The 55,482-nt window shown below is 72.9% G+C and carries 54 protein-coding genes and 1 tRNA gene (2 of these 55 running past the window's edge); 32 read left to right on the top strand and 23 right to left on the bottom strand.

What is annotated here, in order from left to right; genetic code table 11:
* Together treY and glgX are read left to right on the top strand one after the other, a co-directional pair.
* Positions 1–1,517, top strand: the 3' portion of a protein-coding gene (treY, locus tag BUE30_RS10760) for a malto-oligosyltrehalose synthase (protein WP_073329901.1). The gene continues 739 nt to the left of window position 1, outside the view; the window shows 1,517 of its 2,256 coding nt (coding positions 740–2,256); the start codon falls outside the window, past its left edge; it ends in the stop codon at positions 1,515–1,517.
* Positions 1,518–1,689: 172 nt separating this feature from the next.
* Positions 1,690–3,753, top strand: a complete 2,064-nt coding sequence (glgX, locus tag BUE30_RS10755) for a glycogen debranching protein GlgX (RefSeq protein ID WP_244526334.1) — start codon at positions 1,690–1,692, stop codon at positions 3,751–3,753.
* A gap of 43 nt (positions 3,754–3,796) precedes the next feature.
* Here glgX and BUE30_RS10750 read toward each other — a convergent pair whose 3' ends face one another.
* From BUE30_RS10750 to BUE30_RS10740, 3 genes are all read right to left on the bottom strand, one after another.
* Complete coding sequence (locus BUE30_RS10750; protein WP_073329895.1) at positions 3,797–4,981, bottom strand: amino acid aminotransferase; 1,185 nt, start codon at positions 4,979–4,981, stop codon at positions 3,797–3,799.
* Positions 4,981–5,835, bottom strand: a complete 855-nt coding sequence (gene sseA, locus BUE30_RS10745) for a 3-mercaptopyruvate sulfurtransferase (protein WP_073329892.1) — start codon at positions 5,833–5,835, stop codon at positions 4,981–4,983. The genes BUE30_RS10750 and sseA overlap by 1 nt, the downstream gene beginning before the upstream one ends.
* Before the next feature lie 71 nt (positions 5,836–5,906).
* Positions 5,907–6,551, bottom strand: coding sequence for a class I SAM-dependent methyltransferase (locus BUE30_RS10740; RefSeq protein ID WP_244526333.1), 645 nt, complete (start codon positions 6,549–6,551; stop codon positions 5,907–5,909).
* An 87-nt stretch (positions 6,552–6,638) separates the two neighbouring features.
* Between BUE30_RS10740 and BUE30_RS10735 the strand changes: the two genes are divergently transcribed.
* The gene (locus BUE30_RS10735; RefSeq protein ID WP_073329889.1) at positions 6,639–7,538 is read left to right on the top strand and encodes a LysR family transcriptional regulator; all 900 of its coding nucleotides are present in this window, start codon (positions 6,639–6,641) and stop codon (positions 7,536–7,538) included.
* On the opposite strand, the gene smpB is transcribed toward BUE30_RS10735, so the two are convergent.
* On the bottom strand, positions 7,535–8,005 hold the full coding sequence (gene smpB, locus BUE30_RS10730) for an SsrA-binding protein SmpB (protein WP_073329885.1): 471 nt from the start codon (positions 8,003–8,005) through the stop codon (positions 7,535–7,537). The two genes, BUE30_RS10735 and smpB, sit on opposite strands and share 4 nt — an antisense overlap.
* Before the next feature lie 268 nt (positions 8,006–8,273).
* On the opposite strand from smpB, the gene BUE30_RS10725 reads away from it, so the two are divergent.
* The gene (locus tag BUE30_RS10725; protein ID WP_073329882.1) at positions 8,274–9,494 is read left to right on the top strand and encodes a winged helix-turn-helix domain-containing protein; all 1,221 of its coding nucleotides are present in this window, start codon (positions 8,274–8,276) and stop codon (positions 9,492–9,494) included.
* 215 nt (positions 9,495–9,709) lie between these two features.
* On the opposite strand, the gene BUE30_RS10720 is transcribed toward BUE30_RS10725, so the two are convergent.
* On the bottom strand, positions 9,710–11,269 hold the full coding sequence (locus BUE30_RS10720; protein ID WP_244526344.1) for an ammonium transporter: 1,560 nt from the start codon (positions 11,267–11,269) through the stop codon (positions 9,710–9,712).
* 35 nt (positions 11,270–11,304) lie between these two features.
* Positions 11,305–11,643 carry a P-II family nitrogen regulator gene (locus tag BUE30_RS10715; protein ID WP_073329879.1) on the bottom strand — a complete coding sequence of 113 codons (339 nt, stop codon included), beginning with the start codon at positions 11,641–11,643 and terminating at the stop codon, positions 11,305–11,307.
* A gap of 315 nt (positions 11,644–11,958) precedes the next feature.
* On the opposite strand from BUE30_RS10715, the gene BUE30_RS10710 reads away from it, so the two are divergent.
* From BUE30_RS10710 to BUE30_RS10670, 9 genes are all read left to right on the top strand, one after another.
* Complete coding sequence (locus BUE30_RS10710) at positions 11,959–14,256, top strand: transglycosylase domain-containing protein (protein ID WP_083601332.1); 2,298 nt, start codon at positions 11,959–11,961, stop codon at positions 14,254–14,256.
* A 194-nt stretch (positions 14,257–14,450) separates the two neighbouring features.
* Complete coding sequence (locus tag BUE30_RS10705) at positions 14,451–16,181, top strand: type I secretion system permease/ATPase (RefSeq protein ID WP_073329876.1); 1,731 nt, start codon at positions 14,451–14,453, stop codon at positions 16,179–16,181.
* The gene (locus BUE30_RS10700) at positions 16,178–17,596 is read left to right on the top strand and encodes an HlyD family type I secretion periplasmic adaptor subunit (protein ID WP_083601331.1); all 1,419 of its coding nucleotides are present in this window, start codon (positions 16,178–16,180) and stop codon (positions 17,594–17,596) included. The genes BUE30_RS10705 and BUE30_RS10700 overlap by 4 nt, the downstream gene beginning before the upstream one ends.
* A gap of 69 nt (positions 17,597–17,665) precedes the next feature.
* Positions 17,666–18,136, top strand: coding sequence for a RidA family protein (locus BUE30_RS10695; protein WP_073329873.1), 471 nt, complete (start codon positions 17,666–17,668; stop codon positions 18,134–18,136).
* Positions 18,136–18,888, top strand: a complete 753-nt coding sequence (locus BUE30_RS10690; RefSeq protein ID WP_073329870.1) for a glycerophosphodiester phosphodiesterase family protein — start codon at positions 18,136–18,138, stop codon at positions 18,886–18,888. The genes BUE30_RS10695 and BUE30_RS10690 overlap by 1 nt, the downstream gene beginning before the upstream one ends.
* An 87-nt stretch (positions 18,889–18,975) precedes the next feature.
* Positions 18,976–19,365, top strand: a complete 390-nt coding sequence (locus BUE30_RS10685; RefSeq protein WP_073329867.1) for a DoxX family protein — start codon at positions 18,976–18,978, stop codon at positions 19,363–19,365.
* 62 nt (positions 19,366–19,427) lie between these two features.
* A complete protein-coding gene (locus tag BUE30_RS10680; RefSeq protein WP_425303923.1) occupies positions 19,428–20,636 on the top strand; it encodes a GNAT family N-acetyltransferase in 1,209 nt (402 codons plus the stop codon).
* On the top strand, positions 20,633–20,920 hold the full coding sequence (locus tag BUE30_RS10675) for a 4a-hydroxytetrahydrobiopterin dehydratase (RefSeq protein ID WP_073329861.1): 288 nt from the start codon (positions 20,633–20,635) through the stop codon (positions 20,918–20,920). Before BUE30_RS10680 ends, BUE30_RS10675 begins: the two co-directional genes overlap by 4 nt.
* A gap of 15 nt (positions 20,921–20,935) precedes the next feature.
* A complete protein-coding gene (locus tag BUE30_RS10670) occupies positions 20,936–21,817 on the top strand; it encodes a mechanosensitive ion channel family protein (protein ID WP_073329857.1) in 882 nt (293 codons plus the stop codon).
* 4 nt (positions 21,818–21,821) lie between these two features.
* On the opposite strand, the gene BUE30_RS10665 is transcribed toward BUE30_RS10670, so the two are convergent.
* Together BUE30_RS10665 and BUE30_RS10660 are read right to left on the bottom strand one after the other, a co-directional pair.
* A complete protein-coding gene (locus tag BUE30_RS10665) occupies positions 21,822–22,640 on the bottom strand; it encodes a PhzF family phenazine biosynthesis protein (protein ID WP_073329853.1) in 819 nt (272 codons plus the stop codon).
* Positions 22,637–23,143 (bottom strand): peroxiredoxin, encoded by a 507-nt coding sequence (locus tag BUE30_RS10660; RefSeq protein ID WP_073329850.1) that lies wholly within the window; start codon positions 23,141–23,143, stop codon positions 22,637–22,639. The genes BUE30_RS10665 and BUE30_RS10660 overlap by 4 nt, the downstream gene beginning before the upstream one ends.
* Positions 23,144–23,218: 75 nt before the next feature.
* Between BUE30_RS10660 and BUE30_RS10655 the strand changes: the two genes are divergently transcribed.
* Complete coding sequence (locus BUE30_RS10655; RefSeq protein WP_139300547.1) at positions 23,219–24,436, top strand: NAD(P)/FAD-dependent oxidoreductase; 1,218 nt, start codon at positions 23,219–23,221, stop codon at positions 24,434–24,436.
* Between the two features lie 55 nt (positions 24,437–24,491).
* Positions 24,492–25,055: an RsmD family RNA methyltransferase gene (locus BUE30_RS10650; RefSeq protein WP_073329843.1), complete on the top strand. Its 564-nt coding sequence runs from the start codon at positions 24,492–24,494 to the stop codon at positions 25,053–25,055.
* Between the two features lie 96 nt (positions 25,056–25,151).
* Here BUE30_RS10650 and map read toward each other — a convergent pair whose 3' ends face one another.
* Positions 25,152–26,021, bottom strand: a complete 870-nt coding sequence (gene map / locus BUE30_RS10645) for a type I methionyl aminopeptidase (RefSeq protein WP_073329840.1) — start codon at positions 26,019–26,021, stop codon at positions 25,152–25,154.
* Between the two features lie 376 nt (positions 26,022–26,397).
* Between map and BUE30_RS10640 the strand changes: the two genes are divergently transcribed.
* The 4 genes from BUE30_RS10640 to BUE30_RS10625 all read left to right on the top strand — a co-directional run bounded on the left by BUE30_RS10640 (position 26,398) and on the right by BUE30_RS10625 (position 29,603).
* Complete coding sequence (locus tag BUE30_RS10640) at positions 26,398–27,132, top strand: competence/damage-inducible protein A (protein WP_073329837.1); 735 nt, start codon at positions 26,398–26,400, stop codon at positions 27,130–27,132.
* A gap of 22 nt (positions 27,133–27,154) precedes the next feature.
* Positions 27,155–27,880 (top strand): GNAT family N-acetyltransferase, encoded by a 726-nt coding sequence (locus tag BUE30_RS10635; RefSeq protein WP_073329833.1) that lies wholly within the window; start codon positions 27,155–27,157, stop codon positions 27,878–27,880.
* Positions 27,877–28,809 (top strand): OmpA family protein, encoded by a 933-nt coding sequence (locus BUE30_RS18165; RefSeq protein ID WP_139300529.1) that lies wholly within the window; start codon positions 27,877–27,879, stop codon positions 28,807–28,809. Before BUE30_RS10635 ends, BUE30_RS18165 begins: the two co-directional genes overlap by 4 nt.
* A gap of 371 nt (positions 28,810–29,180) precedes the next feature.
* Positions 29,181–29,603, top strand: coding sequence for a DUF4168 domain-containing protein (locus BUE30_RS10625; RefSeq protein WP_073329829.1), 423 nt, complete (start codon positions 29,181–29,183; stop codon positions 29,601–29,603).
* Positions 29,604–29,792: 189 nt separating this feature from the next.
* Here BUE30_RS10625 and BUE30_RS10620 read toward each other — a convergent pair whose 3' ends face one another.
* The 8 genes from BUE30_RS10620 to BUE30_RS10585 all read right to left on the bottom strand — a co-directional run bounded on the left by BUE30_RS10620 (position 29,793) and on the right by BUE30_RS10585 (position 36,641).
* Positions 29,793–30,698 (bottom strand): LysR family transcriptional regulator, encoded by a 906-nt coding sequence (locus BUE30_RS10620; RefSeq protein WP_073329826.1) that lies wholly within the window; start codon positions 30,696–30,698, stop codon positions 29,793–29,795.
* Positions 30,699–30,834: 136 nt separating this feature from the next.
* On the bottom strand, positions 30,835–31,458 hold the full coding sequence (locus BUE30_RS10615; protein WP_212590715.1) for an MOSC domain-containing protein: 624 nt from the start codon (positions 31,456–31,458) through the stop codon (positions 30,835–30,837).
* Positions 31,455–32,081 (bottom strand): SGNH/GDSL hydrolase family protein, encoded by a 627-nt coding sequence (locus BUE30_RS10610; RefSeq protein WP_073329820.1) that lies wholly within the window; start codon positions 32,079–32,081, stop codon positions 31,455–31,457. Before BUE30_RS10610 ends, BUE30_RS10615 begins: the two co-directional genes overlap by 4 nt.
* 229 nt (positions 32,082–32,310) lie before the next feature.
* A complete protein-coding gene (locus BUE30_RS10605; protein ID WP_073329817.1) occupies positions 32,311–34,326 on the bottom strand; it encodes an NADPH-dependent 2,4-dienoyl-CoA reductase in 2,016 nt (671 codons plus the stop codon).
* 104 nt (positions 34,327–34,430) lie between these two features.
* Positions 34,431–34,802 carry a hypothetical protein gene (locus BUE30_RS17805; RefSeq protein ID WP_073329814.1) on the bottom strand — a complete coding sequence of 124 codons (372 nt, stop codon included), beginning with the start codon at positions 34,800–34,802 and terminating at the stop codon, positions 34,431–34,433.
* Positions 34,803–34,831: 29 nt separating this feature from the next.
* Positions 34,832–35,173: a curli-like amyloid fiber formation chaperone CsgH gene (csgH, locus tag BUE30_RS17800; protein ID WP_073329811.1), complete on the bottom strand. Its 342-nt coding sequence runs from the start codon at positions 35,171–35,173 to the stop codon at positions 34,832–34,834.
* A 62-nt stretch (positions 35,174–35,235) separates the two neighbouring features.
* On the bottom strand, positions 35,236–35,676 hold the full coding sequence (locus BUE30_RS10590) for a hypothetical protein (RefSeq protein WP_083601328.1): 441 nt from the start codon (positions 35,674–35,676) through the stop codon (positions 35,236–35,238).
* Between the two features lie 203 nt (positions 35,677–35,879).
* Positions 35,880–36,641: an NAD kinase gene (locus tag BUE30_RS10585; protein ID WP_073329808.1), complete on the bottom strand. Its 762-nt coding sequence runs from the start codon at positions 36,639–36,641 to the stop codon at positions 35,880–35,882.
* Positions 36,642–36,842: 201 nt separating this feature from the next.
* Here BUE30_RS10585 and glyA point away from each other — a divergent pair, with 201 nt between their 5' ends.
* Positions 36,843–38,144, top strand: coding sequence for a serine hydroxymethyltransferase (gene glyA / locus BUE30_RS10580; protein WP_073329805.1), 1,302 nt, complete (start codon positions 36,843–36,845; stop codon positions 38,142–38,144).
* Positions 38,145–38,358: 214 nt separating this feature from the next.
* Positions 38,359–38,865: an REP-associated tyrosine transposase gene (locus BUE30_RS10575; RefSeq protein ID WP_073330330.1), complete on the top strand. Its 507-nt coding sequence runs from the start codon at positions 38,359–38,361 to the stop codon at positions 38,863–38,865.
* A 525-nt stretch (positions 38,866–39,390) separates the two neighbouring features.
* Here BUE30_RS10575 and lepA read toward each other — a convergent pair.
* Positions 39,391–41,187, bottom strand: coding sequence for a translation elongation factor 4 (gene lepA, locus BUE30_RS10570; RefSeq protein ID WP_073329802.1), 1,797 nt, complete (start codon positions 41,185–41,187; stop codon positions 39,391–39,393).
* 155 nt (positions 41,188–41,342) lie between these two features.
* Between lepA and BUE30_RS10565 the strand changes: the two genes are divergently transcribed.
* Both BUE30_RS10565 and BUE30_RS10560 read left to right on the top strand, forming a co-directional pair.
* Positions 41,343–42,086 (top strand): glycosyltransferase family 25 protein, encoded by a 744-nt coding sequence (locus BUE30_RS10565; RefSeq protein WP_073329799.1) that lies wholly within the window; start codon positions 41,343–41,345, stop codon positions 42,084–42,086.
* 122 nt (positions 42,087–42,208) lie between these two features.
* A complete protein-coding gene (locus BUE30_RS10560) occupies positions 42,209–42,514 on the top strand; it encodes an arginine transporter (protein WP_073329796.1) in 306 nt (101 codons plus the stop codon).
* 228 nt (positions 42,515–42,742) lie between these two features.
* Here the strand turns inward: BUE30_RS10560 and BUE30_RS10555 are convergent, their stop codons facing one another.
* Positions 42,743–43,525, bottom strand: a complete 783-nt coding sequence (locus tag BUE30_RS10555; RefSeq protein ID WP_073329793.1) for an alpha/beta fold hydrolase — start codon at positions 43,523–43,525, stop codon at positions 42,743–42,745.
* 121 nt (positions 43,526–43,646) lie between these two features.
* Here BUE30_RS10555 and BUE30_RS17520 point away from each other — a divergent pair, with 121 nt between their 5' ends.
* From BUE30_RS17520 to rpmB, 3 genes are all read left to right on the top strand, one after another.
* Positions 43,647–44,018, top strand: a complete 372-nt coding sequence (locus BUE30_RS17520; RefSeq protein ID WP_073329790.1) for a hypothetical protein — start codon at positions 43,647–43,649, stop codon at positions 44,016–44,018.
* Positions 44,015–45,019, top strand: coding sequence for a methylmalonyl Co-A mutase-associated GTPase MeaB (gene meaB, locus BUE30_RS10545; protein ID WP_073329787.1), 1,005 nt, complete (start codon positions 44,015–44,017; stop codon positions 45,017–45,019). The genes BUE30_RS17520 and meaB overlap by 4 nt, the downstream gene beginning before the upstream one ends.
* A gap of 111 nt (positions 45,020–45,130) precedes the next feature.
* Complete coding sequence (gene rpmB / locus BUE30_RS10540; protein WP_073329784.1) at positions 45,131–45,418, top strand: 50S ribosomal protein L28; 288 nt, start codon at positions 45,131–45,133, stop codon at positions 45,416–45,418.
* A 214-nt stretch (positions 45,419–45,632) separates the two neighbouring features.
* Here the strand turns inward: rpmB and BUE30_RS10535 are convergent, their stop codons facing one another.
* Positions 45,633–45,998 (bottom strand): DoxX family protein, encoded by a 366-nt coding sequence (locus BUE30_RS10535; protein WP_073329781.1) that lies wholly within the window; start codon positions 45,996–45,998, stop codon positions 45,633–45,635.
* Positions 45,995–46,966 carry a DUF808 domain-containing protein gene (locus tag BUE30_RS10530; RefSeq protein ID WP_073329778.1) on the bottom strand — a complete coding sequence of 324 codons (972 nt, stop codon included), beginning with the start codon at positions 46,964–46,966 and terminating at the stop codon, positions 45,995–45,997. The genes BUE30_RS10535 and BUE30_RS10530 overlap by 4 nt, the downstream gene beginning before the upstream one ends.
* Before the next feature lie 151 nt (positions 46,967–47,117).
* On the opposite strand from BUE30_RS10530, the gene BUE30_RS10525 reads away from it, so the two are divergent.
* Positions 47,118–47,729 carry a hypothetical protein gene (locus BUE30_RS10525; protein WP_139300527.1) on the top strand — a complete coding sequence of 204 codons (612 nt, stop codon included), beginning with the start codon at positions 47,118–47,120 and terminating at the stop codon, positions 47,727–47,729.
* Complete coding sequence (locus BUE30_RS10520; protein ID WP_073329772.1) at positions 47,726–48,367, top strand: SDR family NAD(P)-dependent oxidoreductase; 642 nt, start codon at positions 47,726–47,728, stop codon at positions 48,365–48,367. Before BUE30_RS10525 ends, BUE30_RS10520 begins: the two co-directional genes overlap by 4 nt.
* A gap of 164 nt (positions 48,368–48,531) precedes the next feature.
* Here BUE30_RS10520 and rlmB read toward each other — a convergent pair whose 3' ends face one another.
* Positions 48,532–49,308, bottom strand: a complete 777-nt coding sequence (gene rlmB, locus BUE30_RS10515) for a 23S rRNA (guanosine(2251)-2'-O)-methyltransferase RlmB (protein WP_073329769.1) — start codon at positions 49,306–49,308, stop codon at positions 48,532–48,534.
* Positions 49,309–49,446: 138 nt separating this feature from the next.
* Between rlmB and BUE30_RS17795 the strand changes: the two genes are divergently transcribed.
* The 3 genes from BUE30_RS17795 (at position 49,447) to BUE30_RS10505 (ending at position 51,351) form a co-directional block, all read left to right on the top strand.
* Positions 49,447–49,530, top strand: a tRNA-Tyr gene (locus BUE30_RS17795).
* 235 nt (positions 49,531–49,765) lie between these two features.
* Positions 49,766–50,758: a hypothetical protein gene (locus tag BUE30_RS10510; protein ID WP_073329766.1), complete on the top strand. Its 993-nt coding sequence runs from the start codon at positions 49,766–49,768 to the stop codon at positions 50,756–50,758.
* A 20-nt stretch (positions 50,759–50,778) separates the two neighbouring features.
* Positions 50,779–51,351 (top strand): DUF421 domain-containing protein, encoded by a 573-nt coding sequence (locus BUE30_RS10505; RefSeq protein WP_244526330.1) that lies wholly within the window; start codon positions 50,779–50,781, stop codon positions 51,349–51,351.
* On the opposite strand, the gene BUE30_RS10500 is transcribed toward BUE30_RS10505, so the two are convergent.
* Positions 51,339–52,067, bottom strand: a complete 729-nt coding sequence (locus BUE30_RS10500; RefSeq protein ID WP_073329763.1) for an SIMPL domain-containing protein — start codon at positions 52,065–52,067, stop codon at positions 51,339–51,341. The two genes, BUE30_RS10505 and BUE30_RS10500, sit on opposite strands and share 13 nt — an antisense overlap.
* A gap of 220 nt (positions 52,068–52,287) precedes the next feature.
* On the opposite strand from BUE30_RS10500, the gene BUE30_RS10495 reads away from it, so the two are divergent.
* Positions 52,288–55,482: the 5' portion of a hypothetical protein gene (locus tag BUE30_RS10495; RefSeq protein ID WP_073329760.1), read on the top strand. The gene runs 1,239 nt beyond the window's last position; the window shows 3,195 of its 4,434 coding nt (coding positions 1–3,195); its start codon is at positions 52,288–52,290; its stop codon lies beyond the right edge, outside the window.

Raw genomic sequence — 55,482 nt, 5'->3', positions numbered from 1 at the left:
GCCTCGTCGATCCGGGCGGTTACCTGCGCGCCCTGGCGGACCGTCTGCCGGATACGCCCGTCTGGATCGAGAAGATCGTCGTCGGGGACGAGGCGCTGCCGGACTGGCCGATGGAGGGGACGACCGGCTACGAGACCGCCGCCGCGATCACGCGTCTGCTCACCGACCCGGCCGGGCTCGACGTGCTCGACGCGACCTGGCGCGAGGCGACGGGGGCGGAAGGCGACTTTCACGCCGCCGTTGCGCAGGCCAAGCGCGAGGTCCTGACCGACGAGCTGGCGGCCGAGCTGCGGCAGCTGCGCCGTCTCGCCGATGCGGCTGCCGAGGCGGACGGCTTCCTCGCCGGGCCCGAGAGCCTGCGAGAGGCGATCACCGAACTGCTCGTCGCCTTTCCCCGATATCGCTCGTACCTGACCGCCGACGGACCGGCGCGGGACGAGGATGTCGCGCTCTGGCGCGCGGCGGCGGACGAGGCGGCCGCGAACGTGCGCTTGCGCGACACGATCGACTGGGTGGTGGACCGCATCCTCGCCCGCGACACGCCGGATGCGTCGCGCCTCGCCCTGCGGCTGCAGCAGGTCACCGGCGCCTTGATCGCCAAGAGCCACGAGGACACGGCCGGCTTCCGCTTCAACCGCTACATCGCGGCGAACGAGGTCGGGGCCGATCCCGACCGCCCCGTGGCCGAGGCAGCGGAGATCGGGGCCTTCCTGCAGGATCGCCGCGAGCGCTGGCCGGGCTCGATCAATCTCGGCTCGACCCACGACACCAAGCGCAGCGAGGATGCCCGCGCGCGTCTCGTCGCCCTGACCCACGATCCGGAGGCGTTCCGCGCGCTCTGGACGGCGGCGAACGCGCAGGACGGATCGGACGGTCTGCCCGCGAACTTGCGGCTCTACGCGCTGCAATCGGCCATCGCCATCCACGGAGAGCCGGACGCGGAGGACAGGCTGGCCGAGCACCTCGTCAAGGCGCTGCGCGAGGGGAAGGAGGTCACCTACTGGAACGCCCCCGACGAGACGCCGGAACGGCGGATCGGCCGCTGGGCCTGCGGGCTGCTCGCCGCGTGGGAGGAGCCGCCGGAGGAGCTGCTGCGCATCGACCGGCTGGCCGAGGCGATCGGCCTGCGCGAGCTGGGGCTGCGCGCCTTCGCCCCCGGGATGCCCGACATCTACCAGGGCGGCGAGGGCCGGCTGATCCAGCTCACCGATCCGGACAACCGCCGCACCCCCGATTGGTCGTCGCTGGCCGCGCTCGGGGGCGGCGACACCCATGCCGACCGCAAGCGCGGCCTGCTGGCGGCCCTGCTGGACCTTCGGCGGCGCGCGGCGGACCTGTTCGCCCGGGGCGACGTCACGCTCGACGGCGACGCGCGGGCCGGCAGGATCCTGCGGATCGGCTCCGGAACGGCCTGCTTCGCCTGGGGGCAGTCTAGCGCCGGGGTGCAGGGCGATGTCCTGTGGTCCGACGAGACGCCCGGCGCGCCCGGTGGCGCGGTCCTGACCTTCGCGCCCTGAGCGCGGGCGCCCGCCCCGCCGTCCTGCCACGGCGGGCGCCGCCCGGCCCCGTGCCGCCGCGTTCCCCGCGGGCCGGACGCGCAACCATTCACCCGCCGGGCGCGTTCATGGCCCGACGCCCTCCGGCCCCCGCCGCTGCGGCCGGTTCCTTCCTGAGAGGCGACATTCCATCGTGACCACCTCCTCCTTCGACCGCCACGCCGCCTGGTCCCACCGCCTCGGCGCCCAGTACGATGGGCGCGGCACCAATTTCGCGCTGTTCTCGGACCATGCGGAGCGGGTGGAACTCTGCCTCTTCGACGGCGAGACCGAGCGCCGGCTCGACCTGCCCGAGATGCAGGGCGGGATCTGGTTCGGCTATCTGCCGGACGTGCATCCCGGCCAGCGCTACGGCTACCGCGTCCATGGCCCCTACGATCCGGCCTCGGGCCACCGCTTCAACCCCAACAAGCTGCTGATCGACCCCTATGCCCGGCAGCTCGACGGCTCGGTGACGCACGACCCCGCCATCTTCGGTTACGAGATGGAAAGCGGCGACGACACGACCTTCGACACCCGCGACAGCGCCCCCTTCGTGCCGAAGGGATACGTGACGGATCCGTCCTACGACTGGGACGAGGACAAGGTGCTGCGCCACCGCTGGCGCGACAGCGTCTTCTACGAGGCGCATGTGCGCGGCATGACGATGCAGCGCCCCGACGTGCCCGAGGACCTGCGCGGCACCTTCGCCGGTCTCGCCCAGCAGCCGGTGATCGACCACCTGCGCCGGATCGGCGTCACCGCGCTGGAGCTGCTGCCCGTCCACACCTTCCTCCAGGACGACTACCTTCTGGAAAAGGGACTGACGAACTACTGGGGCTACAACACGCTGAACTTCTTCGCCCCCGAGAGGCGCTACCTGAAATCCGGCGAGTGGGGCGAGATCAAGGACATGGTCCGCCGCTACCACGACGCGGATATCGAGGTGATCCTCGACGTGGTCTACAACCACACCGCCGAGGGGTCCGAACTGGGGCCGACCCTGTCCTTCCGCGGCATCGACAACCTGTCCTACTATCTCCACGGCGAGGATGCGCGCCACTGCTACGACACGACCGGCTGCGGCAACACGGTGAACGTGGCCCATCCGATGGTCCTGCGCATGGTGCTCGATTCCCTGCGTCACTGGGTGCAGGAGATGCATGTCGACGGCTTCCGCTTCGACCTCGCCTCGACGCTGGGGCGCGAGGCGACCGGGTTCGAACGCGAAGGCTCGTTCTTCGCGGCGATCCGGCAGGATCCGGTGCTCTCCAGCATCAAGCTGATCGCCGAGCCCTGGGACATCGGCGACGGCGGCTACCAGGTCGGCGGCTTTCCCTGGCCGTTCCGCGAATGGAACGACAAGTTCCGCGACGACGTGCGCGGCTTCTGGCGGCGCGGCGGCGGGCTGAAGGGCGCGCTGGCCGAACGGCTCTGCGGCTCGCCGGTGCAGTTCGACCATTCCAACCGCCCCGCCAGTTCGTCGATCAACTTCGTCGCCGCGCATGACGGGTTCACGCTGTGGGACGTCGTCTCCTACAACGAGAAGCACAACGAGGCGAACGGCGAGGACAACCGCGACGGCCACGACCACAACCTGTCCGACAACATGGGCGTGGAGGGCGCGGCCGAGGATGCCGACATCACCGCCGCCCGCCTGCGCCGGGCCCGGGCGATGCTGTCGACGCTGATGCTGTCTCGCGGCGTGCCGATGCTGCTGGGCGGGGACGAGGTCGGCAACAGCCAGGGCGGCAACAACAACGCCTATTGCCAGGACAACGAGATCGGCTGGATCGACTGGGATACCGGCCACGACCTCAGCGGGACGGTCGCCGACCTCGCCGAGCTGCGCCGCCGCATCCCGGCCCTGCGCGAGACCCGGTTCGACAGCGATACCTGCGTCACCCGCTGGTTCGGCCCGGACGGCGCCGACATGGAGGATGGCGACTGGGACGACGATTCCGACCCGGTGGTCATGTGCCACGAGGCCGAGGGGCAGGCGGTGCTGATCGTCGTCAATGGCGGCGACGACGCCGAGCTGGTCCTGCACGAGGAGGGTTACACGCTCGACTTCGTCTCCGAGCCGGAGACCGCCACGCTGGACGGCACCGCCCTGTCGATGGGCTGGCAGACGGTCGCGGTCCTGTCCAAGGCGATCGAGGAGAGGACGGATCCGGACGATCTCGAAGAGACCGATCCCGAAGAGGATGCGGCCTGATCGGCGCGCGGCGGCGGGACTGTCCCCGCCGCCGCCGGGGCGATCAGCCGCCCGCCGCGACGATGGCCTTGGCGAGCAGCGGCACGGTGTCGGTGTTCAGACCCGCGATGTTGATGCGGCTGTCGCCCACCATGTAGACGCCATGATCCTTGCGCAGCGTCTCGACGATCTCGGGCGGCAGGCCGAGGCGCGAGAACATGCCCCGGTGCTCGGCGATGAAGGCGTAGCGGTCCGAATTGGTCAGCCGCGCCAGTTCACCTGCGAGCTGCCGGCGCAGCTCCAGCATCGTGCTGCGCACCTCTTCGAGCTCCGCCTGCCAGTCGGCGCGCAGCTCGTCGTCGGTGAGGATCGTGGCGACGACCCGCGCCCCGTGATCGGGCGGGAACGAATAGTTCTGCCGGTTCAGGTGGTTGAGGTTGCCCTGCGCCAGCGTCGCCCCGCCCTCGTCCCGCGCGATCGCCATCAGGATGCCCGTCCGCTCGCGGTAGATCCCGAAATTCTTCGAACAGGAGGCGGCGATCAGGGATTCGGGCATGGCGCCCGCGACCTTGCGCGTGGCGGCCGCATCCGCGTCCAGCCCGTCGCCGAAGCCCTGGTAGGCGATGTCGATCAGCGGGATCAGGCCCCGTTCCTGCAGGACCGCGATCACCCGGTCCCATTCGGCCTCGGTCAGGTTCGCGCCCGTTGGATTGTGGCAGCAGCCATGCAGCAGCACCACGTCGCCCTCCGCCGCGCCGCGCAGGTCCTCGAGCATGCCCTCCACGTCGACGCCGCCGGTGGCGCTGTCGAAATAGCGGTATTCCGCGCTCGTCATGCCGAGGTGCCGGATGATCGAGGGATGGTTCGGCCAGGTCGGGTTCGACAGCCAGATCGTGGCCCCGGGCGCGGCCTGCTTCACCAGGTCCACCGCCTGCCGCACCGCGCCGGTGCCGCCCGGCGTCGCGACCGCCGCGACCCGGTCCCGCGCCACCGCGCCGCCCAGCACCAGCGCGACCATCGCATCGCAATAGGCCGGATCGCCGGCGAGCCCGGTATAGGCCTTGGTCTCCTGTCTTTCCCAGATGCGCTTCTCGGCGGCCTTCACCGCGCGCATGACCGGGGTGCGACCCTGCGGGTCCTTGTAGACCCCGACGCCGAGGTCGATCTTGTCGTCCCGCGGATCGGCCCGGTAGGCCGCCATCAGCGAGAGGATCTTGTCGGCAGGCTGTTCCTTGAGGGCTTCGAGCATCAGGCGACTCCGGTGGCGATGGGAAGATCGGCGCGCTGGCCCCATTCGGACCAGGAGCCGTCGTAGAGGGAATGGTCGGCAACCCCGATCCGCTCGAGCGCAAGCGACAGCACGGCCGCCGTCACGCCCGAGCCGCAGGTGGTGATGACCGGGCGGGTCAGGTCCGCGCCCGCCGCCTCGAACACGGCGCGCAGCTCGGAAATCGGCTTCATCGTGCCGTCGGCGTTCAGCAGGTCCTTGAAGAAGACGTTGCGCGATCCCGGGATATGACCCGCGCGCAGGCCGGGGCGCGGCTCGGCCGCCTCGCCGCGGAACCGGGCGGGGGCGCGGGCGTCGACGATCTGCGCCGACCCGCTGGCCGAGGCGGCGGCGACGCCGTGCGCATCGCGTACCAGTTCGGGCCGGAGGCGCGGGGTGAGGTGCCGGTCCCGGACCGGCGGCACCGCGTCGGACACCGGGCGCCCCTCGGCCCGCCATTTCGGCAGGCCGCCATCGAGGACGGCGACGCGGTCGATCCCCATCAGGCGCAGCAGCCACCAGACCCGCGCGGCCGAGAAGAGGCCCGCCCCGTCATAGACCACGACGGACTGCCCGTCCCCCGCGCCCAGCGCCCGCATCCGCGAGGCGAAGAGCTCGGGCGGCGGCGCCATGTGCGGCAGATCGGTCGCGGGATCGCTGATCGCGTCGATATCGAAGAAGCGGGCGCCGGGGATGTGGGCGGCGGCATGTTCGGCCGCGGCGTCGCGCCCCTCGCCGGGCAGGTACCAGGACGCGTCGAGCACGAACAGGTCCGAATCGTCGAGATGCCGGGCCAGCCACTCGGTCGAGACGAGGTTGCTACCGTTCAGGGCCATCGATCCCTCCCCCGGGGGCGTGTCGCAGCAGCGCCGGACTAGACCCCGGGGAAAGCGATGGCAAGGCGGCGTCACCGCTTCCGCGCGACCACGAAGCGGTTCATCCGCTTCGGATAGGCGCCGGTCTCGAGGATCTCGAATCCCGCCGCCTCGATCATCGCGTCGTACTGACGGACCGACAGGAAGCGGACGGGCGGCGCCTTGCCGATCAGCCGCATGGCGGCGATCACCGGCCAGAGCGGCGAGACCCGGCCGAGGCAGCCGGTCTTGGAGATGAACAGCCCGCCCGGGGCGAGCCTGTCCCGGATCGCCGCGATGGCGGCCTCCGTCTCTGGCACCAGATGCATCAGGTTGAAGGCGAGGATCGCGTCCCACGGCCCGTCCCCCTGCCCCGCCTCCTCGACCCGGAAGGTCAGGTTGTCCTGCCCCGCCCCGGCCAGCTTCTCGTGTGCGATCGCGATCATCTCGCGGCTGAGATCGCTGCCGGTATAGGCGCGCGCGGCAGGGGCCAGCTTCAGCGCCGAGGATCCGGTGCCGCAGCCCAGTTCGAGCACGCGGTCGGTCGGCTTCAGCCAGGCGCGCACGCGCTCCAGCGTCGCCTCCCAGGCGGCGGGGTCGGCGACGGGGCGCGCGGCGTAGGACCGCGCGATCCGGTCCCAGAGGGCGACATGGGGATGGGGGGCGGGGTCGGTCATGGTCTCGGCGAGGCTGGTCATGCTTTGTCTCCTGATCATGCCCCGGTCTACCCCTGCGTCACCCATTCGGGAATTGCGCAATTGCGTCCCTCGGACATACGATTTCGCATGGATGCACGCCCCGCCTTCGACTGGAACCGGATCCGCGCCTTCCTCGCCACGGCCGAGACGGGCTCTTTCTCCGCCGCCGCGCGGCGGCTGGGCCAGACCCAGCCCACCCTCGGCCGGCAGGTCGCCGCGCTGGAGGAGGAGCTGGACGTCGTCCTGTTCGAGCGGGTGGGCCGCGCCCTCGTCCTCACCCCCACGGGCCGCGACCTGCTGGCGGATGTGCGCGCGATGGCCGAGGCGGCGGACCGCGTGGCGCTGGCCGCCTCGGGACGGGCGCGCTCGGTCGAGGGGCCGGTGGCGATCTCGTGCTCCGACCTTCTCGCGGCCGAATGGCTGCCGCGGGTCCTAGGCCCGATCCGGGCCGCGCATCCGGGCCTCAGGATCGACGTGCTGGCCTCGAACGCCGTGAGCGACCTGCAGCGGCGCGAGGCGGACATCGCGATCCGCCATGTCCGCCCGGTCCAGAACGACCTCATCGCCCGGCTGGTGCGGCAGGAGGTTGCCCATCTTCACGCCCGCGCCGACCTCGTGGAGCGCGCGGGCGGCATCGCGGACCGCGGGGATCTGTCCCGGCTCGACCTCGTGGCGATGGGCCCGGCGGAGCTTTTCGTGGCCGAGCTCAAGCGGCGGGGCATCGACGTGCCGGAGGCGTCGATCCGGCACGTCACCAACAGCGGCAACGTCTATGTCGAGATGGTGCGGCAGGGGCTGGGGGCCGGGATCCTGCTGGCCGCCTCGGTGCGGCCGGGCGACGGGCTGGTACCGGTCCTGCCCGACACGGTCCGCATCGACGTGCCCTACTGGCTGGTGACGCACCGGGAGTTGCAGCATTCCGCCCGCATCCGCATCGTCTGGGACGCGCTGGCCGAGGCGCTGTCCGCGCCGGAGCTGCGACCCTAGCCGAGTTCCTTCAGAAGGCGCTGCTTCTGCCGGCCCCAGTCGCGCTTGGCCGCCGTCTCGCGCTTGTCGTGGACCTTCTTGCCCTTCGCGACGGCGATCTTGAGCTTCACCATGCCCCGGTGGTTGAAATACATGACAAGCGGGACGAGCGTCATGCCCTCGCGCGCGGTCGCGTTCCACATCCGGGCGATCTCGCGCCGGCTGGCCAGCAGTTTGCGGCGGCGTCGCTCCTCGTGGCCGAACATCGCCTGCTCGTAGGGCGCGATGTAGCCGTTCACCAGCCAGAGCTCGCCCTCCTCGACCGTGGCGTAGCTCTCGGCGATCTGGGACTGCCCCGTGCGCAGCGACTTCACCTCGGACCCGGTCAGCACGATCCCGACCTCGGTATCGTCCTCGATCGCGTAATCGAAGCGCGCGCGCCGGTTCTCGGCGATCACCTTGTAGTTCTTGTCGGTATCCTTGGCCATGCGGGCCGAGATAGGCGCGGCCGCGCGGCGGGGCAAGCGCGGCCGCGCCCCCGGCGGACGGCGCGCGGGACGGCCGGCCGGCGGCGGAGGTATCTGCGAGCCCTGCGAAGGGAGGATCGGGGTGCCCTCGCCCCGGCCGGGGCGGCGCCCCCTGACGCCCCCCGGCGAACCGCGTGCGGCCGGCCGGCGGCGGAGGTATTCGGGATCCCTGCGAAGGGGGGCCAGGCGCCCTTGCCCCGGCCCGGGGCGCACCCCTAACGTCCCGGCCATGCGCCCTGTCCTGACCAATGCCCTCGCCCGCCGCGTCTTCCTCGACCGGCACCTGCTGCTGCGGGACGAGGGGGGGCCGGGGCGCGGGACGGACCTCGCGGACCTCGTGACGCGGCTCGGCTTCGTGCAGGTGGATAGCGTGAACACGCTCGCCCGGGCGCACGACCTGATCCTGTGGTCGCGGCGGGGCCGCTACCGCCCCCGCGCGCTCGAGCTGGCGGTGGCGCGGGACCGGACGCTCTTCGAGGGGTGGACCCACGATGCCAGCGCGATCCCGATGCCCTTCTGGCCGCATTGGCGGCACCGCTTCGCGCGCATGAAGGACCGGCTGCCAGGCCGGTGGGAGGCGTGGCAACGGCACGACTTCCTGTCGGAATGCGACGGCATCCTGGCGCGGATCGAGGCGGAGGGCGGGCTCGCCAGCGCCGACACCCTGCCGGCCGAGCGGGATCCGGCGGCGGCGGGCGGCCCCGGCTGGTGGAACTGGCATCCGTCCAAGACGGCGCTGGAATACCTCTGGCATACCGGGTCGCTCGCCGTCTGCCACCGGCGCGGCTTCCAGAAGGTCTACGACCTGACGGAGCGGGTGATCCCGGCGGACCTGCGCGCCGCCAGCCCCGCGCCGGAGGAGACGATCGACTGGGCCTGCCGCATGGCGCTGGACCGGCTCGGCTTCGCCACGGGTGGCGAACTCGCCGCCTTCCTCGCCCTCGCGACCCCGCAGGAGGTGAAGGGCTGGGTTGCCGGCGCACTGGCGCGCGGCGAGGTGGAGGAGATTGCGATCGAGGGCGCGGACGGGTCGCGTCGCACCGCCCTCGCCCGGCCCGGCCTCGTCGAGGCGGCGGAGCGGTTGCCCCCGCCCGGCGCGCGGGTGCGCGTCCTGTCCCCGTTCGACCCGATGCTGCGCGACCGCGCCCGGGCCGAGCGGCTGTTCGGCTTCCGTTACCGGATCGAGATCTTCGTGCCGGAGGCGAAGCGGCGCTGGGGCTACTACGTCTTTCCCGTCTGGGAAGGGGACCGCGCCATCGGGCGGATCGACATGGCGCGGCGGGGCGGGGATCTGGCGATCCGCGCCTTCTGGCCCGAGGAGGGGGTGCGGATGGGCCGGGGCCGGCTGCAGCGGCTCGAGGCGGAGCTGGAGCGCGTCGCCGGCTTCGCCGGGTTGGCCGGCATCGACCGCGCGCCGGACTGGCTGCGGGACGGGCCCCCGCCGGTCTGATCCCCCCCGGACGAGCCGCGACCCGGACCCCGATCCGGGGCCCTGCCGGGATGCGAGCGGATCGGAACCCGACTGCCCTCCGAGGCCCCGGATCCGGGGCGCGCGGCGCGACCGACGCCGAGTTCCGCCCCCCGAAGACCGGCGCGGCGCAACGAAAAATCCCCGGCGCACGGGGGCGCCGGGGACGAGTCTGCCGAAAGCTGACGGAAGGAGGATCAGCCCTTGGCGAATTCGGGATAGGCCTCCATCCCCAGTTCCGAGATGTCGAGACCGGCGATCTCGGCCTCCTCGGAGACGCGGATGCCCATCAGGCCCTTCAGGATCACCCACACGATCAGGCTGACCACGAAGACGAAGATCCCGATGGCCGCGAAGCCGATGATCTGCGTCACGAAGTTCGTGCCCTCGGTGTAGAAGGGAACGGCGAGCGTGCCCCAGAAGCCGGCGATCAGGTGCACCGGGATCGCGCCCACCACGTCGTCGATCTTCATCTTGTCGAGCATCGGAACTGCGAAGACCACGATCGCGCCGCCGACGGCCCCGATCCAGAGCGCCCCGAAGAGCGTGGGATCGAGCGGACCGGCCGTGATGGACACGAGGCCCGCCAGCGCGCCGTTCAGCACCATCGTCAGGTCGACCTTCTTGTAGACGATCTGCGTCAGGATCAGCGCCGTCACCGCGCCCGCCGCGGCGGCCATGTTGGTGTTGGCGAAGATCCGGCCGACATCGGTGATGTCGCCCACGGTGCCGGCCGCCAGCTGCGAGCCGCCGTTGAAGCCGAACCAGCCGAGCCAGAGGATGAACGTCCCCAGCGTGGCCAGCGGCAGGTTGGAGCCGAGGAACGGCACGACGCGGCCGTCCTTGGCGTACTTGCCGATCCGGGGCCCGAGGATGATCGCACCGGCGAGGGCGGCGAAGCCACCGGCCGCATGGACGAGGGTCGAGCCGGCGAAGTCGGAGAAGCCCATCTCGGACAGCCAGCCGCCGCCCCACTGCCAGGAGGCCTCGATCGGGTAGATGAAGCCGGTCAGGATCACGGTGAAGATCAGGAACGGCCACAGCTTGATCCGCTCGGCCAGGGTGCCGGACACGATCGACGCGGTGGTGGCGCAGAACATCAGCTGGAAGAAGAAGTCCGAGGCGACCGACGCGTAGTCGAGCGAGGCGTCCGCGGCGGCGAGGCCGACCGGCTCCAGCGAGGTGACGGCGAACCAGGGGCCCATCCAGCCGGCGATCCACCAGCCGTCGCCCGGATACATCAGGTTGAACCCGACCAGCCAGTACATGATCGCCGCGATGCCGAAGAGCGCGATGTTCTTCGTCAGCTGCGTCGTCACGTTCTTGGACCGGACGAGGCCCGCCTCCAGCATGGCGAAGCCCGCGGCCATCCACATGACGAGGAAGCCGCCGATCAGGAACAGCAGCGTCGTCATGAGGTAGGGCCCGATCTCGTCGAAGCCGGGCGCGGCGGCCCCGGCCTCCTCGCCGGGGTTCTGGCCCGCTTCCGTGCCTTCCGCGTCGACCGCATCGGCCACGTCGTCCGCGGCGGCGGCGACCGCGTCGCCCGCCTCGTCGGCGGCCTCGGCCGCGGCGTCGCCCGCCTCCTCGACGGCGTCCCCGGTCTCGGCGGCGGCGTCCTCGGCCGCATCCTCGACCGGCTCGGCCTCGATCGTCGCCTCGGTATCGGTATCCTGGGCGGCCGCGATCTGCGGCGTGCCGAGGCCCGTGCCCAGCGCGAGCATCAGCGCCAGAAGCCATGGTTTCAGGTTAGTCATCCGTTCCACTCCAGTATTCCTGTGCCCTGCGCGCTTCAGATCGCGTCGTCGTTGATCTCGCCGGTGCGCACGCGCAGCGCGCTCTCGACATCGAGGACGAAGACCTTGCCGTCGCCGATCTTGTCGGTGCGGGCGGTCGAGGCGATGGTCGAGACGACCTGGTCGGCCATCGCGGCGGGCACCACGATCTCCAGCTTCACCTTCGGCACGAAGTTCACGGCGTATTCGGCGCCGCGATAGATCTCCGTATGCCCCGATTGCGAGCCGAAGCCCTTGATTTCGGTCACCATCATGCCGCGCACGCCGATGGCGGTGAGCGCCTCGCGCACCTCCTCGAGCTTGAACGGCTTGATCGTCGCGATGATGAGTTTCACATCTATCCCCTTGTCGTTGCGTCTCGGGCGGCCTGGGCGCTGCGATGCAGCACGGGACCACCGGCGGCGATGCGTCAGAGGGGACGCGCGGGGGACGTCGCGGCAAGGGCGGGGCCGGTCCGGCTCCGCGCCCGCGCGGCAAGTTTGCACAATTTTTGCACTACTCTTCGCCAGTGCCGCGAAATTGGGCGGATCACGAATTCGCCGATCCGGCGCTACCGGGACGGGACGGCTCCACAGGGGCGCCGCGACTCGCTATAGGACGTCAGGACCAGCGGCCCGCCGACGAGGCCGCGATGAACGGGATCGGGGCAGATGAGCGGAGAACGCAAGGGGCGCAGCGGCCCACTCGTGGCGGACCGGCGCTATTCCCGGTCTGCGAAGGCCGAGGAGCGGAACGCGGAGCGGGCGCCGAAGAAACCGGCGCGGGCGCGGCGCGGCCGCAAGTCGCGCCCGGCCCGCCGGCGGCGGGGTCTGGTCGGCTGGATCCTCGCCCCCTTCGCCTTCGCGCTGCGGATGGTCTGGGCCCTGTCCTGGCGCGTCGGCCTCGTCGTCGCGGTCTTCATCGGGCTCGGCGTCGCCTATTACGCCTCGACCCTGCCCTCGATCGACGCGCTGGTGGACGGCCGGGCCCGCGGCTCGGTCACCATGCTCGACCGCAACGGCGACACCTTCGCCTGGCGGGGCGAGCAGTTCGGCGGGATGATCACGACCGACACCGTCTCGCCCCACCTGCGCAACGCGGTCGTCGCCACCGAGGACCGCCGCTTCTACTGGCATCCCGGCGTCGATCCCCAGGGCGTCGCCGGCGCGATGCGCATCAACCTCGCCGAGGGGCGCGGCCCGCTCGAGGGGAACGGCGGCTCCACCATCACCCAACAGACGGCCAAGCTCCTCTGCCTCGGCCGGCCCTACGATCCGGCGGAATGGGAGAGCGAGGCGGAATACGAGGCCGATTGCCGTCGCACCACGCTGTGGCGCAAGGTGCAGGAGGCCGTCTACGCGATGGCGATGGAGGTACGCTACACCAAGGAGGAGATCCTCACGATCTACCTCAACCGCGCCTATCTCGGCGCCGGCGCGCGCGGCTTCGAGGCCGCGGCCCAGCGCTATTTCGGCAAGTCCGCCGCCGAGGTCAGCCCGGCCGAGGCGGCCATGCTCGCCGGCCTGCTCAAGGCGCCGTCGAGCTACGCCCCCACCTCGAACCTGCAGCGCGCGCAGGACCGCGCCGCCGTCGTGGTCGGCCTGATGGAGGCGCAGGGCTACCTGTCCGAGAGCGCCGCGGCCGAGGCACTGGCCGCGCCGGCCCAGCTCTCGGCCCGGGCGCAGCAGGATTCGGGCGGCTTCTTCGCCGACTGGGTGATGGATACCGGGCCGGAATTCTTCACCCGCGACACGACCGAGGACGTCATCATCCGCACCACCCTCGACCAGCGGATCCAAGCCGCGGCCGAGGACGCGCTGATCCACGTCTTCGACACGCAGGTGCGCGAGGGATCCGACGCCCAGGCGGCGATCGTGGTGATGAGCGCCGACGGCGCCGTGCGGGCGATGGTCGGCGGGCGCAACATCGCCGCCACCGGCGCCTTCAACCGCGCGACGCAGGCGCTGCGCCAGACGGGCTCCAGCTTCAAGCCCTTCGTCTACGCCGCCGCGCTCGACATGGGGATGAACCCGCTCGACACGGTCGAGGACACGCCGCTGACCATCGACATTCCCGGCTCGGGTCCGTGGAGCCCCGACAATTACGACCGCGAGTTCCACGGCACCGTGACCCTGGTCGAGGCGCTCGAGCAGAGCCGCAACATCCCCGCCGTACGCCTCGCCATGGCGGCGGGGCTGGAGAACGTGGTGACCGTGGCCGAGATGTTCGGCATCTCGAACGACCTGCGGGCCAACCCGGCGATGGCGCTCGGCGCGAACGAGAGCACGCTGGTCGAGATGACGGGCGCCTATGCCGGCATCCTGAACGGCGGCTCGTCCGTCACGCCCTACGGCCTCGTCGAGCTGCGGCTGCAGGGCGATCCCGAGCCGCTGATGGGCCTCGGCGGCGGCATCGGCGAGCGGGTCATCAGCGAACGCGCGGCGCGCGAGCTGGTCTGGATGATGCACCAGGTCGTGGCCGAGGGAACCGGACGGCGCGCGCAGATCGACGGGCACGAGCTGGCGGGAAAGACCGGCACGACCTCGGCCGCGCGGGACGCGTGGTTCATCGGGTTCTCCGGCGAATACGTCGCCGGGGTCTGGATGGGCTACGACGACAACACGCCGCTGACCGGCGTCACCGGGTCGGGCCTGCCGGCCGAGATCTGGCGCGAGACGATGGCCCGCGTGCTGGCCAGCCAGATGCCGGTGCCGCTGCCCATGGACCGTCCCGCCGCGCCCTCGAACACGATGGCGGGCGCGACCGATCCCGCGCTCGACGCCGCCCTGCGAGAGGCCTTCGGCGCGCCCGTCGCCCCCGCCCCGCCGGCCCAGGGCCAGCCCGCCCAGCCCGCGCCGGATCCGCAGACCGGGCAGGCGGCGCAGGATCCGAACGGCGCGCTGAACCTGCCCAACAGCACCGAGGACGCGATCCTCGACGTGCTGGGAGACATCCTCGGCGGCGGCTGACGGGCGGCGCCCGTGCCGCCCGCCCCGCGCGGGATGTTGCGCAATCCCGGCAAACAGGGAAGTGTTCACCCGGGCGCCCTATTCTGCCCGCATCGCATTGAGGCCGGCGGGGCAATTGCCCGTGGACCGGCAAAACAGGGCGGGGCGCACCGGCACGGGGCGCGTTCCGCGGCCCGAAGGAAAGGGGCTGGAACATGGCAACCGACGAGACGCGCGGACGCGCCGAATTGCGGCGCGCGCGGAACGAGAGCGGCTGGCTCTACGCGTCGGTCGCGGCCTTCAGCTTCGTGGTCAACCTGCTGATGCTGACCGGCCCGCTCTACATGCTCAACGTCTACGACCGCGTGCTCGGCTCGCGCTCGATCGAGACGCTGGTGGGCCTGACCGTGCTCGTCGTCTTCATGTACGGGATGATGGGCCTGCTGGACCTCGTGCGCGGGCGGGTGATGAACCGCGTCGCCGGCCGCTTCCACGACCGGCTGGGGCGCCGCGTCTTCGAGGCGCAGATCAGGGGGGCGGGGAACCAGGCCGTCTCGCGCGAGGCGCAGACCGGACTGCGCGACCTCGAATCGATCCAGCGCCTGATCGGTTCACCCGCGCTGATGGCCCTCTACGACCTGCCCTTCGCGCCAGTCTTCTTCCTCGGGATCTTCATCTTCCACCCCTGGCTCGGCTACCTCGCCCTGATAGGTGCCGGAGTGCTGATCGCCCTCGCGATCCTGAACCAGCTCACCTCGCGCAGCCAGCTCGAGACCGCCAACCGCGAGACGGTGATGGCCGAGAGCTTCGGCAGCCAGATCCGCCAGGAATCCGAACTCGTGCAGTCGCTCGGCATGCGGGGGGCCGCGTTCGACCGCTGGCAGGACAGTCGCGGGCAGGCGCTGCGCAGCACGGTCCGCGCGACCGACATCTCGGGCGGCTACACCGCGATCATCAAGGCGTTCCGACTGCTTCTGCAATCGGCGATGCTCGGCCTCGGCGCCTATCTCGTGCTGCTGAACCAGCTGACCCCCGGCGCGATGATCGCGGGCTCGATCCTGCTGGGTCGCGCCCTCTCGCCGATCGAGATGATCGTGAACCAGTCCGCCGTGTTCCAGCGCGCCCGGGAGGGCTGGGGCAGCCTGTCCCGCCTTCTGGGCGCGGTATCGCCGCAGGCGTCCCGTACCGCCCTGCCCCGCCCCCGCGCCCACCTGTCGGTGGAGCAGCTGACCGTCGTCGTCCCGGGCGAGAGCCAGGCCACGCTGCGGATGCTGTCGTTCAAGGTCGAACCCGGGCAGGCGGTGGGCGTGATCGGCGCCTCCGGCGCGGGAAAGTCCACGCTGGCCAAGGCGTTGACGGGTCTGTGGCCCGCCACGGCCGGCAAGGTGCGTCTCGACGGGGCCGCGCTCGATCAATACGACCCGGACGTGCTCGGCTCGTATGTCGGTTACCTGCCGCAGCGGGTGGGATTGTTCGACGGCACGATCCGCGACAACATCGCCCGCCTGTCCCCCCGCCCCGACGACGCGGCCGTGGTCGAGGCGGCGAAGATGGCCGCCGCGCATGACATGATCCTGCGCCTGCCCGACGGATACGATACCCGCGTCACCGCCCTGGGCGGCCGGCTCTCGGGCGGTCAGATCCAGCGCATCGGCCTCGCCCGGGCGATGTACGGCGATCCCGAGATCCTCGTCCTCGACGAGCCGAACTCCAATCTCGACAACGAGGGCAGCCAGGCGCTGAACCGCGCGATCCGCGACTACAAGACGCGCGGCAAGGCGGTCCTCATCATGGCGCACCGCCCCGCCGCCATCCAGGAATGCGACATGCTGCTGATGATCGAGAACGGCACGCGGCGCGCCTTCGGCCCGCGGGACGAGGTGCTGAGCCAGGTCGTCAAGAACGCGCAGGAGATCAAGACCGGCGGCGCGGGAGGGGTGTCATGAGCAACGCCGAGATCGGCCGGATCACCCCCGCGCAGGTCCCCGCCGGCCGGACCGCGCCCGGCCGCGCGGATCCCCGCGCCGCCCCCGTCCCGCAGGGCACGCCCTCCCGCCCACGCGAGGACAAGCCGCTCGGCTTCTCGGCTGCGGGGCCGCTGATCCTGGGCTTTCTCCTCCTCGCGCTGCTGATCGGCGGCTTCGGCTACTGGTCGGCCACGTCGCGGCTCGGCGGCGCGGTCATCGCCTCCGGCCAGCTGGTCGTGGACCGCAACCGGCAGGCGGTGCAGCATCCCGATGGCGGCGTGGTCAGCGACGTCCTCGTACGCGAGGGCGCGACCGTCGCCGAGGGCGAGGTCCTGATCCGGCTCGAGACCGAGGCGCTCGCCTCCGAACTCGCCGTGGTCGAGGGCCAGCTCTACGAGGTGCTCGCCCGGATGGCCCGGTTCGAGGCCGAGCGCGACGACGCGGACGAGATCGTCTTTCCCGAGTTGCTGCTGCAGGCCGACAGCCCCGTCGCCACCGAGCTGATGGAGGGGCAGAGCCGCCTGTTCCAGGCCCGGCTGGAGACGCTACAGGGCGAGGCCGAGCAGCTGGCCAGGCGCAAGGAGCAGACCGCGTCCCAGATCGAGGGGATCGAGGCGCAGCAGGTCGCGCTCGACGAACAGCTCGCCCTCATCGAGGAAGAGCTGACCGACCAGCAGAGCCTGCTCGACCGCGGCCTCGCGCAGGCAGCACGGGTGCTCGCCCTCCGCCGCGAGCAGGCCAACCTGGCCGGCCGCGCCGGCGAGCTCGCCGCGTCCAAGGCCCAGGCCGAGGGGCGGATCACCGAGCTCGACCTCGAGATCCTGCGTCTCGGCGTCGCCCGGCGGGAAGAGGCGATCACCCGACTGCGCGACCTCTCCTTCAACGAGATCGAACTGTCCGAGCAGCGGCGCACCCTGACCACACAGCTCGACCGGCGCGAGATCCGGGCCCCCGTCGCGGGCACCGTCTTCGGCCTGACCGTCTTCGGCCCCGGCGCCGTGGTCCGGCCGGCCGATCCGGTGCTCTCCATCGTCCCCTCCGACAGGCCGCTGGTGATCGAGGCGCAGATCCGCGCCACCGACATCGACCAGATCGCCCTCGGCCAGCCTGTGCGGCTGCGCTTCGCGTCCTTCGATCAGCGCCGTACGCCCGAACTGGTCGGCACGGTGATGGGCATATCGGCCGACGCCTTCACCGACGAGACGTCGCGGTTCAGCTTCTACCGGGCCGAGATCGCCCTCGACGAGGGCGAAGCGGCGAGACTGCCCGAGGGGTCGCAGCTGCTTCCCGGGATGCCGGTCGAGGCGTTCCTCGCCACGCAGGACCGCACGCCGCTGGAATACGTGACAAAGCCGATGGCGGATTATTTCGCCCGCGTCTTCCGCGACGGCTGAGCGGCGGGATGGACGGCCCCGGCGGGGCCGTCTAGCGTGCCGCCGAACCCAGCCGCAGAGGAGCGCGGAATGCCGAACCAGGGCCGTATCGAGAGCCGTATCGCCGAACTGGGCCATGCCCTGCCGGACGCCCCCGCCCCGGCGGCGAACTACGTCCCCTTCGTCGTGACGGGTTCGACCGTCTGGGTGTCGGGCCAGATCTCGGCCGGACCGGGCGGCCCGATCCGGGGCCGGCTCGGCGACGGCATGGACATCGCCGCGGGGGCCGAGGCGGCCCGCTCCTGCGCGCTCTCGCTGCTCGCCCAGGTCCGCGCGGCCTGCGGCGGCGATCTCGACCGGCTGCGCCGGGTGGTCAAGCTGACGGCCTTCGTCAACTCGACCGCCGACTTCACCGACCAGCCCAAGGTGGTGAACGGCGCCTCCGACCTGCTGGTCGAGGTGCTGGGCGAGGCGGGCCGCCATGCCCGCTCAGCCGTCTCGGCCGCCTCCCTCCCCCTCGGCGTCGCGGTCGAGATCGAAGGCGTGTTCGAGATCGACTGATGCTGCCCGCCGGCTTCTTCGCGCGCCCCTTCGCCCACCGGGCCCTGCACGGGGCGGCGGGGGTCGAGAATTCGCGCGGCGCGATCCGCGCCGCCGTCCGCGAAGGCTGGGGGATCGAGATCGACGTCCAGCCCAGCGCCGACGGCATCGCCATCGTCTTCCACGACGAGGATCTGGCCCGGCTGACCGGGGCCGAGGGACCGATCCGCGGGCGGGATGCGGCCGAGATCGCGGGGCTCGCCCTGGCCGACGGATCCGCGCCGCCGACCCTGGCCGAGGCGCTGGAGCTGATCGCCGGCCGGGTTCCGCTGCTGGTCGAGATCAAGGACCAGGACGGCGCGATGGGCGCCGGGGTCGGCGCGCTGGAAGAGGCCGTCGCCCGCGACCTGTCCCGCTACGACGGCCCGGTCGCGGTGATGTCGTTCAATCCCCATTCGGTCGCCGCGATGGCGGATCTCGCCCCCGCCCTGCCCCGCGGACTGACGACCTCCGCCTACGATCCCGCGCACTGGCCCGGGCTGGACGGGCCGACCTGCGACCGCCTCCGCGGGATTCCCGATTACGCCCGGACCGGCGCGCGCTTCATTAGCCACGAGGCCGCCGATCTGGATCGCCCCCGCGTGGCGGAGCTGAAGGCGCAGGGCGCCGCCATCCAGTGCTGGACGATCCGCTCGCCAGAGGCGGAGGCGGCTGCCCGGCGCATCGCCGACAGCGTTACCTTCGAGGGGTATACTCCGCAGTCGCGCACATAGCCTGCCGCGACAGGCACAGAACGTCTTCTTTACGCACAGCCCGCCGCCCGGGCATGACTTCCGCCAGATCGTAACCCGGAGTCACCCATGTCCACTCTCTCGCGCTACCAGCCGCAGGCGCTCGGCGTCTTCCGCATCGTCGTCGCCCTGCTCTTCATCCAGCACGGCACGCAGAAGCTCTTCGGCTTCCCCGCCTCGCCCTTCGAGACGCTGCCCCCGATCATGCTGATCGGCGCCTGGCTGGAACTGATCGGCGGCCTCGCGATCCTCGTCGGCCTGTTCACCCGCCCGGTCGCCTTCGTCATGTCCGGCATGATGGCGGTCGCCTACTTCATGTTCCACGCCCCGTCCGGCTTCTTCCCCGCGCTGAACGGCGGCGACGCGGCGATCCTGTTCTGCTTCGCCTTCCTCTACCTCGTCTTCGCCGGCCCCGGCGCCTTCGCGGTGAAGTCCGAGCCGCAGCCGGCCTACGCGTAAGGCCCGCTCACGACCCCGCGCGGGCGCTTGACGGCGCATCGCGCGGGGCCATTTCCGGCCGCATGGCAGACACCCCCCCCGACATGTCCGGCGACACCCCGATCGAGATCACGGCCCATGCCTCGATCGAGGCGGTCGGGCAGCCGACCTGGGATGCCTGCGCCTGCCCCGAATCCTCGGATGGCGGGCCGCCGGTCGATCCCTTCACCACCTATCGCTTCCTCCACGCGCTCGAAGTCTCGCGCTCGGTCGGGCCCCGCACGGGGTGGGAGCCGCGCTACCTCGCCGCCGCGAGGGGCGGCGAGACCATCGCCGTCGCGCCGCTCTACGCCAAGGGGCACAGCCAGGGCGAATACATCTTCGACCACAACTGGGCCCATGCCTGGGAAAGCGCCGGCGGCGACTACTATCCCAAGCTGCAGATCGCCGTCCCCTTCACCCCCGCCACCGGCCGGCGGTTCCTCACGCGGCCCGGACACGAGGCGACGGGGATCGCGGCGCTGACGCAGGGCGCGATCCAGCTCTGCGCGCAGAACGATCTCTCGGGCGTCCACGTCACCTTCTGCACCGAGGCCGAGGCGCTGGCTGGGCGCGAGATGGGCCTGCTGCACCGCACCACCCAGCAATTCCATTGGGAGAACCGTGACTATCCCGATTTCGACGCCTTCCTCGCCGACCTCAACTCCCGCAAGCGCAAGACCGTGCGGCGCGAGCGGCGCGACGCGATGGCCTTCGGCGGCGAGGTCCAGATGCTGACGGGCGACGATCTGCGCCCCGAGCACTGGGATGCGTTCTGGCGCTTCTACCAGGACACGGGCGCCCGCAAATGGGGCTCGCCCTACCTCACCCGGCCGTTCTTCGATCTCGTGCAGGAGAGCATGCGGGACGACGTGCTGCTCGTGCTGGCGCTGCGTGACGGGCATCCGGTCGCCGGGGCGCTGAACTTCATCGGGCGCGAGACGCTGTTCGGCCGCTACTGGGGCGCGACCGAGCATCACCCGTTCCTGCATTTCGAGCTGTGCTACTACCGCGCCATCGACTTCGCGATCGAGCGGGGCCTGCGGGTCGAAGCCGGCGCCCAGGGCGAGCACAAGCTCGCTCGCGGCTACATGCCCCACACGACCCATTCGCTGCACTGGCTGGCCGATGCCGGCTTCCGCGAGGCCGTGTCCCGCTACCTCGAGCAGGAGCGCGACGCGGTCGCGCAGGAGATGGGGTTCCTCGCCAGTTTCGGCCCCTTCCGGCAGATGCAGGTGGAGGAACAGGAATGACGGACGCCCTGACCGACAAGGCCCGTGCCGAGGCACTGGTGGAGCTGACCGGCTGGTCGCTCGTCCCCGGGCGCGAGGCGATCACCCGGACCTACGCCTTCGCCAGCTTCGCCGACGCGATCGGCTTCATGGTCCGGGCGGCGATCCATGCCGACCGGATCGACCACCATCCCGAATGGACCAACGTCTACCGCAAGGTTCACGTCACTTTGACGTCCCACGACATCGGTGGACTTTCGCAGCGCGACGTGGAACTTGCCCGCATCCTCGACAAACTGACCTGAAGACACCGCGGACCGATGCTCGACCAGCTATTGACCACCCCGATCATGAACGGCCGCTCGCTCGGCGACCTGCTGACCCTCGACTACCTCGTCGGCCTGTTCGGGAACGTGCTGACGGCGATCCTGATCCTGATCGCCGGCTTCTTCATCGCCGGCTGGCTCAAGCGCCGGATCGAGGCCCTCTCGGCGCGGCACACGAGGCTCGACGACACGCTGTTCGACTTCCTCGGCAACATCGTCCGCTACGTCGTCATCGGCTTCGCCTTCCTCTTCGTGCTGAACACGTTCGGGGTGCAGACCACCTCGGTCGTCGCCGTCATCGGTGCCGCCGGTCTGGCCGTCGGCCTCGCTCTGCAGGGCACGCTGTCGAACGTCGCGGCGGGCGTGATGATCGTCTTCTTCCGGCCGTTCAAGCTGGGCGATTTCGTCGACATCAACGGCAAGATGGGCACGGTGAAATCGATCAACCTGAACTACACCGAGCTCGCCTCGATCGGGAACACGCAGGTCATCGTCCCCAACAGCCAGGTCTGGGGCAACGTGATCGAGAACTACTCGCATTACCCGCTGCGCCGGGCCGAATGGACCTTCGGCGTGGCCTACGGGGCGAACCTGAAGGTGGCGGAGGAGACGATCCTGTCGACCATCATGGGCGACGAGCGCTCTCTCTCCGATCCCGAGCCGTTCATCCAGGTCAACAACCTCGGCGACAGCTCGGTCGATTTCCTCGTCCGCGTCTGGGTCCCGGCGAGCGAGTTCTTCAAGTACCAGGCCGATATGAAGCGCCGGGTGAAGGAGGCGCTGGACGCCGCCGGGGTCGAGATCCCCTTCCCCTACCGCACCGTCGTGGTGCAGCGGGACGGGGACGCGGCGGCCGCCGGGGCCGCCGCCGACTGACCGCTCAGAGGTCCACTTCCCCCTCGATCAGCACCCGCACGGCCCCGCCGACCCGCACCCGTCCGTTCCGGGCGGACAGGTGCACCCGGCCGGCCCGGCCGACGCTGGCGCCCTGCGCCATGACGAGAGGCGCGTCGAGACGCCCCTGCCCCGCCAGCAGACAGCCGAGCGCGGCGTTCAGCGATCCCGTCACGGGATCCTCGACCGGTGGCGGGCGCTGGTCGATCATCCGCACCCGGAAATCGGCGGTCCCCGCGGCCTCGGCCCCCCACAGGCCCAGTCCCATGCCGCGCGGCATCCGCAGGTCCTCGATCCGGACCGCCGCGACATCGGCCCCGCTCTCCATCTCGACCGCCGTCCAGTCCGGGCCGTTGTTCAGCCGGTGCGCCGCGCGCACCCGCCCCGGATCGAGGCCCAGCTCGCGGGCCAGCGCCGGCGCATCCACGGCCTCGATCCGCGTGGGCGGGGCGACGAAGGTCGGCACGTCGCCCGTCAGGTCGATCTCCACCAGCCCCACCGCGCAGCTCTGGATCAGCCGCCCCGGGACCTTAGGCACGTGGCCCGCCGCCAGCCACGCCATCGCGGAGCCGAGCGTCGGATGCCCGGCAAAGGGCAGCTCCACCGCGGGGGTGAAGATCCGGACGGCGTAGTCCGCCTCCCCTTCCCCGTCGACGAGGAACGCCGTCTCGGCCAGTTGCGTCCAGTCGGCGAAGGCCTGCATCCCGGGCGTGGACAGCCCCTCCGCCCCCACCACCACGGCGAGGCCGTTGCCGTAGCCCTCGGCGGTGCCGAAGACGTCCAGCTGGAAGAAGCGCCGCCTCATTCCCGCCGCGACCGGACCTGCTCCAGCAGCGTCTCTCCGGCCGAGGTCTCGCACAGGCCCGGGCTCTCCTCGGGGTTCAGGATCGTCACGACCCCGTCCTCGACCAGCATAGAATACCGCTTCGAGCGGCCGAACAGGCCGGCCGCCTCGGCGGTGAACTCCATCCCCATCGCCCGGGTGAATTCGCCCGAGGCGTCGCCGGCCATCACGATGCCCGCCCCGGCCGCGCCGGTCTCGCGCCCCCAGGCCTCCATGACGAAGCTGTCGTTGACCGACACGCAGACGATCCGGTCGATGCCCGCTTCGGCGAAGGCGTCCTTCGTCCGCACGAAGCTCGGCACGTGGGCGGTCGAGCAGGTGCCCGTGAAGGCGCCCGGCAGGCCGAAGACGACGACCCGCCCGGTCCCGGCGAGATCGTGCATCCGCACCTCTTCCGGACGGCCCTCGGCATTGCTCACCAGCACCGTCGCGTCCGGCATCCTGTCCCCTCTCGAAACGCCCATCCGCCATGCTCCTTCGCGTGTTGTGTCCTGCGCCGCAGACTATACTGTCCGCGCCGTCCGGAAAGCGAGGGATCCATCATGCGTGTCGTCGTCGTCGGGGCCGGCCAGGCCGGCGCCTCCCTCGTCGCCAGGCTCCGCAGCGAGGGGCACGAGGGCGAGATCGTCCTGATCGGGGACGAGCCCGTCCCCCCCTACCAGCGCCCGCCCCTGTCCAAGGCCTATCTCCTCGGCGAGATGGAGGAGGCCCGCCTCTACCTCCGCCCCGAGAGCTGGTATGCCGAGAACGGGATCGAGCTGCGGCGCGGCGCCCGGGTGAACGGCATCGACCGCGACGGCCGGACGGTGCATTGCGCGGAGGCCGAGCCGATCCGCTACGACGCGCTCGCCCTTTGCACCGGCAGCACGCCCCGGACGCTGCCCGCCGCGATCGGGGGCGACCTGACCGGCGTCCTCACCATGCGGACCCTCGCCGACGCCGACGCGCTCCGCCCCCTCATGGCCGCGGGGCGGCGCCTTCTCGTGATCGGCGGCGGCTATATCGGGCTCGAGGCGGCGGCCGTCGCCGCGAAGTCGGGCCTGCAGGTCACGCTGGTCGAGGCGGCGGAGCGGATCCTGCAGCGCGTCGCCGCCCCCGTCACCTCCGACCGGTTCCGCGCCCTGCACGCCGCCCACGGCGTCGACCTGCGCGAGGGAACCGGGCTGGAGCGGCTGATCGGCGACCAGGGCGGCCGCCTGACCGGCGCCCGCCTCACCGACGGGACCGAGCTCGAGCTCGACCTCGCCATCGTCGGCGTCGGCATCGCGCCGAACGACGGCCTCGCCGAGGCGGCGGGCCTCGATCTGGAGAACGGGATCCGCTGCGACGCGCGCTGCCGCACCTCCGATCCCGCGATCTGGGCCGCCGGCGACTGCGCCTCCCATCCCTACGAGGGGCGGCGCATCCGGCTGGAAAGCGTGGGCGGCGCCATCGACATGGCCGAATGCGCCGCGCGCAACATCCTCGGGCAGGAGGTCGACTACGTCCCCCGGCCCTGGTTCTGGTCCGACCAGTACGACATGCACCTGCAGATCGCCGGGCTGAACCAGGGCTGGACCGACGTCCATGTCCGCCCCGGCGCGGACGGGGCCGCCTCGCACTGGTACTACGCGGGCGTGAGGCTGCTGGCCGTGGACGCGATGAACGACGCCCGCGCCTACATGGTGGGCAAGCGCCTGATCGAGGCCGGAAAATCGCCGTCGCCCTCGGCCGCGACCGACCCCGCGACCGATCTCAAGACCCTGCTGAAGGCGTGAGCGGGCCTCGCATCCCGGCCGGGATCGCGCGGGGCCGCGCCGCGGGACCTTTCCGATGCGGGTGATCGGCGGCCGCCATCGCGGCCTTGCGCTCGCCTCGGTGGGCAAGGGCGACCCGGGCGCGCATCTGCGGCCGACGACCGACCGGGTGCGGGAATCGCTCTTCAACGTGCTCGCCGGGGGCCGGCACGGCGACCCGCTGACCGGTGCCCGCGTGCTCGACCTCTTCGCCGGGACCGGCGCGCTGGGGCTCGAGGCGCTGTCGCGCGGGGCCGTCTTCGCCACCTTCGTCGACGACGGCCGCCCGGCGGCCCGGCTGATCCGCGAGAACCTCGCCCGGGCCGGGCGCGGCGCCGACGCGGCGCTGATCACCCGCCCCGCGGCCCGGATCGGCCCCAATCCCGGGGCCCCGGCGGGCCTCGTCTTCCTCGATCCGCCCTATGGCCGGGGCCTCGGCGCGCCGGCCCTCGCCGCCGCCCTGGCGGGCGGCTGGATCGCCCCCGGCGCGTTCGTTGTCTGGGAGGAGGCGGCCCCGCAGGACCCGCCGGGGGGCTTCACCCCTCTCGAGACACGGCGCTGGGGCGACACCCACGCCACCTTCCTGCAGGCGGAGGGCTGAGCGCCGGGGGCGCCGGTGCCCTCCCCGGCGGGGATGCCGCCCGCAGGGGGCACCGAAGGCCCGGCGGGGCGGGGCAGGACCGCCCCCGCAGCCGGGTCAGTCCTGGGTGGGGTGGAACCGGCCGCCGGGCGAGGTGGTGAAGATCTCGCAGCCCTGGGCGGTGATGCCGATGGAATGCTCGAACTGGGCCGAGAGCGAGCGGTCGCGGGTCACCGCCGTCCAGTCGTCGCCCAGCACCTTGGTGTCGGCGCGGCCGAGGTTCACCATCGGCTCGATGGTGAAGAACATCCCCTCCTCCAGCACCGGACCGGTGCCCGGGCGCCCGTAATGCAGCACGTTGGGCGGCGCGTGGAAGACCTGGCCCAGCCCGTGCCCGCAGAAGTCGCGCACCACGCTCATCCGCTGCGCCTCGACATGGGACTGGATCGCCGCGCCGATATCGCCGAACGTGTTGCCCGGCCGCGCCGCCTCGATCCCCGCCATCAGCGCGTCGTGGGTCACCTGGATCAGCTGCGCCGCGCGCGGGGTCGGGGTGCCCGCGACATACATCCGGCTGCTGTCGCCGAACCAGCCGTCGACGATCACCGTGACGTCGATGTTCACGATGTCCCCCTCCAGCAGCCGGTCGTCCGGCCGCCGTTTGTCGAGGTTCTTCGACACGGTCTCGGTCCGGCCGAGCGGGATCGGATCGCCGGGGATGCCGTGGCAGACCACATGGTTCACGCTGATGCAGGAGGCGTGGCGATAGCCCTTGTAGCCGATCGTGGCCGAGGTCGCGCCCGCCTCCTCGATCATTCGGGTGATCGCGGCATCGATGGCGCCGGTCGTCTGGCCCGGCACGACGAGGTCGGCCACGTCGTCGAGGATCTGCGCGGCGAGCCGCCCGGCCCGGTGCATTCCGGCGAAATCGCCGGGCGCGTAGAGCCGGATGCCGTCGCGGGTCACGCTGTGCCGGGTGTCGTCCATGCCGGGGCCTCCTGCCCCGCCGCGGGGCCGTCGCGTCTGTGATGTGCTGCGCATCTAGGCCCTGCCGCCCGCGATTGCAAAGGCCGCCACCGCGCGCCCTCTCCGCCCGGCCCCCGGCCCCCCGCTTCGCAGGCTCGCCACTACCGTCCGCCCCGGCCGGGCAGGCTGCGGCCGGGCCGGCCGCGCCCGGCCGCCGCGCGGGTCAGCCCGCATTCACCTGCGCGCCCTCTCTACCCGGCCCCCCGCTTCGCAGGGTCGCCAATACCGTCCGCCCCGGCCGGGCAGGCTGCGGCCGGGCCGGCCGCGCCCTGGCTTGGAAATCGCCCGGCCGCGGCCTACCGTGCCGCGCGAAACGCCAGCTACGGGGACGTCCGGAATGCCCAATCCCACCGCCGCCATGATCGTGATCGGGGACGAGATCCTCGCCGGGCGGACGCGCGATTCCAACCTGCATCAGCTGGCCGGGCGGCTGGCCGAGACGGGGATCGACCTCGTCGAGGCGCGGGTGATCGCCGACAGCCCCGGCGCCATCGTCGCCGCGGTGCAGGAGCTGTCCGGCCGGCACGATCATGTCTTCACCTCGGGCGGGATCGGCCCGACCCATGACGACATCACCGCCGATTGCGTGGCGCGGGCCTTGGGCGCGGCCATCGACGTGCGCGACGACGCGCGGGCCATCCTCCAGGCGCATTACGACGCCACGGGCAAGGAACTGACCGAAGCGCGCCTGCGCATGGCCCGGATTCCCGAGGGGGCGGAGCTGATCGGGAACCCCGTCAGCGCGGCCCCCGGCTTCACGCTGCGCAACGTCCACGTCATGGCCGGCGTGCCCCGGATCTTCGAGGCGATGCTGGCGGGCCTGCTTCCCGCGCTGCCGGGCGGCCGGCCCCGCATATCCGACACCTTGCGCGTCGAGCGGCCGGAGAGCGAGCTCGCCGGCCCGCTGCGCCGCCTCGCCGGCGAGATGCCGGACCTCACCTTCGGCTCCTACCCGTTCGAGGAGGGCAGCCGCTACGGCGCGAACATCGTCGTGCGCGGGGCCGACGCGGCGACGGTCGCCGCGGGGATGGAGCGTCTGCGCGCGCTCTTCGAGGACGACTTCGCCGGATGAGGCCTCCGCCCGGGACCGCCCGATGATCCCGCCCGCCCGGCTGCGCGCGGCCGCCGCCTCGACCTGGCCGCCCCGGCGGATCCTGCCCCTCGGCCCCGTGACGCTGCGCGACGGCGGGGGCGGCGGCAGCCGGGTCGGCGCGGCGACGGTCGACGGGACCTGGACCGGGGCCGATCTGGACGCGGCCGCGGCCGCCATGCGTGATCTCGGCCAGCCCCCCCTCTTCATGGTCCGGGCGGGGGAGGGGGCGCTGGATTGCGCCCTCGCCGCTCGCGGCTATGCGGTGAGGGACCCGGTCGTCGTCCGCGCCGCGCCGCCCGGTCCCGTCGCCGCCCGCGACCTGCCGCCGGGTTCGGTGATCGAGTGCGACCGCCCCGTCGCCGCGCAGGTCGAGATCTGGGCCGCCGGCGGGATCGGCGCCGCGCGCCGCGCCGTGATGGACCGCGCGCCCGCGCCGAAGACCGCCCTGCTCGGCCGGGTCGGGGACCTGCCCGCCGGGGCGGCGCATCTGGCGCTGTCGGACGGGATCGCGGTGCTGCATGCGCTCGAGGTGGCCGGGGGGGCGCGGCGGCGCGGGCTCGCGCGGGCCATGATGACCGGCGCGGCCCGCTGGGCGCAGCGCCACGGGGCCGAGGCGCTCGCCATCCTCGTCACCCGCGCCAACGACCCCGCCAATGCGCTCTATGACGGGCTCGGGATGGGGATCGTCGACGCCTATCATTACCGCGTCGCCGGCCCCGCCGCGTGAGGGGGCGGGCCGCCCTCCTCGTGCTGCTCTGGCCGCTGGCCGGGGCGGCGCAGGATCCGGCGGCGATGCCGGCGCTCGACCTGCCGGCGAATGCCCGGCTCGCGCTGGAGGAGAGCCTGCCCGGGCCGCTGCGTCTGGCGACCGGCCCCTGGGACGGCACGATCCCCCGCGCGGAAGTGGCGGGTCCGGTCGACCGGCAGGTCTGGCAGATCGCCGCGACCGGGCTCACGACGGCCCAGATCGCGGACCGGATCGCCAGGGCGGCCGAGGCGGCGGGCTTCGCGCCGCTCTTCGCCTGCGGAGCGACGGCCTGCGGCGGCTTCGATTTCCGCTTCGCCCTCGACACCGCCGCGCCCCCGGCGCTGCATGTCGACCTGGGCGACTACCGCTATCTCGCCGCCCGGCGCGTGGACGGCGCCGCGATCGAGGCGGTGGTGTCGCGGACGGCGCGCACGGGCTTCGTCCAGCTGTCCCTCGCCGGGGGGGCCGAGGCGGCGGACGCGGCGCCCCCGATCGGCGGGGCGCCCGGGCCCGTGCCGGGCGGCGCGCCGGCCGGCGGGCTCGGCGCCGCGCTCGTCGCCGAGGGGCACGTCGTGCTGACGGGTCTGGACTTCGCCACCGGCCAGGCGGCCCTCGCCGAGGGGCCGGTCCCCGCGCTGGCCGACCTGGCGGACTGGCTCGCCGCCCATCCCGACGCGCGCATCGCGCTGGTCGGACATACCGATGCCGACGGCCCGCTCGAGCTGAACATCGCCCTGTCGCACCGCCGGGCCGAGGCGGTGCGCGACCGGCTGGTCGGGGTCCACGGGGCCGAGGCCGCGCGGATCGAGACCGGGGGGATGGGCTGGCTCGCGCCCCGCGCCTCCAATCTCGACCCGGGCGGGCGCGAGGCGAACCGGCGGGTCGAGGCGATCCTCCTGGCGCCCTGACCGCGTAGCCCTCCGGACGGCGCAGGTGACCGGGGGCGCCGTGGGATCGGGCCGGTCTGTCCCGCTGATCCTCCCGGCCGGCACCTGACGGCCCCTGCGGGGGGGCGCCCCCTCCTCCCGGCGGAGCGGTGAGATCGTGCCCCGTCCGCAGATGCCTCGCGAGAGTATCGCCCTATCGCCGCATGACCCTGCGTGAGTCGAGGGCCGCCCGTGGTCGCGCGTCAGGAACCCGGCGGCTCGCCGCGCATCCCCCCCTGCCCGTTCCGGCGGGGCGCCGCCGTCCCGGGCGGGGGCCTTTGCATCCCCGACCGCGCCGGCCCAGATCGGGCCTGTCACCAAGGGCCGGACCCTTCCGGCGGAAAGGACACGACATGACCACGCGCACCACCCGCACCGCTCTCGCCCTCACGCTCGCGGGCGCCATGGGCGCCGCCCCCCTCGCCGCGCTGGCGCAGGAGGCCGAGACCGCGCCGGGCGCGACCACGGCGCCGGCCCCGCTCACCGCGGCCGAGATCGACGACGCGACCCTCGCCGCCTTCGCCGATGCCGTCGTCGCGGTCGAGGAGATCCGCGCCTCGTGGGAGCCGCGCATCGCCGAGGCCGAGACCGCCGATCAGCAGGGTCTCGTCGAGCAGGCCGGCAACGAGATGATCGCCGCCATCGAGGACACCGAGGGTCTCACGCTCGAGGAATACGTGGCCGTGAACGAAGCCGCCGCGCAGGATCCCGAACTGGCAGAGCGCATCCTCGCCCTCCTGCCCGAGGACATGCGCATGGCGCCGTCCAACGGCTGATCCCGCACCGACCGCATGGCAGACGCCGGTCCCCGACAACCGGGGGCCGGCGTCGTCGTGTTCCATCGCAGCGGACCGGCGGACAAGAAGACGGCGCGGACATCCTCCCCCTTGGGGCAGGAGATCCGCGCCGCAGGTCGCGTCCCGGGCCGGGCCCGGGTCACGAGGGACAGAAGGGGAGCCGGGGGCCTACCAGCGATCGGGGCCCTTCTCGGCAAAGGCGTTGACGAGGAAGTCGATGAAGGCGCGCACCTTGGGCTGGGTGAAGCGCCCCGGCGGATAGACCGCGTAGATGCCCTGCTGCTCGGCCGGCAGGTCGGGGATCGCCTCCTCGACGAGGCCCTTCGCCATCGCGTCGGCATAGAGGAAGGACGGCAGGTAGGCGATGCCGAGCCCGCTGATGCAGGCATTGAGCAGCGACTGACCGTCATTGACCGTCAGCCATCCCGCGGTGCGGACCTGCCGCTTCTCGCCGCTCGGCGCCGTCAGCTTCCAGACCGCGCCGTTGGCCTGGTTGGAATAGTGCAGCAGCTTGTGCTCGTTGAGGTCGTCGATCCGCTGCGGCCGGCCATACTGCGCGAAATAGGCGGGGCTGGCGATCATCTTCTTGGTCGTGTCGGTCAGCTTACGAGCGCGCAGCGTGCTGTCCTCCAGCTCGCCGATGCGGATCGCCATGTCGAACCCTTCGGAGATCAGCTCCACGTAGCGGTTGTTCAGCACCATGTTGACGGTGATGTCCGGGAACTCGCCGAGGAAATCGCCGAGCACGGGGGACAGATGGTTGACCCCGAAATCCGTCGCGACCGAGATCCGCAGCAGCCCCGACGGCGCCGATTGCATCGAGGTCACCAGCGCGTCGGCCTCGCCCGCATCGTTCAGCACGCGCCGGGCCCGGTCGTAATAGGCGAGCCCGATCTCGGTCGGACTGACCCGCCGGGTCGTGCGGTTCAGCAGCCGCGCCCCCAGCCGCGCCTCGAGGCTGGAGACATGCTTGGACACGGCCGACTTGGAGATGCCCATCTTCTTGGCGGCGTCGGTGAAGCCGCCCTGATCGACGACCGTGGCGAAGGCTTCCATTTCCGTCAGGCGGTCCATTGTCGTCTTTCCTCGAACGTGCCTCGTCTGGGATCGAGGATTGCCCGCCAATTCGGGCACAAAGGCGACGGGGGCGGGACGCGGGCCTGACAATAGTCGGGTATGTCGGCGATAGGTGAAGACCCCGAAACGCGGCTCAGGCCGCCAGGGCCGCCCGCAGCTTCGCATGGATGGGCAGCGAGAGCAGCCGCGCGCGCAGCGCGGGCGCGATCCTCTCCGGGGCGGGCAGGCCGGCCATCTCGGCGATGGGGAGGCGCGGCCCGTCGAACGGCACGAAGCGGACCGCCTGCCCCGCCGCGACGGTTCCGCCCGCGAGCACCCGGAAGTAGGGCCCCGGCCGCCCCGCCCGGTGGAAGGCGCGGACGAAGCCGGGATCGTCCATCCGCGCGGCAAGCGTCGCGCACGGGATCCGCGGCGAGGTGACCTGCAGCCGCACAGGGCCGATCCAGAGCTCGTCACCCACCGCGAAATCGGCGGATTCGATGCCGCCCAGATGCAGATTCTCTCCGAAGGTGCCGGGGGCGATGTCCCGCCCCAGCCGCTCGGCCCAGAAGGCGGCGTCGGGGGCGCAATAGGCGTAGACCGCCTGTTCCGCCCCGCCGTGGTTCGCCCGGTCGACGATCGTGTCGCCCGCGACCCCCTCGGGCCCGATCCCGACCGGCCCCTCCACCGGCTGCTTGTCGATGCCGGTCAGGCCGGACTTCGCCGCCACCTCGCGGGCCTGCCCGGTGCAGATCGCGGCGAGGAAGGGCATCGTCATTCCGCGGCCGCGATCCGCGCGGCCAGCAGCGCGCCGATCCGCGTCGCCCCGGGGCGCGAGGGATGGACCAGGTCGGGATCGTAGAGCGACAGGTCCGCCGGATCGATCACCTCGGCCGTGTCGACGAAGATCACCGCGGGATCGGCGGCGGCCAGCGCCGCCTGCCTCTCGCCCAGCGCCTCCAGCGCCTCGGCGCAGGGCGCGAAGGGCCCGCCCGCGACGCTGACGGGATAGTAGCCGACCAGCGCCACGCGCCCGCCCTGCCCCGTCCGCGCCGCGATGAGGCGGGCCGTCTCGGCTTCGATCGCGTCGAGCGCCTCCGCCTCGCGCGGGGTGCCGCAATCGGGGCGCAGGTCGTTGCCGCCCCCCGTCAGGATCAGCCATTCATAGGGCGCGTCCACGTCCTGCCGCGCGACGTCCCGCGTGAGCCAGGCCCCGCTGACGGCCCGGTTCGAGACCGTGACGCCCGCCGCATCGGCCGCGACCCCGGGAATGTCGCCCCCCTCGGCCCGGTGCCAGGCGAGGATCGAATCGCCCATCGCCAGCCAGTCCGCCCCGGGATCGGCGGCCGGCACGCAGCCCGCGAGCAAGAGGAGGGCAAGGACGGGGCGGCGGAGATACATGGCGGCTTTCCCTCTGCGCGAACCGGGGGGAGCCTAGCGCGCCGGGCGCGGCACGACGAGGGGCGACGAGGGGCGGCGGCCGATCCGAAGACGGGACGGACAGCTTCCGGGCGGGCGGCAAGCGGCGTCCCCGCCTCCCCGCCGCCGGTCGGGCCGGCCCTGCGGAAGATCCGCGGGATCCCTGCGAAGGAGGCGGGGCCCCTGCACCCGTGAGGCCGGGACGGGCGCCCTAGAGGGAGGCGGCGAGCCGCGTGCCCTGGTCGATGGCCCGCTTCGCGTCGAGTTCCGCCGCGACATCGGCCCCGCCGATCACGTGGACGGGCACGCCCCGCCCCGCGAGCCGGTCGGCGAGGCCGCGCTCGGGCTCCTGCCCGGCGCAGAGGACGATCGTGTCGCAGGCGATCAGCTCAGGGGCGCCGTCGCGGGTCACATGCAGGCCCTCGGCGTCGATCCGGTCGTAGCCGACGCCGCCGACGAAGGTCACGGCCTTCATCTGCAGTCCCGCGCGGTGGATCCAGCCGGTCGTCTTGCCCAGGCCCTTGCCGTGCCGCGTCGTCTTGCGCTGCACGAGCGTCACCTGCCGGACGGGCGGGGCCGGACGCGGCCCCCCCGGGGCAAGGCCGCCGGGCGCCTCGGCCGGGTCGGTCACGCCCCATTCGCGCAGCCAGTCCGGCAGATCCTCGGTGGGGCTGTCGCCCCCCGTCACCAGGAACTCGGCCACGTCGAAGCCGATACCGCCCGCCCCGACCACCGCGACGCGGTCCCCCACCGGGGCGCCGCGCAGCACGTCGACGTAACTCAGCACGTTCGGCCCGTCCTGCCCGGGGATGCCGGGATCGCGGGGGGTGACGCCGGTGGCGACGATCACGGCGTCGACCCGCGCCAACTCGTCCTCGGACGGCTCGGCGCCCAACCGGACCTCGACGCCGCGCTCGGCCAGCATCGTGCCGAACCAGTCGACGAAGGGCACGAACTCCTCCTTGCCGGGAATGACCTTGGCGAGGTTGAGCTGGCCGCCGATCTCGCCGGCGCGGTCCCAGAGCGTCACGCGGTGCCCCCGCTCGGCCGCGGTCAGCGCGGCCGAGAGGCCCGCGGGGCCGGCCCCGACGACCGCGATGGCCTTGGGCGCGTCCGTGGGGGCGACCACCAGCTCGGTCTCGTGGCAGGCGCGGGGGTTGACGAGGCAGGTGCTGATCTTCCCCGAGAACGTGTGGTCGAGGCAGGCCTGGTTGCAGGCGATGCAGGGCGCGATGGTCCGCGCCCGGCCCGCCGCCGCCTTCGCCACGAAATCGGGATCGGCGAGGAAGGGCCGCGCCATCGAGACCATGTCGGCGCAGCCTTCCGCCAGCACCGCCTCGGCGACCTCGGGCGTATTGATCCGGTTCGAGGTGATGAGCGGAATCCCGACCTCGCCCATCAGCTTCTTCGTCACCCAGGCGAAGGCGCGGCGGGGGACGGAGGTGGCGATGGTCGGCACCCGCGCCTCGTGCCAGCCGATCCCGGTATTGAGGATCGACGCGCCGGCGGCCTCGATCGCCCTGGCGAGCCGCACGACCTCGTCCCAGCGCTGGCCGTCCGGCACCAGGTCGATGAGCGAGATCCGGTAGATCAGGATGAAGTCCGGCCCCACCGCCTCGCGCACGCGGCGCACCACCTCGACCGGCAGGCGCATGCGGTTGCCGTAATCGCCGCCCCAGCGATCGGTGCGCCTGTTGGTGTGCAGGGCGAGGAACTGGTTGAGGAAATAGCCCTCGGACCCCATCACCTCGACCCCGTCATAGCCCGCCTCGCGCGCGCGGACGGCGGCGGTGACCATGTCGGCGATCTGCGTCTCGATCCCCTCCTCGTCCAGCTCCCGGGGGGCGAAGGGCGAGATAGGCGATTTGAGCGGCGAGGCCGACACGCAATCGGGCGAATAGGCGTAGCGCCCGGCATGGAGGATCTGCATCGCGATCCGTCCCCCGGCCGCGTGGACGCGGTCCGTCACGATCCGGTGGTTCGCGATGTCCTGCCCCGTGAACAGTCCCGCCGCGCCGGGAAAGACGCCGCCCTCGCGGTTCGGGGCCATGCCGCCGGTGACCATGAGACCGACCCCGCCCCGGGCCCGCGCGGCATAGAACTCCGCCACCCTGTTCCAGTCCTTCGTCTCCTCCAGCCCGGTATGCATCGAGCCCATCAGCACCCGGTTGGGCAGCGTGACATGGCCGAGATCGAGCGGGGCGAGCAGGTGGGGATAATCGGTCATGGCGGCCTCCTCGCCGGGCAGAGTGCCGGGACCGGGACGGGGCGTCATCCGCAACGCCGCGTCACGGTCACCGACCGACCTTCGCCAGAAACCGCCGGCCTTCGCTAGAAGCCGTAGAGCAGTCGCACCCCCGTCCGACCCCGCCCGGCCTGCCGGATCGTCGACGAGGTGCCGCGTCCGAACTGCATCAGGATCTGGGTGTTGTCCTGCCCGCGCTGGACCAGCTCGGCCGAATGGTCCCGGCCCCGCTGCCGCAGGAGCGCGCGGTTCCCCGCCCCCCGCTGGTCGAGCGCGAGCGCGTTGCCCTCGCCGGACTGGTCCAGCTCCGCCCCCTCGCGCAGGTCGCGCAGCGCGAGGCCGAGCCGAAGGAAGGCCGCGGCCTCGGCCGAGGGGGTCCAGTCGAGGCGGATCGTCCCCTCCGCCGGGGCGGCGGCGGGCAGGGCGAGCGCCGCGAGAAGGGCGAGACGGCGGATCATGGCGGTTCTCCTTTTCCGGGGGGCGGCTCTCAGCGCGAGACGACGGGACAGGCGATGCGCGCGCCGTTCACCTGCAGGGTGAGGGCGGCCGTGGGCAGGCGCCGGCCGAGCGTGGCCCGGCCCAGTTCGAGCGATTGCCCGGCGCGGACGGCGAAGGGGCCGGATTGCGACAGGTCGACCCCCGCCCCGGCGAGGCGCAGGTCGTACTGGCCCGACATCGCCTCGGCGGCGGTGAGACTTGCGACATAGGCGCCGTTCCTCTCCTCGAGCCGGCAGGCGGGGCCCGCCGCATCGGCGAAAGGCAGCGGTGCGGCGGCCGTGCAGCCGCCGAGCGCGGCGAGAAGGGCGGTGAGGGGCGAAGGCAGTGTCATGGCGATCTCCGTTCGCGAGAAAGGGGAAACGGGCGGGGGCCGCGGGGCCCCCGCCGGCGGGGTCAGTCCTGGACGATGACCGCGACATTGCCGCGCCCGCCCTGGCGGACCGTGACGTTGTCGCGGTCGCCGGTCTGGATCACGCCCAGCGCGTTGCAGCGCCCCGCCTGCACGATGTCGGCCGACTGGCCCGCGCCGAACTGCCCCACGCCGAGGATGTTGCAGCGACCCTGCTGGTCGGTGGTGACAGTGTTACCGTGGCCCGTCTGGCCGATCACGGTCCGGTTGCGCCAGCCGTCCTGCGTGGCGAACAGCGTGTTGGCCCGGCCCTGCTGGGTGACGCTGAGGCGGTTGCGCCCGCCGGCCTGGCCGATCCCGACCTCGTTGCGGGCGCCCCACTGGTCGAGCGTGACGCGGTTGCCCCAGCCGTCGGCGGCAGCGGGCAGCGCGCCGGCGATCAGCGCGGCGGCCAGGAGGGGGCGGAGGATGGTGGTGAGGGTCATGTGCGGTCTCTCCCGTGGATCCCGGGCCTCCGGTGCGGGGCCCGTGGGAGGAGAGTGGGGGCGGGCCGGCGGGCCACGCCATATCGGCCCCCGGACAACCCATGACGCGGCGGCCGCTATCGGGTGTCAGACCCGCGATCGCCCTGTCCGCAAGGGGCCTGGCGGGCCGGGTCCACCGCGCACGGCTTCGTGACCGGGCGCGCTCAGGCGAATTGTTCGCGGATCAGCCGCTCCTCCAGCCCGTGACCGGGATCGAAGAGGATCCGGTGCGCGATCTCGGGCGCGCTCTCGATCTCGACCTTCGCGACCCGGTCGACCGAGCGCGAATCGGCGTCGGCCATGACCGGGCGCCGCTCGGGGTCGATCACCTCGAAGGTGACGCGCGCCCGTTTCGGCAGCAAGGCCCCGCGCCAGCGTCGGGGGCGGAACGGGGCGATGGCGGTCAGCGCCAGCACCCCCGCCCCGATCGGCAGGATCGGGCCGAAGGCGGAATAGTTGTAGGCGGTCGAGCCGGCGGGCGTCGCCAGCAGGGCGCCGTCGCAGACCAGCTCCTCCATCCGCAGCTTGCCGTCGACCACGATTCGCAGCTTGGCCGCCTGCGGGCCGGCGCGCAGCAGGCTGACCTCGTTGATCGCCAGTCCCTCGTACTCGATGCCCTGCACGTCGGTCGCCAGCATCCGCAGGGGATTGATGATCGCCTCCTCCGCCGCGTCCAGCCGGTCGGGCAAGTTCTCCTCGGCATAGCCGTTCATCAGGAAGCCGACCGTGCCCCGGTTCATGCCGTAGACCGGCAGGTCCAGCTCCTCGGTCGCATGCAGCGTGGTGAGCATGAAGCCGTCGCCGCCCAGCGCCACGACGACCTCGGCCTCGTCGATCGGCGTGTCGCCGTAGCGCGCGGCGAGCCGGTCGCGCGCCTCCTGCGCGAGGGGCGCCTCGCTGGCGAGGAAGGCGATGGCGGTGGTCATGGCGCGGTGTCCCTGCGGGGCCTCGGGCCCGGACCATCGCGGCGCGGCGGCGCAAGGGCAAGGGGGACGAGGGCGCGGACGGGACCGGCCTGGTCGCTTTGCGCCTTTTGGGACGGGCGCGGGCACGGTATGAGGCGCCCATCGAGCGGCGGGGGCGCCCGGACGGCGCCGCGAGCCGCATCCTGCCCGAGGAGAGCGCCCATGAACGCCCCGACGAAACCCGAGACGAACGGCTTCTTCACCGAGTCCCTCGCCACCCGCGACCCCGAGATCGCGCAGGCCATCGCCGACGAGCTCGGCCGTCAGCGCCACGAGATCGAGCTGATCGCCTCCGAGAACATCGTGAGCCGCGCGGTGATGGAGGCACAGGGCTCCGTCATGACGAACAAGTATGCCGAGGGCTATCCGGGCAAGCGCTATTACGGCGGCTGCGAGTTCGTCGACGTGGCCGAGACGCTGGCCATCGACCGGGCGAAGCAGCTCTTCGGCTGCGGCTTCGCCAACGTGCAGCCCAATTCCGGCTCCCAGGCGAACCAGGGGGTCTATACCGCCCTGCTCCAGCCCGGCGACACGATCCTCGGGATGAGCCTCGATGCCGGCGGCCACCTGACCCACGGGGCCAAGCCGAACCAGTCGGGCAAGTGGTTCAACGCGGTGCAGTACGGCGTGCGCAAGCAGGACAGCCTGCTCGACTACGACCAGGTGCAACAGCTCGCGACCGAGCACAGCCCGAAGATGATCATCGCCGGCGGCTCGGCCATTCCGCGGATCATCGACTTCGCCCGCATGCGCGAGATCGCGGATTCGGTCGGCGCCTACCTCCTCGTCGACATGGCCCACTTCGCTGGGCTGGTGGCGGCGGGGATCTACCCCTCCCCCTTCCCGCACGCGCATGTGGCGACGACGACGACGCACAAGACCCTGCGCGGCCCCCGCGGCGGGATGATCCTCACTGACGACGAGGCGATCGCCAAGAAGATCAACTCCGCCATCTTCCCCGGCATCCAGGGCGGGCCGCTGATGCATGTCATCGCCGGCAAGGCCGTCGCCTTCGGCGAGGCGCTGCGGCCCGAGTTCAGGGCCTACCAGGAACAGGTGGTGAAGAACGCCGTCGCGCTGGCGGACGAGCTGATGAAGGGCGGCCTCGACATCGTCACGGGCGGGACGGACAGCCACGTGATGCTGGTCGACCTGCGCCCCAAGGGGGTCAAGGGCAACGCGACGGAGGCGGCGCTCGGCCGCGCGCAGATCACCTGCAACAAGAACGGCATCCCCTTCGACCCCGAGAAGCCGACGGTGACGTCGGGCGTCCGCCTCGGCACCCCCGCCGGCACGACGCGCGGCTTCGGCGAGGCCGAGTTCCGGCAGGTCGCCCGCTGGATCGTGGAGGTCGTGGACGGCCTCGCGGCCAACGGCGAGGACGGCAATGCCGAGGTGGAGTCCAAGGTCGCCGCCGAGGTGCAGGCGCTGTGCGAGCGCTTCCCGATCTATCCGGGCCTCTGACCTAGAGGGGGAGCGCCTGCGCGGTCAGGAAGATTGCGAGGCAGAGGCCCCCGGCGAGGCCCAGGAATAGGTGCGGCAGGTAGGTCATGGGGGCGGTCCTTCGGTGGGCTGTCCCCGGTGATACGGAAGGGCGACGGGGTTCCGTCGCCCCTTTTCGTTCGTGGATCGGCCCGTGGTTAACGGGTCCGCAACCATGCGCCACCATCCTGCGGAGATGCCCCGCTATCTGCGCCCCCGGCTCACCGGCGTTCCGATCTTCTTCACCGTCGCGCTGGCCGAGCGCGGCGGCACCCTGCTGGTCGACGAGGTGGCGCGCCTGCGCGCGGCTGTCCGCGCGACGAAGGCCGAGCGGCCCTTCGCCATCGCCGCATGGGTCGTGCTGCCGGATCACCTGCATTGCATCTGGGAGCTGCCCGCGGGGGATCGCGACTACCCGACGCGGTGGCGGCTCATCAAGTCGCGCTTCTCGACGGGCCTGCCGAAGGGCCGGATCCGCCCGAGCCACGCCGCGCGAGGCGAGCGGGGGATCTGGCAGCGGCGCTATTGGGAGCATCACATCCGGGACGAGGCCGACCTGGCCGCGCATGTCCGGTATTGCGAGGGCAACCCGGTGAAGCACGGGTTGGTGGGTGTGCCCGAGGCGTGGCCGTATTCCTCCCTCCACCGTAGGGTGCGTGATCCTCACGCACCGATGGCGGGACGGCCGGAGGATGGTGCGTGACGGCGCGCGCGAAAGTGGGGGCGGCGGGTGATGGGCGATGGTGCGTGGCGAGCACGCACCCTACGACTCCATCCACCGTTGGGTGCGTGATCCTCACGTATCGATGGCGGGACGGCCCGGAGGATGGTGCGTGACGATGCGCGCGAAAGTCGTGGCGGCGGGGGATGGGCAATGGTGCGTGACGAGCACGCACCCTACGACTCCATCCACCGTTGGGTGCGTGATCCTCACGCATCGATGGCGGGACGGCCCGGAGGATGGTGCGTGACGATGCGCGCGAAAGTCGTGGCGGCGGGGGATGGGCAATGGTGCGTGACGAGCACGCACCCTACGACTCCCTCCCTCACCCGTAGGGTGCGTGATCTTCATGCACCGATGGCGGGACGGCCGGAGGATGGTGCGTGACGAGCACGCACCCTACGGCTCCCTCCCTCCACCGTAGGGTGCGTGATCTTCACGCACCGATGGCGGGACGGTCGGCAGGGAGTCTATGGGAGCACCGTTGAAGGAACGGCCCGCAATTCCCTACCCATCCATCTTCAGCGCCGAAATGAACGCCTCCTGCGGAATCTCCACCTTGCCGAACTGGCGCATCCGCTTCTTGCCCGCCTTCTGCTTCTCGAGCAGCTTCTTCTTCCGCGTGGCGTCGCCGCCGTAGCACTTGGCGGTGACGTCCTTGCGCATGGCGGAGAGGGTCTCGCGGGCGATGACCTTGCCGCCGATGGCGGCCTGGATCGGGATCTTGAACATGTGGCGGGGGATCAGGTCCTTGAGCTTCTCGACCATCGCCCTTCCCCGCATCTCGGCCCGGTCGCGGTGGACCATCATGGACAGCGCGTCGACGGGTTCGTCGTTCACCAGGATCGACATCTTCACCAGGTTGTCCTGCCGGTAGCCCGTCAGCTGGTAGTCGAAGCTGGCATAGCCCTTCGTCACCGATTTCAGCCGGTCGTAGAAGTCGAAGACCACCTCGTTCAGCGGCAGGTCGTAGACCGTCAGGGGCCGCGTGCCGGCATAGGTCAGCTCCTCCTGGATGCCGCGGCGGTCCTGGCAGAGCTTGAGCACGTCGCCGAGATATTCGTCCGGCACCATGATCGTGGCGCGGATCCGCGGCTCCTCGATATGGTCGATCAGCGTCGTGTCGGGCATGTCGGCGGGGTTGTGCAGCTCCTGCATGCTCCCGTCCTTCATGTGGATGCGGTAGACCACCGAGGGCGCCGTGGTGATCAGGTCGATGTCGTATTCCCGCTCCAGCCGGTCGCGCACCACTTCGAGGTGCAGCAGCCCGAGGAACCCGCAGCGGAAGCCGAAGCCGAGCGCGGCCGAGGTCTCCATCTCGTAGGTGAAGGAGGCGTCGTTGAGGGCCAGCTTCTCGATCGCGTCGCGCAGGTCCTCGAAGTCGTTCGCGTCCACGGGGAAGAGGCCGCAGAAGACCACCGGGATCGAGGGCTTGAAGCCCGGCAGCGGCGTCTCGGTCCCCTTCTTCTCGGTCGTGATCGTGTCGCCGACGCGGGTGTCGCGGACCTGCTTGATCGAGCCGGTCCAGATGCCGATCTCGCCCGGCCCGAGCTCGTCGATATCGACCATCTTGGGCTTGAGCACGGCGAGCTTGTCGACGCCGTAGACGGCGCCGGTCTTCATCATCTTGATGCGGTCGCCCTTGCGGATCCTCCCGTCCATGACGCGGATCAGGACGACGACGCCGAGATAGGGGTCGTACCAGCTGTCCACCAGCATCGCCTTCAGCGGCGCGTCGGGGTCGCCCTTGGGCGCGGGCAGGCGCTGGACGATCGCCTCCAGCACGTCGGGGATGCCGAGGCCGGTCTTGGCGGAGATCGGGATCGCCTGGCTCGCGTCGATGCCGATCACGTCCTCGATCTGCGCCTTGATCCGGTCGGGCTCGGCGGCGGGCAGGTCGATCTTGTTGAGGACGGGGACGATCTCGTGATCGGCGTCGATCGCCTGGTAGACGTTGGCCAGCGTCTGCGCCTCGACCCCTTGCGTCGCGTCCACCACGAGGAGCGAGCCCTCGACCGCCCGCATCGACCGCGACACCTCGTAGGCGAAGTCGACATGGCCGGGCGTGTCGATGAGGTTGAGGATGTAGGTCTGGCCGTCCTTGGCGGGGTATTCGATCCGCACCGAGTTGGCCTTGATCGTGATCCCCCGCTCGCGCTCGATATCCATCGCGTCGAGCAGCTGGTCCTTCATCTCGCGCTCCGCCACGGTGCCGGTGAGCTGGATCAGCCGGTCGGCCAGCGTGGATTTCCCGTGGTCGATATGCGCCACGATGGAGAAGTTGCGGATGCGGGAGAGGTCCATGGGGGGCCTGTCGTCAAAGGGGCGGGAGGTCGATAAGGGGATGTGGCGGAAGGGGGGCCGCTTGGCAAGGGTCCGCCGCGCCCCCCGGGCGGCCTTGTGACGGGGCGTTCGCTGCGGCACGGTCCCCCAGCCGGAAGACGGGACGGAGAGCGGGCATGGCGGGCGGGGACGGGATCGGAGCGCGGCTGCTGGAGGCGCTCGGCCCGGCCTACGTGATCAACCTGCCCCAGCGCGCCGACCGACGCCGGGGGCTCGAGGCGGAGCTGCGTCGCGTCGGATTGTCGCTGTCCCATCCTGGCGTCCGGCTGGTCGCGGCGATCCGCCCCGCCGATCCGGGCCCCTTCACCGCAATCGGGATCCGCGGCTGCTTCGAGAGTCACCTGGCGGTGCTGCGCCTGATCGCGGAAAGCGCCGCCCCCTCGGGCCTGATCGTCGAGGACGACATGGGATTCCACCGCGCCGCGGAGGCGCGGCTGGGGACGCTGCTGCCGGGCCTCGGCCGGACCGGGTGGGACATCTTCTACGGCTATCTCGACGGCACGAACCGGCCCGAAGGCGTGGCGGCGGGGCTGGCGCGGATCGCGCCCGGCGATCACGTCCGGCGCACGCATTTCATGGCCGTCCGGCGCGAGGCCGCCCAGACGATCCTGCCCTATCTCGAGGCGATCGCCGCCCGGCCCGCCGGGCATCCCCAGGGCGGCGCGATGCATGTCGACGGCGCCTACAGCTGGTGCCGCGAGGCGCATCCGGGGCTGCGCACCCTGGCCGCCCGGCCCGACATCGCGGTGCAGCGCCCGTCGCGGTCGGACATCGCCGCGCAGCCCTGGTTCGACCGGGTGCCGGGCCTGGCGGTGGCGGTCGACCTGGCCCGCGGATGGAAGCACCGGCTGCGCGGCTGAGCGGCGCCCGTTCGATTGCGGCGGGGGCGCGTTTCGGACTAGGGTGGCCCGGATGAAGCAGGGGGGCGCGAGGCGGGCGAGAGATCCGTCCCTCCCCCGGCCCGAGCAGGAGAGACGCCCCCGTGACCCGCACCGCCCTCGTCGGCCTGATCTTGCCCTTCCTCGCCGCCTGCGGCGCCGGCGTGTCCGGCCCGGTGGGCGAAGCCTGCATGGCGTCGGGACGCTCCTCGGCCAATTCCGTGCTCTGCGGTTGCATCCAGCGGGTCGCGAACGACACGCTCAGCGGGTCCGAGCAGCGCCGCGCGGCGCAGTTCTTCGGTGATCCGCAGCGCGCGCAGGATTTCCGGACCCGTGACGATTCCGCCTCCGAGGCGGCCTGGCTGCGCTATCGCGGCTTCGCCGACCGGGCCGAGGCGATCTGCCGCTAGGCTCCGGTCCGGCCCAGTCGACGAGGGCCGGGGCAACGGCGATCCCGCACCGTCCCGCCCCATCCGCGCCCGGCCCGCCTTCCGCGCCCGTCCCGTCCCTTCCGCGCCCGGCCCGCCTTCCGCGCCCGGTCCCGCCTCGGCAGGCCCCGTCCCGACCGGCCCGATCTCGACCGGAACCGGCCCGCCCGGCCCCGCCTCGGCCGGAAGCGCCCGACCGGGCCCGCCGGGTCAGCCGACGGAGCCGTCCCCGTCCAGCCAGTCCCGCAGGGCCGCCTCGAACTCGCGCGGCTTCTCGGCATGCAGCCAGTGGCCCGCGCCCTCGATCCGGCGGAACTCGGCCTGCGGGAACAGGGCGCGGCAGGGGTCGTGGCGGCGCTCCCCCACGTAATCGGAGGCGCCCCCGGTGACGAAGAGTGTGGGGCCGTCCCATCGACCGTCCATCTGCGGAAAGCCGGTGATGCGGGTCATCTCCGCCTCGAGCACGTCGAGGTTCAGCAACCAGCGCCCGCCGCCCTGCCCGGCCCCCCGGTCGAAGCTCTGCAGCAGGAAGGCGGCGACGCCCTCGTCCGCCACCGGCAGGGCCGCGCGCGCCTCGGCCCGGCTTGGCACGTCGAGCGGGACCTGCCGCATCGCCTCGATCAGGTGGGACTGGCTGTGGCCGTAGGCGACCGGCGCGATATCGGCGACGATCAGCCGGGCGACGAGGTCGGGCCGGGTCAGGGCCAGGACCATGGCCGCCTTGCCGCCCATCGAATGGCCCAGCAGGTCGACGGGCCCGGCGCCCAGCGCCTCGATCGTGTCGGCGAGATCGCCGGCCATGTCGTCGTAGCCCTGGCTGTCCGCGCGCGGGCTGGCGCCGTGATTGCGCATGTCGACCGCATGGACCGGCCCGCGATCCGACATCCGGCGGGCGATCACGCCCCAGTTCCGGGCCGATCCGAAGAGGCCGTGCGCGACGAGGAGGGGGCGGGCGGGGCCCGTGCCCTCGGCGGTGACGATGTTCAGTTCCATGGCCCGCCTTGTAGCGCCCCGCCCCGCGCCGGTCCATGCGGGGAGGGACGGAGCGCGGGGGTTCGGCCCCTGCGGGCCGAGGATTGAGCCCCCGCCCGCCCGCTTGTAAGGATCGCCCCCCATGGAGAGCCGCACCTACCAGCAGCAGGCCGACGAGATCGGCGAGGCCCTGAAGGCCAAGCTGCGGCTGCGCGGCCGCGACCTCGACCGGCAGGCCGCCCGGGCGCGCCGGGCCCTGTCCCGGCGGCTGCGCGCCGATATCCGCACCCTGTCCGAGGCGGCCGCCATGGAGGGACATCCGAAGCTCTCGCGCCGGATCGACGCGGCCCGGGTCGCAGCCGCCCATGCCCGGCTGTCGGCCCATCTGGGCGGGGTCGATCCGCGGGCGCGGGCCCGCGCGGCGATGCTGGACGTGGCGGCGGCCATCGCGCTCGCCGTGCTGCTGGCGGGCATCCTGATCGTCTGGTGGCTCTGGTCGACGGGGCGGGTGTGAGCGCGGAGATAAGCGCCGCGGCCATCGCCGCGGGCGATCGCCGCGCGCTGGCCCGCGCGATCACCCTGGTGGAGAGCCGCCGCCCCGATCACCGCGCGGCGGCCGAGCGGCTGCTGGACGCGCTCGCCGGGACGGGCGAGGCGATGCGGATCGGCCTGTCCGGCACGCCGGGGGTCGGCAAGTCCACCTTCGTCGAGGCGCTCGGCCTGAGGCTCACCGCGCGGGGCGAGCGGGTGGCGGTGCTGGCCGTCGATCCCTCCTCCGCGCGGTCGGGCGGCTCGATCCTGGGCGACAAGACGCGGATGGAGCGTCTCTCGCGCGATCCCAATGCCTTCATCCGCCCCTCCCCCGCCGCGGCGCAGCTCGGCGGCGTCGCGCGCCGCACCCGCGAGGCGGTGCGCCTGTGCGAGGCGGCGGGCTACGGCACGGTGATCGTCGAGACGGTGGGCGTCGGGCAGTCCGAGACGCTGGTGGCGCGGATGACGGACCTCTTCGTCCTGCTGCTGGCCCCGGCGGGCGGGGACGAGCTGCAGGGGGTCAAGCGCGGCATCATGGAGATCGCGGACCTCGTCCTCGTGAACAAGGCCGACGGGGATCTCGCGGCGCAGGCCGCGCGCACCGCGGCGGATTACGCGGGCGCGCTGCGGCTGATGCGCCCCCGGCCCGACGACCCCGAGGGCTACCCGATGGTGCGCACCGTCTCGGCCGCGACCGGGGCGGGGCTGGAGGCGGCCTGGGCGGCGGTCGAGGCGCTGGCCGGGGCCCGCCGCGCGAGCGGGGCCTGGGACCGGACACGCGCCGCCCAGCGCGCCCACTGGTTCGACGAGGAGCTGCAGGCCGGCCTCGCCGAGCTGCTGGCGGCGGACCCGGCCCTCGCCCGGGGGCTGGAGGCGGCACGCCGCGACGTCGCGGCCGGCCGCGCGGCCCCCGCCGCGGCGGCCCGAGCCGCGCTGGCGCCGCTGCGGCGGGGCGCCCTTGACGCGTCCCGCGATTCCCCTTAGAGCGCGCGGACGATTTCCGGGGCCCTGCCGCATCGGCGGGCCCTGCCGCATTTTCGAGGAAGGCCGTCCCTCGCGGGCAGGGCCGCCCCGACCGAGAGAAGGATGACGCCCATGTCGCGCCGCTGCGAACTGACCGGAAAAGGCCCGATGACGGGCAACAACGTGAGCCACGCGAACAACAAGACGCGCCGCCGCTTCCTGCCGAACCTGCAGGACGTGACGCTGATCTCGGACACGCTGGGCCGCTCCTTCAAGTTCCGCGTCTCCTCGGCCGCGCTGCGCACCGTCGACCATCGCGGCGGCCTCGACGCCTTCCTCGCCCGCGCCAAGGACGACGAGCTGTCGGCCTCGGCCCTGCAGGTCAAGAAGGACATCGCCAAGGCCACCGCCGAGGCGTGAGCCCCTGCCCGGATCGCTGACAGGGCCCGGCCGGAAACGGCCGGGCCCTTTGTCGTGCCGGGGGAGGCGCCCTCCGGGGCCGCTTTCCCCTGGCCGGCACGGCGAAAAGTCTGCGGGAGCCCTGCGAAGAGAACGGCGCGGCACATCGCCCGCGGTTGCGCGGCCCCGGATCGGGGCTGCGGCGGAGCGGGGGTGCGGGCTCGGCCCGGCCGGGTCAGCCCGGGCGGGCGGGACGGACGGCCACGGCGAGGGCGAGGCAGCCGCCCGAGATGGCCCAGTTCTTGACGAAGATCGTCATCTGCCAGGGATCGTCCGGTTGCAGGTGGAAGACGCTCGTCGCCGCGCAATAGGCCGCGAGGCTCAGCGCGACGGGGCGCAGCGCGAGGCCCAGGACCAGCGCGAGGCCGGCCGCGGCGTTGTAGCCGAGGGCGGGCCAGATCAGCCAGAGCGGCAACCCGCGCATCGCCAGAAGCTCCTGCGTGCCGGCAGGGGACAGCGCCTTCTGCACCGCCCCGCCGAGGAACAGCGCCGCGATCAGCAGCCGCGCCGCGACGAGAAGCGCCCGGTCGGCACGGGTCAATGCGCGCCCTGCCGCTTGCCCGTCACCGCCGCGACGGCCGGGGCGAAGACGCCCGTGACCAGCGGGATCAGCACCAGCCCCCAGGCCAGGCCGAGGATCCCGTCGAAGAATGCGGTGACCGCCCAGGCGACGAAGCCGTGCCAGGCCCGCGCGCGGTCCGCCACCCACTCCGCCCGGTCGTGGATCCAGTCGTAGGGCAGGTGCCAGCCGAGATCGTGCAGGCCGTGGACGACGATGTTGCCCCCGACCCAGAGCATCGCGGCGGTCCCGACGATCGAGAGCAGCCGCAGGAAGGCGGGCATCCAGCGCACCAGCCCCCGCCCGAGGGCCCGGCTCGCCCCCAGCCGGGCGCGCTGCGCCAGGGCGAGGCCGACATCGTCGGCCTTCACGATGAGCGCGACGGAGCCGTAGACCGCGGCCGTGATGGCGACCGCGACGACGGCGAGGGTCGCCGCCTCCAGCCAGACGCTGTCGGCCTCGACGGTGGAGAGGGCGATCGTCATGATCTCGGCCGACAGGATGAAATCGGTCTTGATGGCGCCGCGGACCTTGCGCTCCTCCAGCTTGGTCGGGTCCTCGACCCTGAGGTCCGCGTCCACCTTCTCGGAGGCGTGGGGCGCGAGGACGTGGACGATCTTCTCCGCGCCCTCGAAGCACAGGTAGCTGCCCCCCAGCATCAGCAGCGGCGTGATCGCCCAGGGCGCGAAATTCGCCAACAGAAGCGCGATCGGCAGCAGGATCACCAGCTTGTTGAAGATGGAGCCGCGGGCGATCTTCCAGATGATCGGCAACTCGCGCTTGGGCGAGAACCCGGTGACGTATTTGGGCGTGACGGCGGCGTCGTCGATCAGCACGCCGGCGGTCTTGGTCCCGGCCTTCATCGCCCCCGCGGCGACATCGTCGATCGAGGCGGCGGCGACCTTGGCGATGGCGCTCACGTCGTCGAGTAGGGCGATCAGTCCGCTCATGGGGCCTCCGTCGATGGTCCGGCCTTAGCTATCGTGTCGTCGCCGCGCGGCAAGCGCGGCTTGCCCGGCCCCGCCCGGCATCTTAGGGGAAGGGCATGACACCCCCGCCCAACCCCGCCCGGCCCCCATGCCCGCCCTGCCCGGGGGCGGCATGAGCTTTCCGGCCAACGTCTTCGTGCTCTGCACCGGGCGCTGCGGGTCGATGACCCTGGCCCGGGCCTGCGCCGCCCTGCCCGGATGGACCGCGGGGCACGAGAGCCGCACCTGGCGCACCGGCGCGGACCGCCTGTCCTATCCGCCCCGTCATGTCGAGGTGGACAACCGCCTGTCCTGGCTGCTCGGCCGGCTGGAGCGGAGCTGGGGGGACAGCGCGGCCTATGTCCACCTCACCCGCGATCCGGAAGCGGTGGCGCAGAGCTTTGCCGCGCGGGCCCGGCAGGGGATCGTCCGGGCCTACCGGATGGACATCCTCGCCCGGTCGCGACGCCGCGCGCCGGACCGGCCCCTGATCGAGGAGTGCCGGGACTACGTCGACACGGTCACGGCCAATATCGAGGCCTTCCTCGCCGGCAAGCGCCATGTCCTGCCGATGCGGCTGGAAACCCTGGCCGAGGATTTCGACGTCTTCACCGGCTGGATCGGGGCCGGGGGCGACCTCGCCCCGGCCCGCGCCGCGATCCGCGCCGTCACCAACGCGACGGCGGGCGCGGCCCGCCCGGCGGCCGCCGCGGCCCGCCGCCCCAGCAAGGAGCGACCCGAATGACCCTGCCCATCCTCGTCACCGGCGCCTCGCGCGGACTCGGCCACGCGCTGGCGCGCGCCCTCGCGCCCGGCCGCACCATCGTCGCCGTCGCCCGCACGACCGGCGCCCTGGAGGAGCTGGACGATTCGATCCGCGCGGCGGGCGGCGAGGCGGTGCTGGCGCCGATGGACATCGCCGTCGATGCCGCGATGCAGCAGCTCTGCCGGTCGATCCACGACCGCTGGGGCGGGCTGTCGATGTGGGTGCACACGGCCGTCCATGCCGGCCCCCTCGGCCCCGCGCCCTATCTGGCGGAGAAGGACTTCGCCCGGTCGGTCGAGGTCAACGTCACCGCCTTCGCCCGGCTGGTGCGCTATGTCGGCCCGCTCCTCGGGACCGACGGACAGGCCGTGATGTTCGACGATCCGCGCGGGGGCGAGAAGTTCTTCGGCCATTACGGGGCGACCAAGGCCGCGCAGATCGCCCTCGCCCGGTCCTGGGCGGCGGAGACCGAGAAGACCGGCCCGCGGGTGACGGTGCTGGAGCCGCGTCCGATGGCGACGGCGGTCCGCGCGCGGTTCTTTCCCGGCGAGGACCGGGACGCGCTGGCCAGTCCCGCGGACGAGGCGGCCCGGCTCCTGCCGCTGATCGCGGGCTGAGACGGTCGCGGGCCGGGCCGGTGCCGGGGGACCGGCGGCCGGTGGCCGGTGGCCGGTGGCCGGCGGAGGCCGGGGCTCCGCCCGTCCGGGGCTCCGCCCGTTCGGGGCTCCGCCCCGGACCCCGGAGTATTTGGGGCAAGATAAGAGCAGGGAGGCGCCGCGGCCTAGCCGCGGGCAGCGTAGAGCGCGACGGCGGCGGCGTTCGAGACGTTGAGCGAGCCGAAGGGGCCGGCGGCGGGGATCCGGACGAGCCGGTCGCAGAGCTCCCGCGTCTTCTCGCGCAGGCCCGGCCCCTCCGCCCCGAGGACGAGCGCGATCGGGCGGTCGCGGATCGGCTCGACCGCGTCGCCGATGTCGATCCCGGCCTCGCCGGCGAGGCCGAGCACGGTGTAGCCCATCTCCTGCAATTCGCGGATCGCCTCGCCGAGATTGACGACGCGCAGATAGGGCTGGCGCTCGAGGGCGCCGGAGGCGGTCTTGGCCAGGGCCCCGGTCTCGGGCGCGGAATGGCGCGAGGTGGCGATCACCGCGCGGGCGCCGAACACCTCGGCCGAGCGCAGGATGGCGCCGACATTGTGCGGATCGCTCACCCGGTCGAGCAGGACGAGCCGCGGCGCGCCGGGCCCCTCCGCGAGCGCGAGATCGGCCAGCCGGCCCCAGCTCAGCGGCTTGACCTCGCAGGCCGCGCCCTGGTGGACCGAGCCGGGATCCAGCGGGGCGGGGAACCTGCGGGGATCGGCGATCTCGGGCTCAATGCCGGGGGGGATCGCCTCGGCGCCCAGCCGGTCGAGGGCGTTGCGCGTCACGACGAGGCGCAGGATCCGGCGCGCGGGATTGGCGAGCGCGTCGCGCACCGCGTGCAGGCCGAACAGCCAGACGGTCTCGGCGGCGGCGGCGCGCCTGGCGCGTTCCTTGTCGACGACCCAGGCGGGTTTCTTCATCTGAGGGGCCTCCCGGCATCTGCTGGGGGCCGATGTGCCCCCGCCGGCCCGCGGACGCAAGGGAGCGGCGATACCCGCTTGACGCCCTCCGCCCCCGCCGCTATCGACGCGCCGCACACCGGGCCCGCCCGGCGTGACGGGCGACGAGCTGCAAGGTGCGGCAGCGGACTGTAACTCCGCCGGGGAGACCCATGCCTGGTTCGATTCCAGGGTCGCCCACCATCCCCCCTCCCCCATCACGACGCGAGGTCGCCCGATCCTTTGGATCATGGTCGGCGGACCTTCCCCCTGACCCCCCCCCCAACCCGCCCCGTGACCGCCCCCCTGACCGCCCCCCGCCGGCCGCATCGAGGCCGCGAGGACGGCGCCGTCGCGGCGCGCCGCGCACGACCTGCCCCGGATCGCGCCCGTCTCCGCCTTTTCGTCGCCACCAGGCACGGCCTAGGATGCGGGCGAGATGACCCACGCCCCTGCCCCGTTCAACATCCTGATCGTCGGCCAGTCCGGCCGGCTGGAGGCCGAGGCGGTGCTCTTCGCCGCCTCGCTCGCCCGGGCCTGCCCCGGCTTTCCCGGCCGCCTCATCGTCGCCGAGCCGCAGCCCGGCCCGCTCTGGCCCGGGGATCCGCGGATCTCGCCGGGGCACCGCGACCTGCTGGAGGGGTTCGGCGCCGAGATCCGGCCCTTCCAGAGCCGGCATTTCGGCGCCGCCTACCCCAACGGCAACAAGATCGAGGGGCTGGCCGTCCTGCCCCCGGGCGAGCCGTTCCTGTTCTGCGACAGCGACACGCTCGTCCTCGGCGATGTGTCGGTGCTGGCGCCGCATCTTGCCCGGCCCGCCGCCTCGATGCGGCGCAGCGCGACCTGGCCGAGGGAAGAGGTCTACTGGCCTGGATACGGCGCGATCTGGCGCAGCCTCTACGACCTGTTCGGGCTGGATTTCGAGAGCTCGCTCGACCGGTCGATGCCGGACGAATGGTGGGAGCGCTATCTTTATTTCAACGCCGGATGGTTCTGCGGCCCCGATCCGGCCCGCTTCCACCAGCACTTTCTCGACATGGCGACGCGGATCCGCGACGACCCGCCCGAGGCGCTGGCCCTGCAGCCGCTGGACCCCTGGCTGGACCAGGTGGCGCTGCCGCTGGCGATCCACGCCCTCGGCGGCGGGCGGCCGGGGCCGGAGCTGGCGCGCCTCGACGGGGAGCTGACCTGCCATTACCGGCTCTTCCCCCTGCTCTATGCCCGCGAGGAGGACCGGGTGGTCGCGGCGCTCGAGGCCGCGGCGACGCCGAACGCCGTGAAGAGGGTGCTCAAGGCGCATCGCCCCCTGCAGAAGATGGTCTACCAGGGCCAGGGCCGCGAGGTGCGGGCGCTCTTCGACCGGGAGGCCCTGCCGGCCCGGGAGGCGGATCTGCGCAAGGCGATCCGTGCCGCGGGATACTGGATGCGCTGAGGGAACCGGGGCGGCGCCCGATGCGCTGGGTCTCCATGGACGCGATCTCGAACATGCTCTTCCAGAACTGGTCCGGCATCCTGCGGACCCTGCTCGTCGGCGCGCTGGCCTATATCGGCCTCGTCGCGATGCTGCGGATCTCGGGCAAGCGCACGCTGGCGCAGCTCAACGCCTTCGACCTGGTCGTGACGGTGGCGATCGGGTCGGTCCTCGCCTCGATCCTGCTGTCCGAAAGCGTCGCCCTGGCCGAGGGGCTGACCGCCTTCGCCCTGCTGATCGGCCTGCAATGGATCGTGGCCTGGAGTTCCGTCCGGTCGGAGCGGTTCGCCGGGCTCGTCCGGTCGGAGGCGAGCCTGCTCATGCGCAACGGCGAGATCCAGCACGCGGCGCTGCGCCGCGAGCGGGTGACGGAGACGGAGCTGATGACGGTCATCCGCGCCTCCTCCGTCCCCGACCCGAACGACGTGACCGCCGTGATCCTCGAGACCGACGGCAGCTTCTCGGTCGTCGCGCAGGCGGAGGAGGAGCGGGTGCCCTACGCCACCGCCGGGATCGGCGGGGCCGACCGCGCCACGGGCCCTCAGAACCCGTAGACCAGCGTCACCTCCGCCGTGACCTCGATCTCGCCCGGAGCGACCGGGACCGGGGCGGACGCGTCCATCATCCGCGCCTCGGCCATCATCGGGATCGGCGGCGCCGAGGCCGCACCCTCCGAGATCGCGACGAGCGGACCGAGCGCGACGCCGGCCGCATCCGTGTAGAGGGCGGCCCGGGCGGCGGCATCCGCCACGGCGGCGCGGCGCGCCTCATCGAGCGCGGCGGAGCGGTCGGACAGGTCGAAGACGATTCCGCCCAGCGTGTTGCCGCCCGCCTCGGTCGCCGCGTCCAGCACCTCGCCGATCCGGTCGAGATCGCGCAGCGTCACCTCGACCGAGGAGGCGGCGCGGAATCGCGTCGGGGGCAGCGGGCCGTCCTCGCCGTACTCGACCACGGGGCCGAGCTCGATCTGCGTGGTGCGGATGTCGGACGGGGCCAGCCCCGCCTCGCGCAGGACGGCCAGCGCGGCGTCGAGCCCCGCCCCCACCGCCCCCAGCGCCGCATCGGCGGACGGGCGCTCCTCGGTCACGCCGAGGGTGATGCGGGCGATGTCGGGCTTGGCCGTGACGCTGCCGGTGCCGGTCACGGTGACGCGGCCCGCCGATTCCGGGCCGGATACGGTCGGGGCCGGTGCCGTCTGGGCAAGGGCGAGCGGGGCGGTGGCCGGCAGCGCGGCGAGGGCGAGCGCGGTCGCGCGGATCAGGGTGGTCATGCGGTGTCCTCCATGTGGCGGGCGGGAAACGCGGCGCGGGGCGCGGCGGCTCCATCACCCGATCTTGACCAATGCGATCACCGTGACGTGTCCCCCAGCCCGCCCGCCGGCGCCAGCTTGACCTTTTCCGACGCTTCCGTGCGGCGGCTTTCTGCCTTAGGCTGAGCCGGCGACGGGATCGGGGCTTTGACCGATCCGCTCCTCTTGCTACTCCCGGACCATGATCCCGAACTTCGCCATCTCGCTGACCGATGACGGCCTGTCGGTCCTTTTCCGTCGGCAGGGCGGGTGGATGCTCGTCGGCGAGGTGGCGGCGGACGCGCCCGACCTGTCCGCCGCGATGGCGCGGCTCCGCCGGCAGGCGGCGCGCCTCGCCCCCGAGGGGATCCGGACGAAGGTCTTCCTGCCGCACAGCCAGGTTCACTGGATGGCGCTGGACGGGCACCGCAGCGCGCTCGAGGTCGAGGCCGCGCTGGCGGAGGAGGCATCGGTCGATCCCGCCGCCCTCGTCTACGACATCTCGCGCGACGGAGAGCGGACCTATGTGGCGGCGGTCGAGGATTCGACGCTGGAGGAGGCGCGCGCCTTCGCCGAGGCCCACCGTCTGAACCCGGTGGCCATCGCCGCCGCCGGCCGGCCCGGCGCCTTCATCGGGCAGCCGTCCTTCGCCGCCGCCGAGGGCGTGGACGCCGGAACCGACCCGGATCCGGCGGTCCGGGTCGCGGACGGGGCGGTGGCAGGGGCAGAGGCGGCGGACCCCGCGCCGGACGAGGGGGCGCTGGCGGCGTCCGATGCGCCGGCCCCGTCCCTCCCCCTGGCCGCGGGGTCGCAGGACGGCCCCGGCCCTCTCGACGTCGATCCGCCTTCCACCCTTCGGGCCGGGTCCGCGCCCGGAACCGATCCGGCGCCGGCGGGACCTACCGAATCGGACCGGCCCGGGGGCGAGACGGAGCCTGCGGCCGCCCCGCCCTTCCCCGCGCCGGACGTGCCGCCCCCCCCCGGGGGCCGCGAGGGCGAGGCCGGCCCCGACGATCCGGCCGGAGAGGCATTTTCGCAGGCCGCCTCCACCGGGGGGGCCGCATCGCCCCCGGCGGAGCCCGACGCGCAGATCGCGGGCGGCGAGGACTCCGCGCCGCACGGGTCGATCGATGACGACGCCGCGCGGGCCGCGGGGCCCGGCGGGGCGGAACCGGCGCCGGAGCGGGTCGATGCGGCCCCCGGGGCTCGGGCGGGCGGGGACGAGGCGCCGGCCCCGGGACACGAGCCTCCGCGGGCCGGGGGGCCGGGCGACAAGGCCCAGCCCTCCGGCGGCGACGCGGTTCCGCCAGAATCCGTCCACGAGCCGGACGCCGACGCCGATCCGGTCGCCGACCCGGACGCCGGGCCCGCGCCCGATCCTCAGCCCGGACCGGTCGATGCCGGCGACGGGCGGCCGCTCTTCGCGACGCGGCGGGATCGCGGGCGTCTCGTGTCCGGATCGCCCTCCGCAGAGCCGGTCGAGGGGCCCGCGCCGCCGCTCTTCTCCTCGCGCCGTCGGCCCGGCCTCGGGGATCTGCCGCCCGCGCCCGGCCGGATCGGCTTCCCCGCCCCGCCGCCCGGCGCGCCGCCGACCGAGACGCCCGCCGCGATCCGAAGGCGCAAGGCCGCGCAGACCGGCCCCGCCGCGATGCCGCCCCGCCCGCCGGAGATGGACGAGGTCGCGGCAACGACGCCCCCGGCTCCCGTGGTCGAGCCGCTCGACGATGCCGCGCCGGGCCCGGGGGCGGCGGAGTCCGTGGACACTGCCGGGGCGATGCCCGCCGCCCCCCAGGCGGAGGACGGAGCGGCCCGCCCCGACGGCACGTCCTCGCCGGCGGCCGGCCCCACCCCGGCATCGGACGGGGCGGAAGACGGGTCCGGTCCCGCCCCCACGACGATCCCCCTCGCCCCGGCGCGGGACGCGCCGCCGCTCGCCCCGCCGCATCCGGGCATCGCGCATGTGGCGGCCCAGCGGCAGCGTCTCGCCGGGCGCGGATCCGCGCCGGCGGGGATTGCCGCGACCGCGGCAGCCGCGAGCGGGACCGCCGCCACCGGATCCGTTCCGCCCCGATCCACGGCGGCCGCGCCGCCGCGCGCCCCCGTCAGCGCCCCGCCGCCGGAACTCGCCGCCTCGCTACGGCCCGGGGCTGGCCTCGCGGGCGAGGCGGACCTGTCGGAGGAAGAGCGCTTCACCATCTTCGGCCGCCGCGGGATCGACCCGACGCCGGCGGCCGGACGGCCGCGCTATCTCGGCCTCGCCCTGGTGGCGGCGCTGATCCTCGTGCTGGCCCTCGCCGCCCTGTTCGGCCCCGGCGCGGCGGATCGCGTGGCCGGATTGCTGGGCGGCGGCGAGGATGCGCCGACCGACGTGGCGACGGCCCTGCCGGGCGACACGGACGGCCCCGCGCCCTCTGCCGACATCTCCGCGCCCGCCCAGCCCGGCCCGACCGACCCGGAAGGAGCGCCCGACCTGCCCGTCGCCGAGGCCGAGCCGGGCGCCACGACCGCGCCGGACGCGGTGGCCGCCCCGGACGAGGACGTCGCCCTGGCGGAAGAGGTCGAGGCGCCCGCCACGCCCTCGCCCGGGGCCGAGGTCGCGCCGGGGGCAGAGGCGGCGCCGGATGCGGACGAGGCGCCGAGCCTCGCCGGCGCCCTGGCCGAGGCCATCGCGCGCGGCGACGCTGCCGAGACGCAGCCCGAGGCGGCGGCGGACGACGGAGCCGAGACGGCCCTGGCCGAACCCGAGCCGGGCGAGGCCGAGGCCGTCGTCCCGGCCCCGCCCCCCGGCGTGGTGCCGAGCCCCGCCGAGGCCGAGCGCTTCTACGCCGCGACCGGTGTCTGGGTGCGCGGCCCGCGCCTGCCGCTGGAGCCCGAGGGCGATCCCGCCCCCCGGCCCGATCCCGCCGCGATGCAGCCCGTGCCCGAACCGGCCGCGCCCGCCGATCTCGCCCTGTCGGCCGCCACGCCCGATCTGGGCCTCGGCCTGCAGCTCGATCCGCCCGCGCCCGGGACGATCTTCGCGCGCGACGCGAATGGCTTCTTCCTCGCCACGCCCGAGGGGACGGTGACGCCGCAGGGCATGACGATCTTTGCCGGCACGCCGTCGCAGGATCCGCCCACCCGGCCGGGCACCGAACCGCCCGAGCCGGAACTGCCGCCCGAAGGCTTCCTCACCGCCGAGACCGCGCCGCCCGAAATGCCGCCGCAGCGCGCGCCCGAACCCGAACCCGAGCCGGACGCCGAAATCGCGGCGGTCGAGGAGGTCGGGACCGACCAGCCGGGGGCCGAATCCGAGGCCGAGTCCGAGTCCGGGGCCGAACCCGGGACCGAGGAAGCGATCGTCGCGCGGATCGTCGAAGCGGCGCCGCCGGGCCTGCCCCCGCTGCGCCCGGCCTCC

It is taken from the genome of Wenxinia saemankumensis, assembly GCF_900141735.1.
Classification (GTDB): Bacteria; Pseudomonadota; Alphaproteobacteria; order Rhodobacterales; family Rhodobacteraceae; genus Wenxinia; species Wenxinia saemankumensis.
The sequence above is the reverse complement of the archived record's forward strand: the minus strand, read 5'-3'. Positions and strand labels throughout refer to the sequence as shown.

Coding starts and splice junctions, on each gene's coding strand:
- smpB (WP_073329885.1), bottom strand. CDS start 8,005: ATGGCCAAGGATACCGACAAGAACTACAAGGTGATCGCCGAGAACCGG.
- BUE30_RS10555 (WP_073329793.1), bottom strand. CDS start 43,525: ATGGAACTGAACATCGTCACCGCCGAGGGCACGGGCCCCGCCCGCCCC.
- BUE30_RS10590 (WP_083601328.1), bottom strand. CDS start 35,676: ATGACCCTCACCACCATCCTCCGCCCCCTCCTGGCCGCCGCGCTGATC.
- BUE30_RS10500 (WP_073329763.1), bottom strand. CDS start 52,067: ATGACCACCCTGATCCGCGCGACCGCGCTCGCCCTCGCCGCGCTGCCG.
- BUE30_RS10750 (WP_073329895.1), bottom strand. CDS start 4,981: ATGCTCGAAGCCCTCAAGGAACAGCCTGCCGACAAGATCCTCTCGCTG.
- BUE30_RS10520 (WP_073329772.1), top strand. CDS start 47,726: ATGACCCTGCCCATCCTCGTCACCGGCGCCTCGCGCGGACTCGGCCAC.
- rpmB (WP_073329784.1), top strand. CDS start 45,131: ATGTCGCGCCGCTGCGAACTGACCGGAAAAGGCCCGATGACGGGCAAC.
- BUE30_RS10725 (WP_073329882.1), top strand. CDS start 8,274: ATGCGCCCTGTCCTGACCAATGCCCTCGCCCGCCGCGTCTTCCTCGAC.
- BUE30_RS10615 (WP_212590715.1), bottom strand. CDS start 31,458: ATGACGATGCCCTTCCTCGCCGCGATCTGCACCGGGCAGGCCCGCGAG.
- BUE30_RS10620 (WP_073329826.1), bottom strand. CDS start 30,698: ATGGACCGCCTGACGGAAATGGAAGCCTTCGCCACGGTCGTCGATCAG.
- lepA (WP_073329802.1), bottom strand. CDS start 41,187: ATGGACCTCTCCCGCATCCGCAACTTCTCCATCGTGGCGCATATCGAC.
- BUE30_RS10640 (WP_073329837.1), top strand. CDS start 26,398: ATGCCCAATCCCACCGCCGCCATGATCGTGATCGGGGACGAGATCCTC.
- BUE30_RS10530 (WP_073329778.1), bottom strand. CDS start 46,966: ATGAGCGGACTGATCGCCCTACTCGACGACGTGAGCGCCATCGCCAAG.
- BUE30_RS17805 (WP_073329814.1), bottom strand. CDS start 34,802: ATGATCCGCCGTCTCGCCCTTCTCGCGGCGCTCGCCCTGCCCGCCGCC.
- BUE30_RS10690 (WP_073329870.1), top strand. CDS start 18,136: ATGCTGCCCGCCGGCTTCTTCGCGCGCCCCTTCGCCCACCGGGCCCTG.
- BUE30_RS10605 (WP_073329817.1), bottom strand. CDS start 34,326: ATGACCGATTATCCCCACCTGCTCGCCCCGCTCGATCTCGGCCATGTC.
- rlmB (WP_073329769.1), bottom strand. CDS start 49,308: ATGAAGAAACCCGCCTGGGTCGTCGACAAGGAACGCGCCAGGCGCGCC.
- BUE30_RS10670 (WP_073329857.1), top strand. CDS start 20,936: ATGCTCGACCAGCTATTGACCACCCCGATCATGAACGGCCGCTCGCTC.
- BUE30_RS10695 (WP_073329873.1), top strand. CDS start 17,666: ATGCCGAACCAGGGCCGTATCGAGAGCCGTATCGCCGAACTGGGCCAT.
- sseA (WP_073329892.1), bottom strand. CDS start 5,835: ATGGCCCTGAACGGTAGCAACCTCGTCTCGACCGAGTGGCTGGCCCGG.
- BUE30_RS10650 (WP_073329843.1), top strand. CDS start 24,492: ATGCGGGTGATCGGCGGCCGCCATCGCGGCCTTGCGCTCGCCTCGGTG.
- BUE30_RS10525 (WP_139300527.1), top strand. CDS start 47,118: ATGAGCTTTCCGGCCAACGTCTTCGTGCTCTGCACCGGGCGCTGCGGG.
- BUE30_RS10585 (WP_073329808.1), bottom strand. CDS start 36,641: ATGACCACCGCCATCGCCTTCCTCGCCAGCGAGGCGCCCCTCGCGCAG.
- BUE30_RS17520 (WP_073329790.1), top strand. CDS start 43,647: ATGGAGAGCCGCACCTACCAGCAGCAGGCCGACGAGATCGGCGAGGCC.
- BUE30_RS10735 (WP_073329889.1), top strand. CDS start 6,639: ATGGATGCACGCCCCGCCTTCGACTGGAACCGGATCCGCGCCTTCCTC.
- BUE30_RS10505 (WP_244526330.1), top strand. CDS start 50,779: ATGCGCTGGGTCTCCATGGACGCGATCTCGAACATGCTCTTCCAGAAC.
- csgH (WP_073329811.1), bottom strand. CDS start 35,173: ATGACACTGCCTTCGCCCCTCACCGCCCTTCTCGCCGCGCTCGGCGGC.
- BUE30_RS10575 (WP_073330330.1), top strand. CDS start 38,359: ATGCCCCGCTATCTGCGCCCCCGGCTCACCGGCGTTCCGATCTTCTTC.
- BUE30_RS10685 (WP_073329867.1), top strand. CDS start 18,976: ATGTCCACTCTCTCGCGCTACCAGCCGCAGGCGCTCGGCGTCTTCCGC.
- BUE30_RS10720 (WP_244526344.1), bottom strand. CDS start 11,269: ATGACTAACCTGAAACCATGGCTTCTGGCGCTGATGCTCGCGCTGGGC.
- BUE30_RS10565 (WP_073329799.1), top strand. CDS start 41,343: ATGGCGGGCGGGGACGGGATCGGAGCGCGGCTGCTGGAGGCGCTCGGC.
- BUE30_RS10510 (WP_073329766.1), top strand. CDS start 49,766: ATGACCCACGCCCCTGCCCCGTTCAACATCCTGATCGTCGGCCAGTCC.
- BUE30_RS10740 (WP_244526333.1), bottom strand. CDS start 6,551: ATGACCAGCCTCGCCGAGACCATGACCGACCCCGCCCCCCATCCCCAT.
- glyA (WP_073329805.1), top strand. CDS start 36,843: ATGAACGCCCCGACGAAACCCGAGACGAACGGCTTCTTCACCGAGTCC.
- BUE30_RS10625 (WP_073329829.1), top strand. CDS start 29,181: ATGACCACGCGCACCACCCGCACCGCTCTCGCCCTCACGCTCGCGGGC.
- BUE30_RS10710 (WP_083601332.1), top strand. CDS start 11,959: ATGAGCGGAGAACGCAAGGGGCGCAGCGGCCCACTCGTGGCGGACCGG.
- BUE30_RS10675 (WP_073329861.1), top strand. CDS start 20,633: ATGACGGACGCCCTGACCGACAAGGCCCGTGCCGAGGCACTGGTGGAG.
- BUE30_RS10635 (WP_073329833.1), top strand. CDS start 27,155: ATGATCCCGCCCGCCCGGCTGCGCGCGGCCGCCGCCTCGACCTGGCCG.
- BUE30_RS10665 (WP_073329853.1), bottom strand. CDS start 22,640: ATGAGGCGGCGCTTCTTCCAGCTGGACGTCTTCGGCACCGCCGAGGGC.
- BUE30_RS10705 (WP_073329876.1), top strand. CDS start 14,451: ATGGCAACCGACGAGACGCGCGGACGCGCCGAATTGCGGCGCGCGCGG.
- BUE30_RS10680 (WP_425303923.1), top strand. CDS start 19,428: ATGGCAGACACCCCCCCCGACATGTCCGGCGACACCCCGATCGAGATC.
- BUE30_RS10700 (WP_083601331.1), top strand. CDS start 16,178: ATGAGCAACGCCGAGATCGGCCGGATCACCCCCGCGCAGGTCCCCGCC.
- map (WP_073329840.1), bottom strand. CDS start 26,021: ATGGACGACACCCGGCACAGCGTGACCCGCGACGGCATCCGGCTCTAC.
- BUE30_RS10610 (WP_073329820.1), bottom strand. CDS start 32,081: ATGTATCTCCGCCGCCCCGTCCTTGCCCTCCTCTTGCTCGCGGGCTGC.
- BUE30_RS10660 (WP_073329850.1), bottom strand. CDS start 23,143: ATGGGCGTTTCGAGAGGGGACAGGATGCCGGACGCGACGGTGCTGGTG.